The organism is Providencia sp. PROV182 (genome assembly GCF_028480325.1).
GTDB lineage: Bacteria > Pseudomonadota > Gammaproteobacteria > Enterobacterales > Enterobacteriaceae > Providencia > Providencia hangzhouensis.
Map to the genome: position 1 here is coordinate 1 of NZ_JAMPOL010000003.1, position 57,671 is coordinate 57,671.

51 protein-coding genes (1 of these 51 running past the window's edge) are annotated in these 57,671 nt (G+C 38.8%); 15 read left to right on the forward strand and 36 right to left on the reverse strand.

Annotated elements, in window-relative coordinates; all coding sequences use genetic code 11:
* The 4 genes from rsxC to PR834_RS01970 all read right to left on the reverse strand — a co-directional run.
* Nucleotides 1–1,697, reverse strand: a 1,697-nt coding sequence (gene rsxC, locus PR834_RS01955) for an electron transport complex subunit RsxC (RefSeq protein ID WP_272525432.1), incomplete at its 3' end; no start/stop codon positions are given.
* The gene (gene rsxB / locus PR834_RS01960) at nt 1,690–2,304 is read right to left on the reverse strand and encodes an electron transport complex subunit RsxB (RefSeq protein ID WP_136135101.1); all 615 of its coding nucleotides are present in this window, start codon (nt 2,302–2,304) and stop codon (nt 1,690–1,692) included. The genes rsxC and rsxB, both read right to left, overlap by 8 nt.
* Nucleotides 2,304–2,885, reverse strand: coding sequence for an electron transport complex subunit RsxA (gene rsxA / locus PR834_RS01965; RefSeq protein ID WP_004254254.1), 582 nt, complete (start codon nt 2,883–2,885; stop codon nt 2,304–2,306). The genes rsxB and rsxA overlap by 1 nt, the downstream gene beginning before the upstream one ends.
* An 84-nt stretch (nt 2,886–2,969) precedes the next feature.
* Nucleotides 2,970–3,410, reverse strand: a complete 441-nt coding sequence (locus PR834_RS01970) for a DUF2569 domain-containing protein (protein WP_094960548.1) — start codon at nt 3,408–3,410, stop codon at nt 2,970–2,972.
* Nucleotides 3,411–3,538: 128 nt separating this feature from the next.
* Here PR834_RS01970 and PR834_RS01975 point away from each other — a divergent pair, with 128 nt between their 5' ends.
* The gene (locus PR834_RS01975) at nt 3,539–4,582 is read left to right on the forward strand and encodes an oxidoreductase (RefSeq protein WP_196724927.1); all 1,044 of its coding nucleotides are present in this window, start codon (nt 3,539–3,541) and stop codon (nt 4,580–4,582) included.
* Between the two features lie 60 nt (nt 4,583–4,642).
* Entirely contained in the window at nt 4,643–5,620 is a 978-nt protein-coding gene (locus tag PR834_RS01980) for a bile acid:sodium symporter family protein (protein WP_112307120.1), read from the forward strand.
* Nucleotides 5,621–5,875: 255 nt separating this feature from the next.
* On the opposite strand, the gene add is transcribed toward PR834_RS01980, so the two are convergent.
* The 3 genes from add to manA all read right to left on the reverse strand — a co-directional run bounded on the left by add (nt 5,876) and on the right by manA (nt 10,018).
* On the reverse strand, nt 5,876–6,877 hold the full coding sequence (gene add / locus PR834_RS01985; protein WP_004254279.1) for an adenosine deaminase: 1,002 nt from the start codon (nt 6,875–6,877) through the stop codon (nt 5,876–5,878).
* A 212-nt stretch (nt 6,878–7,089) separates the two neighbouring features.
* Nucleotides 7,090–8,736: a YdgA family protein gene (locus PR834_RS01990; RefSeq protein WP_226617032.1), complete on the reverse strand. Its 1,647-nt coding sequence runs from the start codon at nt 8,734–8,736 to the stop codon at nt 7,090–7,092.
* A 106-nt stretch (nt 8,737–8,842) separates the two neighbouring features.
* Nucleotides 8,843–10,018, reverse strand: coding sequence for a mannose-6-phosphate isomerase (gene manA / locus PR834_RS01995; protein ID WP_036957724.1), 1,176 nt, complete (start codon nt 10,016–10,018; stop codon nt 8,843–8,845).
* 179 nt (nt 10,019–10,197) lie between these two features.
* Here manA and fumC point away from each other — a divergent pair, with 179 nt between their 5' ends.
* The gene (gene fumC / locus PR834_RS02000; RefSeq protein ID WP_036957725.1) at nt 10,198–11,595 is read left to right on the forward strand and encodes a class II fumarate hydratase; all 1,398 of its coding nucleotides are present in this window, start codon (nt 10,198–10,200) and stop codon (nt 11,593–11,595) included.
* A gap of 59 nt (nt 11,596–11,654) precedes the next feature.
* On the opposite strand, the gene tus is transcribed toward fumC, so the two are convergent.
* The 3 genes from tus to PR834_RS02015 form a co-directional block, all read right to left on the reverse strand.
* Nucleotides 11,655–12,569: a DNA replication terminus site-binding protein gene (gene tus, locus PR834_RS02005; RefSeq protein WP_144140058.1), complete on the reverse strand. Its 915-nt coding sequence runs from the start codon at nt 12,567–12,569 to the stop codon at nt 11,655–11,657.
* 141 nt (nt 12,570–12,710) lie between these two features.
* Nucleotides 12,711–13,289, reverse strand: a complete 579-nt coding sequence (locus PR834_RS02010) for a lytic polysaccharide monooxygenase (protein WP_231135975.1) — start codon at nt 13,287–13,289, stop codon at nt 12,711–12,713.
* Nucleotides 13,290–13,373: 84 nt separating this feature from the next.
* Nucleotides 13,374–14,645: an MFS transporter gene (locus tag PR834_RS02015; RefSeq protein WP_004254299.1), complete on the reverse strand. Its 1,272-nt coding sequence runs from the start codon at nt 14,643–14,645 to the stop codon at nt 13,374–13,376.
* Between the two features lie 125 nt (nt 14,646–14,770).
* Between PR834_RS02015 and PR834_RS02020 the strand changes: the two genes are divergently transcribed.
* The 3 genes from PR834_RS02020 (at nt 14,771) to bioD (ending at nt 17,802) form a co-directional block, all read left to right on the forward strand.
* Nucleotides 14,771–15,682: a LysR family transcriptional regulator gene (locus tag PR834_RS02020; protein WP_036957727.1), complete on the forward strand. Its 912-nt coding sequence runs from the start codon at nt 14,771–14,773 to the stop codon at nt 15,680–15,682.
* Nucleotides 15,683–15,773: 91 nt separating this feature from the next.
* On the forward strand, nt 15,774–16,985 hold the full coding sequence (locus PR834_RS02025) for an ROK family protein (protein ID WP_094960553.1): 1,212 nt from the start codon (nt 15,774–15,776) through the stop codon (nt 16,983–16,985).
* A gap of 142 nt (nt 16,986–17,127) precedes the next feature.
* The gene (gene bioD, locus PR834_RS02030) at nt 17,128–17,802 is read left to right on the forward strand and encodes a dethiobiotin synthase (RefSeq protein ID WP_004254308.1); all 675 of its coding nucleotides are present in this window, start codon (nt 17,128–17,130) and stop codon (nt 17,800–17,802) included.
* Between the two features lie 72 nt (nt 17,803–17,874).
* Here bioD and PR834_RS02035 read toward each other — a convergent pair whose 3' ends face one another.
* From PR834_RS02035 to PR834_RS02050, 4 genes are all read right to left on the reverse strand, one after another.
* Nucleotides 17,875–18,108, reverse strand: a complete 234-nt coding sequence (locus PR834_RS02035) for a DUF1161 domain-containing protein (protein WP_036957728.1) — start codon at nt 18,106–18,108, stop codon at nt 17,875–17,877.
* Between the two features lie 45 nt (nt 18,109–18,153).
* On the reverse strand, nt 18,154–18,525 hold the full coding sequence (locus PR834_RS02040; RefSeq protein ID WP_036957730.1) for a DUF1283 family protein: 372 nt from the start codon (nt 18,523–18,525) through the stop codon (nt 18,154–18,156).
* Between the two features lie 82 nt (nt 18,526–18,607).
* Nucleotides 18,608–19,357 carry a bifunctional NADP-dependent 3-hydroxy acid dehydrogenase/3-hydroxypropionate dehydrogenase YdfG gene (ydfG, locus tag PR834_RS02045; protein WP_140172176.1) on the reverse strand — a complete coding sequence of 250 codons (750 nt, stop codon included), beginning with the start codon at nt 19,355–19,357 and terminating at the stop codon, nt 18,608–18,610.
* A gap of 76 nt (nt 19,358–19,433) precedes the next feature.
* Nucleotides 19,434–21,056, reverse strand: a complete 1,623-nt coding sequence (locus PR834_RS02050; RefSeq protein WP_168697680.1) for a DUF4139 domain-containing protein — start codon at nt 21,054–21,056, stop codon at nt 19,434–19,436.
* A gap of 292 nt (nt 21,057–21,348) precedes the next feature.
* Here PR834_RS02050 and PR834_RS02055 point away from each other — a divergent pair, with 292 nt between their 5' ends.
* Entirely contained in the window at nt 21,349–22,266 is a 918-nt protein-coding gene (locus tag PR834_RS02055) for a hypothetical protein (RefSeq protein WP_164561005.1), read from the forward strand.
* A 205-nt stretch (nt 22,267–22,471) separates the two neighbouring features.
* Here PR834_RS02055 and PR834_RS02060 read toward each other — a convergent pair whose 3' ends face one another.
* The 4 genes from PR834_RS02060 to PR834_RS02075 form a co-directional block, all read right to left on the reverse strand.
* Nucleotides 22,472–22,630 carry a hypothetical protein gene (locus PR834_RS02060; protein WP_272536350.1) on the reverse strand — a complete coding sequence of 53 codons (159 nt, stop codon included), beginning with the start codon at nt 22,628–22,630 and terminating at the stop codon, nt 22,472–22,474.
* 882 nt (nt 22,631–23,512) lie between these two features.
* On the reverse strand, nt 23,513–23,842 hold the full coding sequence (locus PR834_RS02065) for a cupin domain-containing protein (protein ID WP_272536351.1): 330 nt from the start codon (nt 23,840–23,842) through the stop codon (nt 23,513–23,515).
* Nucleotides 23,843–23,886: 44 nt separating this feature from the next.
* Complete coding sequence (locus PR834_RS02070; RefSeq protein ID WP_198633371.1) at nt 23,887–25,185, reverse strand: MFS transporter; 1,299 nt, start codon at nt 25,183–25,185, stop codon at nt 23,887–23,889.
* Between the two features lie 63 nt (nt 25,186–25,248).
* On the reverse strand, nt 25,249–26,412 hold the full coding sequence (locus PR834_RS02075) for a mandelate racemase/muconate lactonizing enzyme family protein (protein ID WP_262960713.1): 1,164 nt from the start codon (nt 26,410–26,412) through the stop codon (nt 25,249–25,251).
* 247 nt (nt 26,413–26,659) lie between these two features.
* Here PR834_RS02075 and PR834_RS02080 point away from each other — a divergent pair, with 247 nt between their 5' ends.
* Nucleotides 26,660–27,388 carry a GntR family transcriptional regulator gene (locus PR834_RS02080; RefSeq protein ID WP_164561009.1) on the forward strand — a complete coding sequence of 243 codons (729 nt, stop codon included), beginning with the start codon at nt 26,660–26,662 and terminating at the stop codon, nt 27,386–27,388.
* Between the two features lie 30 nt (nt 27,389–27,418).
* Here PR834_RS02080 and PR834_RS02085 read toward each other — a convergent pair whose 3' ends face one another.
* Both PR834_RS02085 and PR834_RS02090 read right to left on the reverse strand, forming a co-directional pair.
* Nucleotides 27,419–27,952: a beta/gamma crystallin-related protein gene (locus tag PR834_RS02085; RefSeq protein ID WP_094960555.1), complete on the reverse strand. Its 534-nt coding sequence runs from the start codon at nt 27,950–27,952 to the stop codon at nt 27,419–27,421.
* Nucleotides 27,953–28,034: 82 nt separating this feature from the next.
* The gene (locus PR834_RS02090; protein WP_094960556.1) at nt 28,035–28,298 is read right to left on the reverse strand and encodes a DUF3811 domain-containing protein; all 264 of its coding nucleotides are present in this window, start codon (nt 28,296–28,298) and stop codon (nt 28,035–28,037) included.
* A gap of 156 nt (nt 28,299–28,454) precedes the next feature.
* Here PR834_RS02090 and mnmH point away from each other — a divergent pair, with 156 nt between their 5' ends.
* Nucleotides 28,455–29,546: a tRNA 2-selenouridine(34) synthase MnmH gene (gene mnmH / locus PR834_RS02095; protein WP_144140053.1), complete on the forward strand. Its 1,092-nt coding sequence runs from the start codon at nt 28,455–28,457 to the stop codon at nt 29,544–29,546.
* A gap of 85 nt (nt 29,547–29,631) precedes the next feature.
* Here mnmH and PR834_RS02100 read toward each other — a convergent pair whose 3' ends face one another.
* The 4 genes from PR834_RS02100 to PR834_RS02115 all read right to left on the reverse strand — a co-directional run bounded on the left by PR834_RS02100 (nt 29,632) and on the right by PR834_RS02115 (nt 32,707).
* Nucleotides 29,632–30,285, reverse strand: coding sequence for a LysE family transporter (locus PR834_RS02100; RefSeq protein WP_094960558.1), 654 nt, complete (start codon nt 30,283–30,285; stop codon nt 29,632–29,634).
* Nucleotides 30,286–30,390: 105 nt separating this feature from the next.
* Complete coding sequence (locus PR834_RS02105) at nt 30,391–30,855, reverse strand: YaiI/YqxD family protein (RefSeq protein ID WP_004254330.1); 465 nt, start codon at nt 30,853–30,855, stop codon at nt 30,391–30,393.
* Between the two features lie 78 nt (nt 30,856–30,933).
* Nucleotides 30,934–31,425 (reverse strand): GNAT family N-acetyltransferase, encoded by a 492-nt coding sequence (locus PR834_RS02110; RefSeq protein WP_110591730.1) that lies wholly within the window; start codon nt 31,423–31,425, stop codon nt 30,934–30,936.
* 64 nt (nt 31,426–31,489) lie between these two features.
* Entirely contained in the window at nt 31,490–32,707 is a 1,218-nt protein-coding gene (locus tag PR834_RS02115; protein WP_262960712.1) for an MFS transporter, read from the reverse strand.
* 111 nt (nt 32,708–32,818) lie between these two features.
* Between PR834_RS02115 and PR834_RS02120 the strand changes: the two genes are divergently transcribed.
* Entirely contained in the window at nt 32,819–33,406 is a 588-nt protein-coding gene (locus tag PR834_RS02120; RefSeq protein ID WP_196724921.1) for a TetR/AcrR family transcriptional regulator, read from the forward strand.
* Here PR834_RS02120 and PR834_RS02125 read toward each other — a convergent pair.
* From PR834_RS02125 to PR834_RS02140, 4 genes are all read right to left on the reverse strand, one after another.
* Entirely contained in the window at nt 33,403–34,158 is a 756-nt protein-coding gene (locus PR834_RS02125; RefSeq protein WP_272536352.1) for a DUF4184 family protein, read from the reverse strand. The genes PR834_RS02120 and PR834_RS02125 overlap by 4 nt on opposite strands.
* A gap of 102 nt (nt 34,159–34,260) precedes the next feature.
* Nucleotides 34,261–35,286, reverse strand: coding sequence for a threonine aldolase family protein (locus PR834_RS02130; protein ID WP_262960710.1), 1,026 nt, complete (start codon nt 35,284–35,286; stop codon nt 34,261–34,263).
* A 194-nt stretch (nt 35,287–35,480) separates the two neighbouring features.
* On the reverse strand, nt 35,481–36,116 hold the full coding sequence (gene alkB, locus PR834_RS02135) for a DNA oxidative demethylase AlkB (protein ID WP_080544462.1): 636 nt from the start codon (nt 36,114–36,116) through the stop codon (nt 35,481–35,483).
* A gap of 106 nt (nt 36,117–36,222) precedes the next feature.
* Entirely contained in the window at nt 36,223–37,095 is an 873-nt protein-coding gene (locus PR834_RS02140; RefSeq protein ID WP_272536353.1) for an EamA family transporter, read from the reverse strand.
* Nucleotides 37,096–37,179: 84 nt separating this feature from the next.
* Here PR834_RS02140 and PR834_RS02145 point away from each other — a divergent pair, with 84 nt between their 5' ends.
* Complete coding sequence (locus PR834_RS02145) at nt 37,180–37,674, forward strand: MarR family winged helix-turn-helix transcriptional regulator (RefSeq protein ID WP_004254353.1); 495 nt, start codon at nt 37,180–37,182, stop codon at nt 37,672–37,674.
* A 47-nt stretch (nt 37,675–37,721) separates the two neighbouring features.
* On the opposite strand, the gene PR834_RS02150 is transcribed toward PR834_RS02145, so the two are convergent.
* From PR834_RS02150 to PR834_RS02170, 5 genes are all read right to left on the reverse strand, one after another.
* Entirely contained in the window at nt 37,722–39,764 is a 2,043-nt protein-coding gene (locus tag PR834_RS02150) for an SWIM zinc finger family protein (RefSeq protein ID WP_262960708.1), read from the reverse strand.
* On the reverse strand, nt 39,761–40,915 hold the full coding sequence (locus PR834_RS02155) for a VWA domain-containing protein (RefSeq protein ID WP_262960707.1): 1,155 nt from the start codon (nt 40,913–40,915) through the stop codon (nt 39,761–39,763). The genes PR834_RS02150 and PR834_RS02155 overlap by 4 nt, the downstream gene beginning before the upstream one ends.
* On the reverse strand, nt 40,915–43,461 hold the full coding sequence (locus PR834_RS02160; protein ID WP_262960706.1) for a DUF5682 family protein: 2,547 nt from the start codon (nt 43,459–43,461) through the stop codon (nt 40,915–40,917). The genes PR834_RS02155 and PR834_RS02160 overlap by 1 nt, the downstream gene beginning before the upstream one ends.
* Before the next feature lie 105 nt (nt 43,462–43,566).
* Nucleotides 43,567–44,676 carry an ATP-binding protein gene (locus PR834_RS02165; protein WP_112307106.1) on the reverse strand — a complete coding sequence of 370 codons (1,110 nt, stop codon included), beginning with the start codon at nt 44,674–44,676 and terminating at the stop codon, nt 43,567–43,569.
* Nucleotides 44,677–44,700: 24 nt separating this feature from the next.
* Complete coding sequence (locus PR834_RS02170) at nt 44,701–48,435, reverse strand: DUF4132 domain-containing protein (protein WP_272536354.1); 3,735 nt, start codon at nt 48,433–48,435, stop codon at nt 44,701–44,703.
* A 361-nt stretch (nt 48,436–48,796) separates the two neighbouring features.
* On the opposite strand from PR834_RS02170, the gene PR834_RS02175 reads away from it, so the two are divergent.
* The 3 genes from PR834_RS02175 (at nt 48,797) to PR834_RS02185 (ending at nt 50,926) form a co-directional block, all read left to right on the forward strand.
* Entirely contained in the window at nt 48,797–49,186 is a 390-nt protein-coding gene (locus PR834_RS02175) for a RidA family protein (RefSeq protein WP_047757265.1), read from the forward strand.
* A 26-nt stretch (nt 49,187–49,212) separates the two neighbouring features.
* On the forward strand, nt 49,213–50,178 hold the full coding sequence (locus tag PR834_RS02180; protein ID WP_112307104.1) for a threo-3-hydroxy-L-aspartate ammonia-lyase: 966 nt from the start codon (nt 49,213–49,215) through the stop codon (nt 50,176–50,178).
* 118 nt (nt 50,179–50,296) lie between these two features.
* On the forward strand, nt 50,297–50,926 hold the full coding sequence (locus PR834_RS02185; protein WP_181487878.1) for a helix-turn-helix transcriptional regulator: 630 nt from the start codon (nt 50,297–50,299) through the stop codon (nt 50,924–50,926).
* On the opposite strand, the gene PR834_RS02190 is transcribed toward PR834_RS02185, so the two are convergent.
* On the reverse strand, nt 50,923–51,459 hold the full coding sequence (locus PR834_RS02190) for a metallophosphoesterase (protein ID WP_112307102.1): 537 nt from the start codon (nt 51,457–51,459) through the stop codon (nt 50,923–50,925). The two genes, PR834_RS02185 and PR834_RS02190, sit on opposite strands and share 4 nt — an antisense overlap.
* 242 nt (nt 51,460–51,701) lie before the next feature.
* On the opposite strand from PR834_RS02190, the gene PR834_RS02195 reads away from it, so the two are divergent.
* Nucleotides 51,702–52,583 (forward strand): alpha/beta fold hydrolase, encoded by an 882-nt coding sequence (locus PR834_RS02195; protein WP_112307101.1) that lies wholly within the window; start codon nt 51,702–51,704, stop codon nt 52,581–52,583.
* Between the two features lie 40 nt (nt 52,584–52,623).
* Here the strand turns inward: PR834_RS02195 and PR834_RS02200 are convergent, their stop codons facing one another.
* Together PR834_RS02200 and PR834_RS02205 are read right to left on the reverse strand one after the other, a co-directional pair.
* Nucleotides 52,624–53,508: a DUF362 domain-containing protein gene (locus PR834_RS02200; protein ID WP_140172155.1), complete on the reverse strand. Its 885-nt coding sequence runs from the start codon at nt 53,506–53,508 to the stop codon at nt 52,624–52,626.
* Between the two features lie 191 nt (nt 53,509–53,699).
* Nucleotides 53,700–57,671 carry the 3' portion of a C80 family cysteine peptidase gene (locus PR834_RS02205; protein ID WP_272536355.1) on the reverse strand. Its footprint extends 3,348 nt past the window's final position, so only the last 3,972 of its 7,320 coding nucleotides appear in the window; its start codon lies off the right edge, out of view; its stop codon occupies nt 53,700–53,702.

Sequence of the window (57,671 nt, forward strand, 5' to 3'; positions counted from 1 at the left end):
GCCACAGCGGTTTTGCGAGGATCATCCGTGGCCTCTATATCAGTAGGTTCTACTGGTGTATTGGCCAGTTTTTCCGCCTGTTTAGCACGTGCTCGTGCTTTACGGGCTTCGCGAGCAGCAATCACAGCACTATTGTCTGGTAATTCACCGGAAACAATCTTAATTGGTTCGGTTGTCGCACTTTGTTTGGCTTTAACCCGGGCTAAAGCTGCATTAACGGCATCTTTATCAGCGCTATCTACCTGTACAGCAGCTTTTTTATGACGTTCTTCCCTCGCTTGCTTATCACGTTCCATACGCAACTGTTTTGCTTCAAAACGCAATTTTGCTTCAGCAGCACGGCGCTCTTCTTGAGCTATTTCACGAATTTCTGCTTTTTCTTGACGATAATATTGCACTAGCGGAATATTACTTGGGCACACATAAGCACATGCACCACACTCTATGCAGTCAAATAAATTATGTTTTTGCGCTTTTTCGTGTTCATCTCCTTTACTGAACCAGTAAAGTTGCTGAGGAAGTAACCCGGCTGGGCAGGCATCGACACACAACCCACAACGAATACACGCTTCTTCTAGTGCTTTAGGTCCCATTTCTTCCATTGTGGGAACCAGTAAACAGTTGCAAATCTTAACCACAGGAACATTTAAGTCGGGTAGGGTAAAGCCCATTAAAGGCCCCCCCATAATCACCATTTGTTCTGGTCCAGGGTTAAAACCTGATTGCTGTAATAGATGTTTAACGGGGGTGCCTAAACGCGCCCAAAAATTACCCGGTTTACTGATGGCTTCACCAGTAACGGTTACCACACGCTCAATCAATGGCTGACCATCGATAACCGCACGCTTAATGGCGACGACAGTACCCACGTTTTGCATTAACACACCAATTTGTGACGAACGCGCACCGGATGGCACTTCTTTTCCCGTCAAAATTTTAGTCAGCTGTTTGGCACCACCTGATGGGTATTTTGTTGGTATAACTCGGATGAATATTTGTTTGTCTTGCGAGGTGACAGCATCTTTTAGAGCTTGGATAGCCTCGGGTTTATTGTCTTCAATACCAATTAATACTTGGTCTGGGGTTAATAAATGCTGTAAAACACGACAGCCTTCAATAACTTCCTGTGCATGTTCTTGCATTAACCTATCATCAGCTGTGATATAAGGCTCACATTCAGCTGCATTAATGATTAATGTTTTAATCGCATCTTGACCACCGGCCAATTTTGATGCGGTTGGGAAACCTGCACCACCGAGGCCGGCTATCCCAGCTTGTTCAATTTTTTGCAGTAATTCAGCACGGGTTAGTTGAATGTAATTAGGCTCTGGGGACAAAGTACACCATGTATCATGGCCATCGGCTGCAATACGCACACACAATTCTTTTAAGCCTGAAGGGTGTGCCGTTACCATAGGTTCAATTGCAGTGATCACTCCTGAAGTTGATGCATGAACAGGTACAGTACGCCCAAGCCCTTTAGTCAATGGCTGGCCTTTTAATACTGAGTCACCAACCTGAACAATTAGCTCTCCCTCAGGGCCCAAATGTTGTTGTAATGGGATAATCAGCTCATTGGGCACTGATGCAATACGCATCGGTGTTTGGCTAGATTGTAGCTTCATTTCAGGCGGATGGATCCCACCTTTAAAATCCCAAATATTATCTTTTTTCAACCAATTAAAGAGCTTAAGCATGAGTTTCACCTCTTGCTTTAGTGACAAGCTGTTCATGGGGTTCAACACTAATATTTTTTACTGGGATAGTGTTTAAATCCCATTTCCAATTGGCTGTAGTCGTTTTCACAGGAACAAGTTCAATACAATCTGTAGGACAAGGGGCGACGCATAAGTCGCAGCCTGTGCACAAGTCTTCAATCACAGTATGCATGGCGCGGGTTGCACCAACAATGGCATCAACAGGGCAAGCTTGAATGCATTTAGTACAACCAATGCAGTTTTCTTCGTCGATAATAGCCACTTTACGAACGGGGTTTTGCGCGGCTTCATCGCCATCAATCGGCTGAGGGTCGACATTAAGCAACTCAGCGATTTTTAGCATGACTTGCTCGCCACCAGGGGCGCATTTGTTGATCATTTCCCCATTATTTGCAACCGCTTCGGCGTAAGGGCGGCAGCCAGGATAACTGCATTGACCGCACTGGCTTTGAGGCAATATTGCTTCAACTTGTTCGACAATAGGGTCTGCTTCAACTTTAAAGCGTAATGAGGCGTAACCTAACATCAGCCCAAATATCAGGCCAAAAACGGCTAATATACCGATAGCAATCCATACAGACATCATTAGAATTTCACCAAACCACTAAAGCCCATAAACGCGAGAGACATTAAGCCAGCTGTAATTAACCCAATTGATGATCCTTTAAATGGAGCAGGAACATTGGCAACAGCTAAACGTTCGCGAATAGCGGCAAATAAAACCATTACTAATGAGAAACCCACAGCAGCGCCAAAACCGTACACGGCAGACTGCATAAAAGTATGAGACATATTAATATTTAATAAGGCAACACCAAGAACCGCACAGTTGGTGGTAATTAAAGGCAGAAAAATACCGAGTAAACGGTAAAGCGTTGGGCTCGTTTTCCTGACCACCATTTCAGTAAACTGTACAACAACAGCAATCGCTAAAATAAAGCTTAGCGTCCGCAGATAGACAAGATCGAGAGGAATAAGGACAAGTGTGTCAATCAACCAAGAACTGATTGACGCTAATGTCATAACAAACGTCGTTGCTAAGCCCATTCCAATGGCCGGTTCGAGTTTTTTTGAGACGCCCATAAAAGGGCATAAGCCAAGGAATTTAACGAGAACGAAGTTGTTAACCAGCACTGTTCCAACAAAGAGTAATAAATAATCAGTCATGCTATTGCCTGAAATGAAAAAAGAACAAAAACTGGCCGAAGCCAGTTAAACTATCATTATGATATCAAGCAATTTATGTGATGCTTATCGATCTTGTGTGAAAGTCATTTTCACACGTTGAGAGCGTTTTAGATAAGGGACAAAGAAACCCGCGCCAATTAAAGGCCATGCTAAGACCTGCAAAGCGGTTTCATCGTCAATAGGTGAAAATGCGAAGGTTTTTATACCTAATAATAACAAAATGAGTAGCCAAATAATAAAACGGCGGGGGAAATGCTTTGAGCGGGAAAACATCAGTTGCAGTACATGAATACTGAAAATAGTCATCCCAACAGCGATGGCAAATGACAGATACCAAGCGGCAGGAATAAAACTTGTCCAATGATCAACAGTCGTGACAATCTCATAAAATTTAATGCAATACATAACAGTCATACTGCAAACAGCTAAAAAGGTTAATAACAAATAGATCGCTGGAACTAATAGCCAGCCAGTGATGCGGTTAGCGTCATAAACTGAAGTCATAATTAATCAAACCCATTTTGGCAAATTCGCTGGACAATCTACAATCCTATCATAGATTTATTTGCCATTTCATTCCTTCTGATGGTACTTTTTATCTCTACCTGAGTTTATCGTTGTATGAGGTCTAAATGTCTAAACCAATTAAAGTCGCGATCATCGGATATGGCTATGCCAGTAAAACATTTCATGCTCCCTTCCTTGGTATTTTAGAAGGGTATGATTTAACAACGATTTCTAGCAGTGACCCGAGTAAGGTTAAGGCAGATTGGCCAAATATTCATGTTGCCGCCTCTCCGGAAGCTGTTTTTGCTGATAAAGATATCGAACTAGTCGTTATTCCTACGCCTAATGATACTCACTTTCCTCTTGCTCAAGCGGCATTAGCAGCAGGGAAGCACGTCGTTGTCGATAAACCATTTACATTAGATGTCTCACAAGCAGAACAATTAAAACAACAAGCGGAGCAAGCAGGAAAATTATTGTCGGTTTATCATAACCGCCGATGGGATTCAGGTTTTTTAACAGTTAAAAAAATATTAGAAGAAGGTAAGCTAGGCGATATTAAATATTATGAATCACATTTTGATCGTTATCGTCCGCTAGTTAGGCAACGTTGGCGTGAAGCTGATATTCCTGGAGCAGGTATTTGGTACGACTTAGGGCCGCACTTGTTGGATCAAGTCCTGCAGTATTTTGGTAGGCCTTTAGGGATCAGCGTTGATCTTGCTATGATCCGCCCTAATGCACAGGCAGTGGATTACTTTCATGCCGTTTTGCAATATGCAGATAAGAAGGTTGTATTACATGCAACAACATTAGCTGCTGCACCAACACCGATATATGTTATTCATGGAATGAATGGTAGTTATGTTAAATATGGTTTAGATCCCCAAGAAGACTGTTTAAAAGCTGGCCAACGACCAGAAGGGGCTGATTGGGGAGTTGATACCAATATGGGGAGCGTGACGTTGTCACAAGGTGATGAGCTTATAACACAATCGTGGCCAAACCAACGCGGTAATTATGGTGGTTATTATCAAGGGATATATGATGCGATTCGCCATGGTAAACCAAACCCTGTCACACCGAGTGAAGCAATAGATATTATGAAGCTTATTGAAGCAGGTATACGTTCGGCAAAAGAAAAACGCACAATCGAAGCAATATTTTAACGTCATTAACGCACACTATAAGGCCAGTTAACATAACTGGCTTTTATTATGGATAATCGAATGAATTTGCTAGCTAAACTGAGAATCGACCCATTTTTACTTATCATGATTGGCGTTGTCATTCTAGCCAGCCTTTTTCCTTGTGAAGGCGATATAAAAACGGGGTTTCAATATTTAACTACTGCTGCAATTGCATTATTGTTCTTTATGCATGGGGCTAAGTTATCTCGTGAATCAATAATGGCAGGGATAGGGCATTGGCGTCTCCACCTCTTGGTTTTTGCGAGTACATTTATTGTATTTCCTATCGTAGGCTTAGGGCTTGCGGTGATTGTACCTAAATGGATGTCACCTACCGTATATATGGGCTTTTTATATCTGTGTGCTTTACCTGCGACCGTACAGTCAGCAATTGCTTTCACTTCGGTGGCCGGGGGAAATATTGCCGCGGCTATTTGTAGTGCATCAGCGTCAAGCATTCTTGGGGTTTTTCTTTCACCAATCTTAGTTGGTTTATTGATGGATGCTGATGGCAGCCAAGCCATGGATACGCTCAATGCAATAGGGTCTATTTTAATGCAATTGATGCTGCCATTTGTTGTGGGGCATTTGTCTCGACCATTGATTGCCAATTGGATAAACCGGAATAGAAAATTAGTTAATATGACTGACCGGTCTTCAATATTATTGGTTGTTTATGTGGCATTTAGTGAAGCGGTTGTCGAGGGGATTTGGCAGAAAATAGACGCATTATCACTCTTTATGATTGTGGTTGTCACTTGCGTTATTTTATTTATTATCATTGTATTCAATACATTGGCTGCACGGTTGCTAGGTTTTAGCAAAGAAGATGAGATTACTATCGTGTTTTGTGGCTCGAAAAAGAGCCTAGCTAACGGAGTCCCAATGGCGAACGTCTTGTTTCCTGCTGCGACAGTAGGGGTCATCTTATTGCCACTGATGATTTTCCATCAAATACAACTTATGGTCAGTGCTGTACTTGCACAGCGTTATGCTAAACGATTATCGACCAAATAAGCACAAATATTGAGGGGATTAGTAACAACCCCTCATGTTTTTTGCTGTTTATTTATAAGGGTACTTATTTAGTTACAACATACAATAGGGCTTTATAATTGATACATTAACAACAGTGTTTATACGTTAAGTATAAAAAAGCTAACTAGAGGGGGAAGTGATTGGTTAATGATGACGGTCTATTGGTGTGTAAAGAGATGTGAAATGTTTGAGAGAGTTATCAGGGTTATAATAAATACCCTGATAACATTTAAATTAACGGGTAGCGGCTTTATGTAAGAGCGCTTTTTTCTCACTTTCAGATAAAAATGCCATACTTAGGCCATTACGTTGCGCTTGTTCTATTTCTGCTGAAGTTAAACCTGCTTGCGGGGCTGCAACTTCATACTCATAGCGTAACTCAATACCTTGAACTGCTGGGTCATCTGTATTAATTGAAGCCAATACACCTTGTTGCAAAAAGGTTTTTAATGGGTGTTGAGCAAGGGATGGCACAGTGCTTGTTTGAATATTTGATGTTAAACAGCTTTCCATACCAATTTGATGTTTTACTAAATATTCAATTAAAGCAGGGTCTTCTATTGCCTTTACACCATGGCCAATTCGTTGTGCACCTAATACATTGATAGCATGCCAAATACTGTTCGCTCCAGCCGCTTCACCTGCATGAACAGTGATATTTAACCCTGTATCTCTAGCTTTGATAAAGTGTGACTCAAATAACTCTCCAGGGAAACCTAGTTCATCTCCAGCTAAATCTAAAGCACATAAGTGATGACGATGAGCTAATAGTCCTTGTAATTCAGTTGTACAGGCTTGTTGGCCAAAAGTACGGCTCAAAATTCCAATTAAATTAATTTTAATGTCGAATTGTTGGCATCCAGCACGCACGCCATCAATAATAGCTTCAACGACACCTTCTACAGGTAGCTGGTGTTTCATGGCCATATAGTATGGAGAGAAGCGTAGCTCTGCGTAATCGATACCAGCATTAAAAGCATCTTCGACATTTTCAAATGCCACACGGCGGCATGCTTCTAAATCTGCTAAAACAGCGACTCCCCAATCGAGTTTTGCTAAGAAACCGACTAAATCAGCTTCTTGTCCTATAATTTGGACGTGAGGGCGCAAAGCTTCAAGTTCTGTCGCTGGTAATTGAATGTGATGCTGTTCTGCTAAGGAAAGAATCGTTTCTGGGCGGATATTGCCATCAAGGTGGCGGTGTAAATCGGTTAAAGGTAAATGTGTTTTAATCACGGAATGATCCTTTATCTATTTTCTATCCTCATTTTGGCTTTTATTTTTCCAAATGCAATTCCAAATCACGAAAAATGTGAAACGTGATCAATAATTACATTTTAATTGTGATATATATCACACTTGAGTGGGGTGTCAAATAAAAAAGCCAGCTATATGGGTTCACTTCATATTAACTGGCTTTTGTGACTAAATTGTATCGATTAGATTAATTAGTTAGCTGGCGCTGCATCTTGTGGTGCTAATTCAGGCTCAACTTCCATTTCTGGTGCTGGTTCTGCATCTGGAGCAGGTACAGCTTCATATTCTAATGCATCTTCTGGGTTAGACATCACTTTCATCTTAGTGAGGAACTCAGCTAAGGTATATTTGTCATTATTGAATGTCAGGTCATTACCTGCAAATTTGATAGTCATAGTTAAATCATTTTCGCTATCAATCATCCAAGGTGATTTTTTCTGTTTAGCTTTTTCAGCACGTTCTTCATCTGTCATAAACATTTCTTCAAATGGAGAAGAGAACATATCTGAAGTCAGCATTTGCTGAACACCTTCAAATTCAGAAGTAACCATACCTTTCATTTCTTTCTTAGTTTCAGCATTAACTGGAACACCTTGATCTAAAATCATTGCTTGAGTCATTGATTCGATCATCATTGGCTTGTTCAGTTTTAAATTGAAATCAAAAGAAGTAATGAGTTGCTTGATAGCTTCATCAACTTTGTTAGACATTGCTAACGCAGTAATTTCATCTTGGTTCCATTTATTAAATGTGATGTTTAGGTCAACTGAACTTTGGCCAGCTTCATTTTTCCAGTAGAAGGGGCTAACAGTGAATACAGGCTTGCTTTTCATTAGCTCTGGCAATGTTGTAGACATCATTTCCATCGCTAAACGCTCTGTTGCTTCAGTTGGGTCACCATTAGCTAAGCCTTGAGCTAATGCTTCATTATATTGTTCAACGAATTTACCTAATGCTTTAGCATCTAATTTTTCAATAGCAACAGTCAGTTCGCCAGAACCTAAGTTTTGCTCTAACGCCTTTAAGTCAGAGATGCTATAAGAAATATTCCCTTTCACATCTTCGCCAGTAATAGAGGTGTCGCTTGAAATTTTGAAATCTTTAAAAGAAAATTTAGTTTCAGGAATGTTGAAATCTGTATCAGCAATAACAAATGACTGGGTTCCAGTGTAGAAGCCATATTGTGATTTTGTTACATTAGAGACTAATTTTAAGCCTTTTAATGTCATAGATTCAGAGTTATCTTTTTTACCAATAACTAAATTATCAGTGACTAAAGTTGCATCAACGGCAGCAAGATCAGAAGTTGTTGATACATCAAACTTAGAACCACTGAAAGATAATGAAACGTCATCTTTCTTATACTCGACAGGGATCAGCTCTAAATTGGTATCAATACTTTTGCTATAGCCAATGACAGCAGAACCATGAATAAATGGTTTACCTTGAGTCGCTTCGAATAATTCTTTTGTCGTCGCGTTGTTAGCTAATTCAATTTGCGTCGCTGCTAATTTTGGTAATAAATTAAACTTAGCGACTTGTGATAATGGGAATGGACCGTGGTCAATATTCGTTTTGAATACAATTGAGTCTTCTGGTGATACTGAATCCGCAGAGGTGATTACGATATCTGCTTTAGATGAAAAAACACCTTTTTCATAATTTTCTACTTTAAAATTCAAACCTGACTCAGGCACATTTACAGCAAAAAAATCGTTGGTTTTGAGAATTACTCTATCAAGTTCATCTTTTACTTTAGAACCTGTATACCATGAAGCTCCAGTCCACACTGCCCCCAGAGCAACAATAACACCAACCGCGACTAATGACTTTTTCATTATAAACATCCATCCTTTCAGCACGTTATTGCCGTACTTATAAATTTATAAAAGTTTTATATAATCGTCTTCATACAATGAAGACGGTTAAATACAGAATATGACACTATTTGTTAAATACCCGGGCTAGTTTGCCACTGCCATTAATGGTTATGCTTTTCTCATAAGCAGGCAAGAAAACAGATTCACCTGAATTAATGCATATTTCATCATTACTTGAATGTAAAACTAACTGGCCTTCAATACAGAACAAAATTGAGGCACTATTGTTAGATAGCGCAACTTCCGAGTGGGTTATAGAATATATATTAAATGCAAAATCTTCTACTGGAATATTATATTTCCAGATATTTCCAGATTTTTCGGGAATACTTAATAAATCCTTTGCAAACGTAGGCTTAAAGTCAATGTTAGCAATCAGCTCTGGGATATCTATGTGCTTATTTGTTAACCCAGCACGCAGTACATTATCTGAGTTTGCCATCACCTCTAACCCAACACCTTCTAGATATGCATGTGGCGTTCTGGCATATAAAAACATCGCTTCACCAGGTTCTAATTCAACGATGTTAAGAAGAAGAGGGGTAAATAGCCCATTATCTTCAGGATATAGGCTAACCATTTGCTTTATTGAGTTCCATGGCTCGCCTTGTCGGCTGTTTAAAGCGGCTTTCAATACGCCAAGTGCTAAATCTTTTTGTTCACCTGTTAAATTAAGAATTTGTGCAAATAAACGAGATAACTTTTCTTTTGTTGGGTCTTGAACAAATAATTGGATATCAGGATGTGCAGCTGAAACAAAATCCAGTAATTGCGCGATTTCATTCAGTGGGCGAAACGCGTTCATTGCCTTAAAAGGTGTTAACGCAAAGATTAATTCAGGCTTATGGTTGTCATCTTTATAATTGCGTATTGGGGAATCTAGTGGGATGCCAGCCGAATTTTCTTTAGCAAAACCAACTTCAGCATAAGTTTTGTTTGGATGTACTTGAACAGACAACGGTTGAGCAGCACATAACACTTTAAATAAATAAGGTAAACGATGATAAGTTTGTGCGACATGCTGACCTAAGTAGGCTTCAGGATCACTTTCAATTAAGGCGTTAAGTGGAATACTTTGATTTTTTTCCGCATCGAGAACTTCGGAGCTTGCTTTTGGATGAGCACCCATCCAAAGTTCAGCCATAGGTAAGCTATCAGGGTTTGAAATCCCATATAACTTAGTCAGGGCCGTTTTACTGCCCCAGTCATAGTTTTGGACTTTGTTTATCATTTTAAGCATAGCAAAATTCTCTTTTTCATAAAAATCAACTGATTTCCTTTTCACTACAATACAATAAGCTCGACCAAGTCTCATAAATGAAATTCAATTTGTGGCATTATACTGCTCGGTTATTTGCTTACCTGCAAGCAGATGATTCTAAAATCAATTATTCTGTGTATGTACCTAAGGAGATAGTAATGGCAGCCACTCGCATTGAAAAAGACTCAATGGGACCAATTGAAGTACCTGCTGACCAATTGTGGGGCGCGCAAACGCAGCGTTCTTTAGAACATTTCCGTATATCTGTAGAAAAAATGCCTGTTGCGTTAATTCACGCACTCGCTATCACTAAAAAAGCCGCTGCTAGTGTTAATATGGATCTTGGATTATTAGCTAAAGAGCGCGGCGATGCAATCATTGCTGCTGCTGACGAAGTTTTAGCTGGTAAACATCCAACGGAATTTCCTCTAGCTATTTGGCAAACCGGTTCTGGTACGCAAAGTAACATGAACATGAACGAGGTTTTAGCTAACCGTGGTAGCGAAATTCTCGGTGGTCAACGTGGTAATGATCGTCTTATTCACCCTAATGATGATGTGAATAAAAGTCAAAGTTCAAATGATGTTTTCCCAACGGCAATGCACGTTGCTGCGGTCGTCGCAATCCGCGAACATCTTCTCCCTGAACTGAAAATTTTGCATCAAACATTAGATGCAAAAGCGAAAGAATTTAAAGATATTGTAAAAATCGGTCGTACTCACTTGCAAGATGCAACCCCGTTGACGCTAGGCCAAGAAATTTCAGGTTGGGCTGCAATGTTAGCGCATAATGAAAAACACATTGAAAATTCTGTTCCTCATGTGTGTGAATTAGCGCTAGGTGGTACAGCAGTAGGGACTGGTTTAAATACGCATCCTGAATATGCGGTACGTGTTGCGAAAAAAATCGCAGAATTAACTGGCCAACCATTTGTTACGGCACCTAATAAATTTGAAGCATTAGCAACTTGCGATAGCCTTGTACATGCACATGGTGCTTTAAAGGGCTTAGCTGCCTCTTTAATGAAAATTGCCAATGATGTTAGGTGGTTAGCATCTGGTCCTCGCTGCGGTATTGGTGAAATATCTATCCCAGAAAATGAGCCTGGCAGTTCAATCATGCCAGGTAAAGTAAATCCTACACAGTGTGAAGCACTGACTATGTTATGTGCACAAGTTATGGGGAATGATGTTGCTGTTAACATTGGTGGGGCATCCGGTAATTTTGAGCTGAATGTATTCCGCCCAATGCTAATTGATAATTTCTTACAGTCTGTTCGCTTATTAGCTGATGGTATGCGTAGCTTTAATGAGCATTGTGCGATTGGAATTGAACCAAATCGTGAGCGTATTGAAAAATTACTTCATGAATCGCTAATGTTAGTGACAGCTTTAAATACTCACATTGGGTACGATAAAGCCGCAGAAATTGCTAAAAAAGCGCATAAAGAAGGACTGACGCTGAAAGAATCCGCATTGAAATTAAACTATTTAACAGAAGAACAGTTCAATGATTGGGTTCGTCCAGAAGATATGGTTGGCAGCATGAAATCTTAAGCTAGCTTATTAAACTGGCTTTATATAACACCCATACTGTTTGACAGATGGGTGTTTTTTTAGCGTTCTATATACAAATTTAAACGTGGTATTAATAGTTCAACTGCTTTTGCTCTGGGCCGATTACGGATTGCAATGTTATTGGCATGGTAATCGGGAAGTTCACCGACTTTAATTTCTGCCACCGTTTTTTCAAGCGCAAAAACAAATAAAGGCGTTGCACAAGCAAACTGGGTTTGTTTCTGTTGTTCTTTATCCCACACACGAGCGATTGGCTGAACTTTGACTGGCCGTTGAGTTTTTAAAACCGCATTGTAAGGTAGGGCGTCAATTAAGCGAATTTCATTTTCCAATTGTAAGCGCCAGTGCTCTTTTGGTAAATGAAGAGGGCAGCGGCCACTTTCTAAGCTTGCTTGTAAGCGGTCTCGCATTGCTTCTTTTGTGACTTTATTGATAACTTTTTTATTCGCCCAGCCAAAATTAATCGTATCGACATCAATCAATGAAGAGAGGGTTCGGTAGGTATTCAATGTTAGTAGGCCATGTAAACTATCACGAATAAATTCGAATCGATGAGGTTCGTCAACTTGTGTGACAATGGCTTTTATATGCATTTTTAACTCATTGATCTTTAAAATTAATGAATTAAAGTTACGATAAGTTTGCAAATTAGTTTGTACACATATAACCCCCGGTAAACGGATAGCGGCTTTGTTGCTGACCTCGTCTGGTTTGTTTTGTAAAAACAATAAATTAACTAACTTTACTGTTTCACGTATCGCATCATGACCAACTAATGTTTGTACTGAGATTTGTTCTATCTCATTATTCTCTTCACCTTTAATTACTGAAGGTAACTGGAAGACATGAGCTGTAAATGGAACTTGTTTTGATTGTTCCAATAACAACAGGCTAAATTGGTTTATTTGTGATTCCAATTCATTGAACGTATTAATTAAATCTTGTTTTTTCATAGTTTAGTTACAACATTCAAATGGGTGATAAACAATAAATAACATAAACTCTCGTGTTTATCTATAAGAAAATCAGAGTCAAAAAGGGCAAGTGAGGCATTTTAACACTTGCCCCTTTCTTATATAAGCTTTCCTTTGACGTTAATTTATTTCTGTATCAATAACTTGATAAAACGCATTTTGCGTATCATCTATCGTCCAAATGGCTAAAATGACATGGTAACCTTTTTGATTTTTTGGCAATACACACTTGTGCTCAACAGTCTCTTCTGGAAACTCTACGCGTTCAAATTTACAAAATGGCGTTAGTGTAAATTGATTACGAGATAGCAAGGCGTTTGGCTGCCAGTCTGGCTGAGTTATGAAATATTCCCATTTTGTCGTTTTATGTTTTGCTGTGATGCGCCATTTAAACCTAACATAAGGTGAATTTAAGATAACCCGTTGCCATCGATTCGCAGTTTGTATGTCTAAGGGAGAAAAAGCAGCAATACCGGCGCTAGCAATTTTTCCATCAACTGGGCCATATTGAGGAAAACCTTTTTGGCCTTCAATAGATTGCGGTTCATATTGCACCGCTCCGCAGTGGGTATTTACCCCTTGCTTGCAGTAATATGAACGACTTTCAGGGGATTCGACATAGCCATGGGACCAAACAAAAGAACTACAGCATAGGAGTAATGGGGCAATTAAAAATGGTTTTATAGAGAATGGTTTCATTGGGTTTCCTCGTAATTAATAGACTTTTTTATCATCTACTAATCACGAGAAGGTATGGTAGTTTAACCTTTATTAGTTCCTAATCTACTGGTTATAACAAATTGATTTCAAACGGTAAGCAATGACTATGCCAATAAATAATATTCCAGCAATAAATAGCGCAACGCCATTCCAGCCAAAGTGTTGCCAAAATAAGCCACCAACCGTACCTGCAATACTTGACCCAGCGTAATAACTAAATAAATACAGAGAAGACGCTTGTCCACGTGCTCGTTTAGCTCTGCGTCCCACCCAGCTACTCGCTACAGAGTGCGCTGCAAAAAAGCCCGTTGTTAGTATTGTCATTCCTAGCAGCACTAACCAAACATTTGAATATAGTGTGATTAAAATACCAACTAACATCATAGTAATAGACGCTATGAGCACTCGTCCAAGTCCATACTTGTGAATTAAACTTCCCGTTTTAGTCGCACTGTAAGTCCCTGTTAAATAAATAACGGATAACAAGCCAACAGTAGACTGAGAAAAAGAGTAAGGCGCTTCAAGTAAACGATATCCAATGTAGTTGTACATTGTGACAAAACCACCCATCAAAACAAAGCCTTCAATAAATAGAAAAGGTAAGCCTTTGTCTCTAAAGTGTAGATGCAAATTAACCCATAGATTCTTAGGTTTTAAAGAACTCGCACGAAAATGCTGAGAAGGGGGCAATAAGCGCCAAAAACCAATAGCCGCGATCAAAGCTAACGAACCTAAAATCACAACGGCAACACGCCATGAATAAAAATCAGCAATCACTCCCGTCACCAAACGGCCGCTCATTCCACCCAATGAATTACCACTAATATATAACCCCATGGATAACGCAACATAACTTGGATGGATCTCTTCACTCAAATAAGTCATAGCGACAGCAGCAACGCCACTTAACGATAAACCAACTAATGCCCTCGCAATTAAGATCCCTTGCCAACTCTGCATGACTGAACTGAGCAGAGTAAATAGTGCAGCACAAGCCAATGCAATAACCATCACATTTTTGCGACCTATTGCATCTGAAATTGGCCCGGTAATCAGTAAACCTAATGCCATCAAGCCAGTACTCAGTGATAATGATAAGCTTGCAGTTGCAGGGGAAATATTAAAATCCTCTGACAGCATAGGTAATATTGGCTGAACAAAATATAGCAAAGCGAATGTGGCAAAGCCCACCGTAAAAAAAGATAAGGTTACACGTAAATACAGCGCATCATCTCTTTGTATATAATGTTTTTTGGGTGTGGTATTTCCCTGCAAGGGTGTTCTTATTCCTTCATTAGGCCGCTCAGATGTGAGGCTATTTTGTGAGTGTTCCATGTTTATTCCTTGTCATACCAACACGTTTGATTTCGATCAAAGAATAGAAACTTTCTAGTTTTTTGTCTAATATATTAATTATTAATAATAATACTTTAAACATATTAATGGGTATTAACCAAAAGATGAGTATAGAACTTAGACATCTTCGATACTTTATTGCTGTCGCTGAAGAGCTTCATTTTGGCAAGGCAGCTGAACGTCTGCATATTTCACAGCCCCCTTTAAGCCAGCAAATACAAATGCTTGAAGAGAAAGTTAATGCAAAATTGTTAGAAAGGAATAATCGAAACGTTGCGTTAACGCCTGCGGGGGCAATGTTCTTAAAAGAGGCATATCAAATTTTAGCTCAAGTCGATGCGGCTGCGACAAAAGCAGCTCGCATGGAAAAAGGCGAACTTGGGGAGTTATCTATTGGATTTACGTCAACTACGCCATTTATGCACAAAGTTACCATGAGTTTACGGCAGTATCGGGAAGCTTACCCTGAAGTTTCTATTCATATGCATCAGATGAATACCAAACAACAGATAGCGCCATTAATTACGGGGCGAATTGATATTGGCATTATGAGAAATACAGTGTTACCAGAACAATTGGATTACCAACTATTATTTAAAGAACCATTTATGGTTGCCGTCTATGAAGGCCATCCATTATTAGAATTTATTGATGTTGGTGTTGATATTCAACAACTTGCTGATTATCCATTCATTTTCTTTGAACGTGATGTTGGTACCGCACTATATGATGAAATAAATCAATTGTTAACATCTGCGGGAGTGGTACCCACCATTTCTCAAGAAGCGGGGGAAGCCATGACCATTTTAGGATTAGTTTCCGCGGGAATGGGAATTTCTGTGATTACAGAATCATTCACACGAATGAAAATTGATGGTGTAAAATACTTAAAACTCACTAATATTAATGCTTCATCTGAAGTTTGGTTAGTCTACAATACTCGTAGAACGTTACCTGCCGTAGCCAAAAAATTAACAAATCTTTTGATGGCCAACATTGTTGGCAACCAAGAGTGAGCTAGTTCACATTTTCAATGTAAACGAAATCATTCATACACAGATTAAGGCATAATAACTCATTGCTTTATAAAGGAATTGAATTATTACCATGGTGAATCAAACTGGTCACATTGACCAAATCAAACAGTTAAATACGGGTATTGTATATCGTATCATTGATCAACATGGTCCAATTTCGCGTATTGCCTTGTCAAAACAGGCTCAGCTTGCGCCTGCCAGTATCACTAAAATTACACGTGAACTTATGGATGCTCACTTAATCAAAGAGTTAGAGTTTCCAGTGCTTGGTTTACGTGGGCGTCCAGCTGTAGGGCTGGTAATTGAAAGTGAAGGGTGGCAATTTCTAGCGATCCGTATTGAAGGCCAGAAACTGATTATTTCCTTGAAAGAAATTAACGCAGTTACCTTGGCTCAAACAGAATATCCATTCACACCGTTAGGCAATAGTGAATTCATGGATTCGCTTACTGAATTAATCAGTCAATTTTTTGCTAGCCATCAAAAAATATTAGAAAGAGTCACTGCAATTAGCATTCTTATTGATGGTATATTAGATCCTCATACAGGTGTTATTTATCAGCATCCATCTTTTAAAATCCACCAACTGGCCATAGCGGAATCTCTTACCAAGCAAACCGGTTTACCAGTTTATTTACACCCTCCTGTGGATGCTTTAGCGTTAATGGATCATTTCTCTCATCAAGAGAAAAGAAAAGAAAAAAATATTATTTACTTACAGCTACAAGATGTTGTTAATGTCATGGTGCTAAGCCATGGAACAACATTAGATACAAATACCCATCGGCCTATTTTGTTCGGCCATACCCAATGTGAACCTTGTAACCATAACTTTTGCTATTGTGGTAGCGATGGTTGCTTGGAAACCCAAACTTCTATTCCTGCAATATTACACCTAGCTGAAAGTTTGCTAATAAACTACCCTGATTCGCATTTACATCAGAAAAATATCTCAATTGATAACATTTGCTCTGGAGCAATATCAAACGATAGCCTTTGTGTTTATCTTATTAATCAGGTTGCTCAACGGTTGGCAAAACCATTAGGATTGATGGTGAATTTATTGGGGAGCGAGCTAATTTTGGTAAACTCCCCATTGAATCAAGATTCTGAGTTATTTTTAGAATGTTTACATAATCATATAAACAAACATACGATCCCTCTATATTCATCTAATTTAGTAATAGAAAAATCCATATTTACCGTTAAGGATAGTGAAACGTCATTAATACAGAGAGCGTTATATGATGGTTCTCTACTACTACAACTATTACAAGGCTAAAACAATTCGATAATATTTATACTATCGTACACAAAATTGAGCTAACGCAAACTTCTCACTTACCCATTCCAATAAACTGAATCCATATCATTTTTGCAGCTTATTGCTGTATAAGTCTGTCACTTCAGGATAGAAAAAGACCATGATCAATCTATTTGTTACCGGGACAGATACAGATGTCGGGAAGACAGTATCGACGCTTGCCATCCTGCAAGCACTAAATAGCCAAGGAATTAAAGCCGTGGGCTATAAACCTATTGCGGATCAATGCATTGATACCCCTGAAGGAATCAGAAATAAAGATGCATTGCTAATCCACAGTGTTTCTCAAGACCTTGTTTCCTATGATGAAGTTAATCCTGTGCGTATCACAGATAATTACAGTCATGAAAATAGCATTGATTTTAATAAAATAAAGCATGGGTTAGACCATTTACATCATCAATGCGATATGGTTGTTATCGAAGGTAATGGGGGATGGCGCTATCTACTTGATGATAATACTTTTTATGCGGACTGGTTAAAAGATCAGCCGGTCGGTGTTATCTTAGTCGTCGGTATTCAACATGGCTGTGTTAATCATGCATTATTAACCGCTGATGCAATTCGAGCCGATGGGTTACCATTAATAGGTTGGATGGCAAACCGCATCAACCCAGGGTTGGCACACTACGCCCAAATAATTGACCGGTTGCAACATCATATTAAGGCTCCATTAATTGGAGAAATTCCATATTTATTGCGCCCTGAAGAAAAAGAGTTAGGGCATTACCTCAATACAGATAAACTGCAAGAACTTATCGCTATTCCTAACTAATTACTTAATAAGCAATAAAAGAAAAAGGGCGCCATCATCAAATAGCGCCCTTGATTCTATCTAAATTGTAACCTAGTGACGAGTATAAATGATTTTATAAGAATCATTTTGGCAGTGCCCGACAACTTGGCCTTTAGACGAGTCAACTTCATCATTAGGCACTGCAACCAAACTAAAGTTATCAGCAGGAACGCCATTATTGATAATCTTTTGTTTAATTTCCTCAATCACACTTTCACATGAAGCTTGGGCAAAAACTGGCACTAGCACCAGTGCAAATAAGGGTAACAACAATTTCTTTTTCATCTTCTCTCCTTGATCAACAGCTCCATAAGACAACCTATTATAAGGTTATGGATTATTAATTGGACGGCCATTACTTACATCAAGGCAACGTTTAGTGCTCGGTTCCCAGTAAGCATTTAGATTGAGGCTTTTTTCGCATTTATCTTTTGCATCAAAAGCCTGATCTACTTTATCAAACTCTTTTTCGGTACGAGTATTAACCTTTTTGCGCAACATACGGGTATCATCCCATTGTTCCTTTTCTTGACGCGCTTGCTCTTTATTAAGAGAGTCATCGCCTTTGCCCACAGAAACGCAAGTACTGCCTGCAGTGCATGATGTCGTGGATTGTGCCGCAGAAGACGATGTAGCCCAAAGTAAAGGGAGACATAAACAAATCGCAGTTAAGCCAGTTTTCAACATTTTGTGTGAACTCATGTAAATTCCTTACTAAACAGGACAGATAACCTGAGTATAGCTAAAAAAGTGTCAGTGCGTCTGTATAGAATAGTACTAAAAATTAAATCTGTTTATGTACTGTTAAACCTGCAAAAGTTTGGCAAACAGGCATCAATTCTAATGTATTTACATTCATATGTGCAGGTAATGTGGCAACCCAGTATACCGTTTCCGCGATATCTTCAGGGGTTAGAGCGTCAGCGCCTTGATAAGTACTAGCCGCTTTATCATCATCTCCTTTAAAGCGAATATTTGAAAATTCTGTTCCACCGACTAGGCCTGGTTCAATATCAGTCACTCGGATTTTTTTCCCCTGTAAATCAGCACGTAAACCAAGTGAAAACTGTTTAACAAAGGCTTTGGTTGCACCGTAAACATTGCCACCTTTGTAAGGCCAGCTCGCCGCCGTAGAGCCAATATTAATAATATGGCCATGATTTTCGGCTACCATGTTTTGCAGCACTTCATAAGTCATATTCACTAAACCTTTAGTATTTGTATTAATCATAACGTCCCAATCATCAGGATTGGCGTCAAATGCAGGTTCTAAACCTAATGCTAAACCTGCATTATTTACTAAAACATCGATTTTTTTGAGATGTGCAGGTAAATTTGCAATCGAATCATGGATTGCTTTTCTATCTTGGATATCTAAAGTTAACGGATAAAATTTATCACCTAACTCTTTATGGAGGGCTTCTAAACGTTCTGTTCTACGTCCTGTACCAATAACAGTGTAATTATGTTTGATAAATCGACGGGCAATTGATTCACCAAAACCAGAAGAAGCACCTGTTACTAAAATAATCATTGAAAACCTCATAGTTGTTATTGTCGTGTTAGCGTGATTTCATTTTAACGCTATCTATTGGGAACCACAAAAATTGTTACAACCCCAATATTTGTTTGTCTTTTGGGTAGCTCAATGTATAACTGAATGAGATTTGCTTTTCTTCATTAGGTTCTAAGGTGATATCCCATGTTATTTCACCGGTGCTTTTGTTGGTGACCGCATTTTTATCCTCTATTGCAGACACTTTTATATCGCTATCCTCACTCACTGGAATTTGGTCATAAACTGTTACTTCAACGGGTTTCGTATGCATATTCTTTACTTTAACCAAGTAACTTTCTGTTTGTTGGATTGTTGACCCCATAAAACTCGGTTTTTTCTTTATTTTTTCATTTGGTTCACGGGAAACCTGAATATTCTTATCGACCCCAAAAGGTACTACCAATGAGTCAACCAATTGATTAGCATTGACCATGAAATTGCCTATATAAGTATTTCCATAATATATATTAGCATTACCATTCAATAGGTTAAGTGATTGCCAATCTTCAATATTCGCTTGTAAGAACACTTCTTCAGTTAATTTTGGCGTGGCGGTATATTTATATTTAACATCAATATGTTGTTGTTTGATGGTGAGCGAATTCGGCTTGATCGTACTTTTTAGCGAGTAAGGCAGGGCGATTTGGTAATTTAAATTGATACCGTTATTAGACGTTGTAACAAAGTCTGCTATTCCTGAATTGATTGTCTTCTTTTTCTCACTAACATGACTTTCTTCATACATTGCTACTGGAGCTGCTGGCATTCTCATTCGAGCCTGACTCGCTATTTGAGCATTATTATCATAAACGGACAAACGCCAAGGTTGTAAGACAGAAGGCATGATATTTTTAGAGGGGTTAATCGTTGAAAGTGTTAAGTTAATTTTATCCCAATCAATGCCTGTATTTTGCACTATATCCGCTTTGTACGTTAAAACAATAGGGGATTGCGAATTTAAGCTACGGAGATCATAACTCGGAGACCAAGCAGCATCAGGTGTTAAATAAGAAACTTGCAACTCTGTGGTAACTGGCTTTTTCGCATCGATAGATAAGACAATTTGGCTTTGTTCGCCAATTGAAGAGGGCATATTTTCATCAATTTTTGCCTGCAATAACGCGGCTTTTTCTTGCAGTTCAACTAATTCCAACTGGTGTTCTTGTTGATCTTGTAAAATATTAGACATCTGCTGACGCATAAAATTTAATTTTTGGGCGGATTCTTCTAGTGTTTGCTCTGTATTTTCCCCAAAAAAGCGGTGATCTTTCAATAAGCTTAATTGTTCTTCACCTACTTTAATTGCAATATTCAATGTTTCTATTTGCTGACTTAATAGTTTTTTCTGTTCCAAAAGTTCAACAATAGCAATTGGATAATTAGCTTCAGTTGCTATTTTTTGAAGATTAACGGAGCGAATAACCACATCATCATGTTTAAGATTAATCGATAATGTACGCGGGTCAATATTATTCGCAATATTAGTGAGAACAACGGAACTCTCACCCTTATTAAGTGACAGTGTCACGGTGTTATCTAATTCGGCGCCACGTAAGAATACAGTTGCGTGGTTAAGTTCAACAGGTTGATTTAATAAGGTTTCTGCAAAAATATAATGAGAATTAAATAATGTAGCAACCAGCAGGCTACTTGCTAATCGAGCAGGTATCTTCATAGTTGAGCTCCAAGAACCAATTATTGGTATAAAATTGAAAATTGAGTTAAGTGGCATGGTATTGCATTTTAATATTTGTTGATAACAGATAAAGCTTAAAGTCGCTTTAAAAAATAGTCCCGTATATCCATTGGCTACTGCAGTTGATGACATTAGGGAATTTAGCCAGAAAACGGTGTCCGTTCATTACGTCAGCGGGGGCGGATATCGTTAAAAGGGTTTTGATTGCATATAACCTAAGTGAAATTTATAATGCATTAACAACTAAAAAATAAATCAAAAGGAAACAAAAATGGCAATGGAAGATTTTGATGAAGGATGGATATATCGCTCTAAAAATACTGAACAATGGATGCAGCTTACTGATGATGCGGCAGAATTAGGAGCAAGTGTTGTAAATGATATATATCAAGGTGTAAGTAGAGCATCGTTGAGAGAGTTCTCTATGAATCCATCTAAATTAAATCCCTTTCATTCTCGTTATTTTGAACATAATTTAATTCCGTTAAGAACAGCCCTAAGGCAGACAATGAATGAAGAAGAATTACAAATACTAATAATTTTATATCGAATTGTAACTTCACCATTTAAATATTATGATGTAATATCCGATTTAGTATCAACTATTTTTAATTCAATTATTGATATTTCATCCAATGAGAAATTAGAAGTCATATTAAAAGTTTTGGTAGATAATGGGCTAATTGAAGATAAAACCATATCACAGGAAATAAAGAATTATTTTAGAAGCAAGTTGTATTCAACTTTGTCAGGATTTATAAATAATGCAACAAATTTCAGCCCTTACTTTAATTATAAAAGTCCACAGAATATTTTAGAAAGATTTTCAGCAAAAATGCTAGTTAAAGATATATTGGTATATACACTATCTAATCTTATTGCAATTATTATTCTAAATAACTTATCTAAAGCGGCAGTCATTAGAGGTTCCTTAGGTACTCCTATTTTAGTTCTATCTGGGTATGGAATTGTTGAAAAAATGTCCGCTTCATCCAGAAGGCTGTATAGAAATCATCCGGTTGTTTTTAATAAGTTAAAAGAAAAAAACATTAATATGTTATATTATTTTGCTGAACCATTCTTTGAAAAGATATTAAATTTAATTTCTTCAGGGGATAACAAGCTGGTTTTAGATAATTTATACTTGGCTTTTAATGAGTTAATTAATAATGCTAGAACAGGTAAATAACATGCGTGATTTTCTTAGTGGTATTTTAGATTTGATTTTTTTAGAGTTATTTATTTGGGTAAACTTGTTTTTTTCAGCTACCATATCTGTATCGATCTATTTTTTCCTAAAAGATCTAGGGATTGAAAGTGAGGGGGGTACTTTAATTATTTTTCTGATTTTATTTATCGGGATGTTCATTCTGAAAAATATCATTTATAATAAGCTAAAATAAAGAAAAAGCTAATTTAAATAATAGGTTTTTATCTTTCAAAATTTCATGATGATAAAAACCTTTATTCCCTATAGAATCCTCAGTTCCACAGCCTCTTGAAATTAAACCTTGTCGTTCACCAGTTAGCTTTAAATAAATTATATTAGACATTTATTTCAATAACCTATGTTGTTTTATGTAGACAGAATAGTAGCATATTGGTTAATCTTAAATCAAATTTCTCAACTTTTATGTCGATAGATATGTGAGGCGACACGCCGATTTTTCAAAGGAAATTAAATACCAATTCGCCGATACAATGGGGGGACATATTAAGTGCCACGAAACCGCGCTTGCGCCACTGGTTGACAGGGTTTTAATTGTTCGATCTAATAGCAATTTAATAGTTTAATGGTCGAAGACGAAAGAATCTTTCAGCGATAATTTATAGGGAATGAATTAGGTGAAAACTGTTTGGATTAGTGAAAAATCATTTTTGGCAATGGCTAAGTTCATGAACGACTATAACGAAGCTAAAAAGAACCAACACGGAATTAACCAGCCAAAACGCTGTATTTCTTCGTTTCACACTTATGTCAAGGCTAAGTTAAAATGTCCGCCTTTCAGCAAAGTTGAAATATCCTTTTTCTTTCCCCACGTCGAAAAAAGAAAGGTTAACCCCATAGATAAATATAGTGCAGACATTTAGATTGAGCCAGGATTAGACATTAGCATTGAGCCTCTACAACTTAGGTTCGCATAATGCATATTATGTTAAATAGAATATAGTGACTCAATAATGCCATAACATGGCTTACTCCAAGTACACATCTTCATCCCTATCGGTCCGATAGCCTATTTTAAAAATTGAATAACTTAATCTTCACAAATGTATCCTTGGCATCTAAAACCTTTCCATCTTTACTTACTAGTAATATCAATCCAATTTCTGAATGCGTCTCCTTATCTACTAATATGGAACGTGGCTTATTAGACTCAAAAATAGATAAAAGCGGCTAACAAAATTGTTGCCGCTTGGTCATATAAAAATCTTTAATTCTCTATAAGAAAGTCTTTTCTCATCGGGACAAATATATCTAATATTTCCCCGCTCTCTAAACATTCACATTGGTGTTTTTCATTAGATGGAATATAAATAACATCACCACTATTAACTCTATTTTCTATTAAACCAACACGATAATTAAATGAGCCGGATATGATATAACTCATCTGTTCGTGTGGATGTTCGTGAAGTTCACCAATTGTTCCTATAGTTAATGACACCTTTGCTATCGTCATGTTTTCACTGCCAAAAAATACCTTCCGTAATGTTCCAGGCGAAGTATTCTTGGCATTTATAGTCTTATCGAAAATAAACATTATTTAAAATCCAATATTTTTGTTCTGCGGTTATTTATTTTATATTAACGCACTTGTTCTTCATTGTTTTCGATGGGTACAATTGGCTTAATATCTCTTAACATAATTAAATAAACCAATGCCCCAATAGCACAAGCAATTCCCGAAACAATTAAAGCCCATATAAATGATCCCGTTGCTGCAATAATATACCCTGTTACTATTGGGCCTAATATTCCACCGCAGTTAGATACAGCACTTTGCATGCCACCTAATACTGAAGTCATATTGCGTGGGGCGACATCTCCCGGTAAAGACCAAATAGCAGATGCGGCAAATGCAAGAGCTGCGTAAGATAAACATAATAATGTCATCATTAACGTCACTGATTCAACTAAGCCTGAAAATGCAATACTCGTAGCAATTAACATTCCTCCTACAATCGGGATTTTGCGAGCGAGGCTGACATTATTATATTTGATAAACAAATAGTCAGTAACCCAACCGCCCAACCACTGCCCAGCAATACCACATAGTGGGGGGAGCATTGCTGCAAACCCCATTTCTTCAAGGCTCATCCCCCGCTCCATCATTAAATAAGCAGGAAACCAAGTAATAAAGAAATAAATAGCATAATCCAACATGAAAAAACCAATACACATTGCTTGAACATTACGATAGCGAATTAATTGGTACCATTTCATTGGTTGGATATTATCGATGCCTTCTTTTTTAACTTGCCCTTCTCGAATATAAGCAAGTTCTTCGGCACTAATTTTAGGATGTTGTTCAGGATCGTGATAAACCTTAAGCCAAGCAAATACCCAAATAACGCCTAGGGCTCCACAAATAATAAATGCCGCTTCCCAGCCCCATTTAGCAATAATCCACACCACTAATGGCATTGCAAAAGCAGTACCAAATTTTGAGCCACTATCAAATAATGCAGTGATCCTACCGCGTTCCCTATCCGGGAACCATTTTGCTGCAATACCACTATTACACGGATAGGCTCCAGCCTCTCCCATTCCCATTAAAATACGCGTTGAAATAAAGCTTAACGGGGTTTTAGCTAATGCTGTTGCTGCGGTAGCTAGCGACCACCATAATACAGACCCTGCCAATGTTCTCCTTTGTCCATATTTGTCTGCAATAAAGCCAGCAGGAATTTGGCAAAGAGCATAACTAAGAAAAAAGGCAGACATAATCCACCCCATCATCTCTGGGGATATTTGTAACTCTGCTGAGATCGTTGGTGCTGCTGCTGACATCACCGTTCTATCTAGATAATTAATAACAATTGCGAGTGTCATTAAAATTGCTATCGAAAATCTGACTTTTGTACCTTTATTTTTATATTTCATAGTAACCAGACCTTTATATAAATGGATGCCAGAAAGAGGCTTCTTTCTGGCTAATAACTTTAGTTACTTAAATAAACGTTCAGGATTTATCGTGAATTTAGCGAGCTTCTCGATATCCAACTCAATACCCAGACCTGGTGTATTTGGTATTGTAAGGTAACCTTGTTCGTCAACCTTGAAAGGCGTTTTAACGATGCCATCAATATATTGGCTACCACCAATAAATTCGACATAATCCACTTGTGGGAAAGCGGCTGCCATTTGTAAGTCAGCAGCAAGCCCCATTGCCGTATTCCAGCCATGGCCGACATATTTCACGCCAAACTCATCCGCTAGCCATGCGATTCGGCGTTGCTCAGAAATTCCACCGACTTTAGTCACATCCGGCTGAACAATATCAAACGCTCCTTGCGATAACCATGGCAAGAAAGCTTGACGGCGAGTTAACACTTCACCTCCTGAAATGGCTACAGGGCTCTCTTTACGCAGCACTTTGAAGTCTTCAATATCATCAGGTCGTAAAGCTTCTTCAAACCAACCTACCTGATATTCAGCTAACATGTGTGAGGTTTGGATTGCCCATTTTAAGCCATTCGGCCAATATGCATCGCTCGCTCCTGCATCAACAAATAGTTGGGAATCTTGCCCTGCTGCATCCCTTGCAGCTTCAACAATTGCGCGGTCTAATTGTTGGTCATTACAGCGGCCAAAAGGTCCCCAACCAATTTTGAATGCTTTAAATCCTAATGACTTATATTCTAGGATCACCTTGTGCATAACATCTGGCTTTTCCATCAGCAACGAACAATAAGGTTGAACTTTTGACCGGTAGTTCCCTCCTAATAGAGTGCTTACTGGTAGCCCTGTTGCTTTACCTAGAATATCCCACAGTGCAATGTCGATCCCACTAATTGTGTGTGTTAGTGTACCTCCACGTCCCATCCAAAAAGTATTTTGTCTTAACTTTTCAGATACTCGCTCCGGCTGCAATGCACTTTCACCAAGACACAAAGACGCTAATACTGGGATAGCAGCTTCAACCAAACGACCATCAGTAAATACACTGCCATAGCCTGTAATACCCGCATCAGTATGAACTGCAATGATGGCATGAATAGGATCTTCTGGCTTTATTTCATTTGACCAGCCCCCCTTAGGGCTTTCTCCAAATAGTGGAACGGCAACAATCTCAGTAATTTTTATCTCTTCCAATCGTTTATCCATCATTTTTTCCTTCACTCTTTCTTTCAATAACAGCTTATTAATTGGGTGCATTAAACTAGACTGTAAGATTGTATACAATATTCAATTGCTTTAATTGTGATCTAAATCGAGTTTGTTCGATATAGCTTCTGACTGCCATTCTTATGTTTTTGTGGTCTATGATTTGATGATGTGGTAGTTTTATTAGAGCAAATTTTGAATAACTAAAATCATTACTACTTGATTAATAAAAATTTTATAGGCATTCACGATGACTGATAGTAAAAAAAATCTTTTTTTAGATAAAACGGCAAAAGACGATTACTGGCAGCCTATTAAAGCAAGAACACTGACTGACGATGTAGTTGACAGGTTGGTTGAAGCTGCCACTCGTGGTTATATTTTGCCCGGTGATCGTATTGTTGAAAAAGAAATAGCTGAAAAAATGAACGTAAGCCGCGTTCCAGTTAGAGAAGCTCTCCGCGTTCTCGAAAGTCAAGGTATTGTTATCAACGAGCCTTTTAAAGGCATTCGCATGGCACCCGTTTCTGAAGCACGTCTTGATGAGCTTATAGAGGTAAGAGTTCTATTAGAGTTACATGCCGTCAGGCGATTTATTTCTCAGGAAAAACATTTAGATACGCAATGTATTACTGAATTAACAGAATGCATTAATCAAATGACCAAAGCGGCAACACTCGAAGATAGCTATCTTTTTTCTTTAAGCGATGTCCATTTTCATCGTACATTATGTGAACTAAGCGGTAATAAGACATTAACGTCTTTATGGGAAAATGTGGCAAAACAACTCACTATTATTATTGGAATATCAACATTCACTAAGCCAATGGAAGAAATTATCCAAGAACACCATGTGCTATTAGACAAAATTCGTACGGGTGATTTACCTCTATTAGAGAAAGAAATTAAAGAACATATCCGTAATCAGAATAAAAAAGTTAATTTCAATCTAGCCGTCAATAAAAAAAGAGAACAATAGAGCCACCAGCAATAACAGTCGACGACTTTTTTAAGGTCGTTTCATAATTTTGATTGAGCGAGTTTTTTGGCTATATCCTAGCGTATTGTGCGAACCGCCCATCTCTGTATGGTATTTGCCAGTATAATTATCGCCTTCGTAAAAACGGACAATCCAGCCGTCAGGGATAGTATAAGAGGCTATTTTATCTGAGAAATGGTGACGGGAAAGATACGGAATATCGTCAAATACTTCAATATAATCGCCCTTTTGCCACGATTTAGCGTAAACAATTAGGCTTTCTTCAATATATTGATCACCAAACGATAATTTACTGGTGCTGCATTTCGCATCTTGAGCTTTACAGAAAATACTGCCTTGCCCTTGCCCTAATTCACAGCGTCGAGAGGTTTTGTGTCGCGCTGTTTGCTCAGACATTGCAGCTTCTGCATAGAAGTTAGAAAAAGGAGATAAAGCGCAAACATGTACAACAACAGAATCATTACGGGATGGTTTCCCATGATAATTAGATTTTGCGACAGTAAAACTACTGAATAACAATAATAATAACGCAATCTTTTTCATTTTTGAGGTCTTTTAATGATTTGAATAACGTAAAATTACAATTACTTAATGCAAATCACTAGCGGAACACTCTGATTAAAAATTAGCGATACCCTCTTTTATGATTTTGAGAAGACCAACTGTAACTTGTATCGCTGGGAACTAACTTATCTTTTTTCTTTTCTGCCCGTAATTTTTTCGCTTGTTTTTCGACTTCTTGAGATATTTCGGTAATGATTTGTTTTCTTACTTTGCTCTGCTCGGAATTTGTTAATTCACGGCCAAGTTTTTTCCTTTCTTGAGCAAGCCTTGTACGCACTTGGATTTTTTGAGTTTCGGTCATTTCTTGAATCGTTAACATCTTCATTGTATTACCCCTTACTCATATTAAAATACCTAACAACAATATATCATTATTAGGCAATAAAACACTAACCATTGTTTTAAGCCTAACATTAATGCCAAGCAATAGGATTAAGAGTATAGTAATCTCATTGCAACTTTAAAGAATCTCGCTGTTATTATGGAATTAACCTCGTCTTCGCAAAATATTCGCCAAATCTTAACTACTGACACACCACTCATCGATGTCAGAGCTCCTATCGAATTTCAACAAGGGTCGATGCCTAATGCGATTAACCTTCCGTTGATGAATGATGATGAACGTGCTGCCGTTGGTACATGCTATAAACAACAAGGTTCTACTAAAGCCGTTGAGTTAGGCCACCAACTTGTCAGTGGTGATATTAAAATTGCGCGGATCACAGCGTGGAAAGAAGCCTGCCAACAAAATACCCATGGTTATATTTGCTGTGCGCGTGGTGGAATGCGCTCCCATATCGTGCAATCGTGGCTAAAAGAGGTGGGAATTGAATACCCTCTTATTAACGGTGGTTATAAAGCATTGCGACAAACTGCAATTGATGCCGTCAATGAGCTGGTTCAGCGGCCTATCGTTTTAGTGGGCGGCTGTACCGGTAATGGTAAAACCACTTTAGTCCATCAACTCGCGAACGGAATTGATTTAGAAGGTCTCGCACATCACCGAGGTTCTTCTTTTGGCCGTACATTACAACAACAACACTCCCAAGCCACGTTTGAAAATTACTTAGCGGTCGCTTTATTGAAGAAAGCCCAATACTGTCAACATTGGGTACTGGAAGATGAGGGACGTGCCATTGGTGCAAATAGCCTACCTCTTGAACTACGCACACAAATGGAAAAAGCGCCAATCGCTATTATTGAAGACCCCTTTGAGCTACGTCTTGAGCGTTTAAAATATGAATATTTTGATCGTATGACGCAAGATTTTTTAGCAACTTTTGGTTTTGAGCGAGGCTGGCAGGAATATAGTGACTATCTGCACCATGGCCTATTAGCCATTCGCAAACGTTTAGGCTCACAGCGGACAATCGAATTAACCCATTTACTTGATCTTGCTTTAGCAGACCAAAAAACAACCGGTGATACCCAAACACATTTTTCGTGGTTAATTCCATTGTTGAATGAATACTATGACCCAATGTATTGCTATCAATTAAGTAAAAAGCAGCATCGCATCATTTTCCGTGGTAATTATAAAGAAGTTGAACATTGGCTAACTGATCAACAATGATGCATTTTCTTTCACCACAAATAGCCTCATCGTATGGAGTCTGAGGCTATTTTATATCGTAATGGCTTGAACATGATCATAAAACCTAGAATGGTGATTTTTTTACTACCAGCTCGCTAACCCCTTGGTAAATCAACCTTGTAGCCAATCCTCCAAGAATTAGCCCGACGCCTTTGCCGACAACTTTATGAACGCGTGAATAAGTTCTACGCACAGAGGTTAAAGAGAATGTTTGGCATAAAATTATCCGCCAAATTAGTGATGCAACAACAATTCCCATCCAAATAACTAACTTAGTCCATAATGGTGTTGATGGGGAAATAGTCGTTGAAAAAATACTCATAAAAAATAAAACGGTTTGTGGGTTTGATAAATCAGAAATCAAACCCCGCCTAAAGTAGACACCTGATGGAAAACTTTCCATGGTATTTTCGGTGGACAGATTGAGTTGTGTTTTGTTATTGAAAACACTCACTGCGTAATAAAGTAAATATAAACCACCCAGAATCTTAATGAGTGAGAATAATGAGCCGAATTCCGCCATTAATGTGACCAAACCAAATAAACCGAGACCTGAATAAATGGCATTGCCTAATACCACGCCATAGCCACAGGTTAACCCCGCTTTTTTACCTGAGCTTAATGTGGTTTGCACCACAATAAACAAATTTGCCCCAGGATTAAAAAAGGTCAGTATAAATAAGAATAGCGTGATGATAATGCTGTGTAATGGATCCATTATTTTTCTTCAAAAATTTAAGGTTAACCATTATAGTCACGGCATAGAGAGTAATTCTGTTTTACTATGCACATTTTCTGAGCTTAAATCAGAAAATGTGCTGGCTTATGATGACGCTAATGATTTTTTACGTTGCAACAACCATTTATCTAATTCATTAGCAAATTGCTGCCTGTCTTTCTGGTTTAAACTTGCAGGCCCCCCAGTTTGGATGCCACTGGCTCTCATGGTATCCATAAAATCACGAATATTAAGGCGCTCACGAATGGTAGCTTCGCTATAGCGTTCTCCTCGAGGGTTTAATGCATTCGCGCCCTTTTCTATAACCTCTGCGGCCAATGGGATATCTGCGGTGATCACTAAATCATCTTTTTGGGCTCGCAACACAATTTCATTGTCAGCTACATCAAACCCTGCAGGTACCTGTAAGGTTTTTAAAAAAGGTGACGGAGGTACCGTTAAACGCTGGTTTGCAACAAATGTTATTTGCACTTTTTCTCTATCTGCTGCACGGTATAAAACCTCTTTAATTACTTTTGGACATGCATCCGCATCTACCCAAATTATCATTATGATTTCCCGAATAGTGATTATATATAATGAGATATGATACCAGACAACAAAATCACAGGCTTAAGAAAATACATTTTACAATTTCATCACCATTTCATGCCACGTCATTCCACCATGATCGGATTCTGACGGTTTAACATATTGGTAGCCAAAGTGCTTATACAGGTCAATATGGCGTTCTTTGCACATAAGATGAATTGTTTCTTTATTCTTCTCCTTCATGGAATTAATAAATGTTTTCATCAGTAAGGACGAATAACCTTTACCTTGATATTTGGGATGCACGACCACTGACATAATAACGACATTCGGTGCTTTTGGGTCATGTCCAATGAGTTCTTTAAATTCCTCATCAGACATTACAACCTCCCATGCACAACCCGCATTAATAAAACCAACCACTTCTCCAGCTAATTCCATACATAAAAAACCGTCTGGATATTGTTGGATACGCGTGGCTATTTTTTCTCTTGTTGCCGCTTCATCCCCTTCATAGGATTCGACTTCAATCGCATAACAGGAGTCAACATCACCGAGTGTGGCCGCTCGAAATACTGGAGAGTGCATTAGGTTACCTCATTAAATAATTTTTTATGATTTTATCACTACATGGTTTATTTTTTCGTTGTTTTTAATGGCCATTTTCGCATTCAACTGCTACTTTTTGTTGGGTTTTATCGCGTAAGTAACTCAACCATGTTGAAATTAAAACTAAAACACCGCCAGAGATAGCAACGGCGTAACCTGCGTAAGGGCCGTAGGTATCCACCATTTTACCCGTTAACATTGCACCAATTGCAACACCGATATTTAACCCAGCAAGTAACCAGGTCATTCCTTCTGTTAATTTATTTTGCGGAACAATTTTCTCAACTAATGTCATTGCAATGATCATCGTCGGTGCAAAGAACAACCCTGAAATAAACACCACCACAGATAAAGAATAAACCCCTACGACCCACCACATTGGTACAATAGAAAGAAACGTCATTAAGCCGCTGAGGAAGAGTAAGCGTGGCAAAGGTGTGTTAAAGGTTAACCCTCCAAATACGATCCCCATTGCACATGAACCGACTGCATAGGCCGATAACACTAAACTGGCCATCGCCGGTTGCTGTTGTAATTGAGCCAAAGTGACACTCAAGATATCCACACTGCCAACAATCACACCTAAAGCAACCATCAACACAATCAATAACTGCAATCCAACCATTGAAATAATTGATTTATTCGGCATTACAAGATGATCAGATACAACTACTTTAGGTTCAGTGCTGCGTTGTGAAATAAACAATGCCATCCCCACAGCGAGTAGAATCGCTGCAACCAGTAAACCCGCTTGAGGAAATAAAGCAACACTGATCCCGACAGATAACGGTGGGCCAACAATAAAAGTGGCATCATCAAATACGGTTTCTAATGAATACGCCGTTTGTAATACGGGCTGATCTTTATACTGTGCTGTCCACCTTGCCCTTACCATGGCAGACATACTTGGCATTGCTCCCGTTAACAGTGCCCCGATAAATAAGCCGATATCGGGTAGTGATAACCACGTAGTGATGATGATAATAAAAACACCGAGTACACTGACAGCAGTTACCACCGGCAAGACGCGAAATTGACCAAATTTATCCACTAAGCGGGAGACTTGCGGAGATAGCAACGCATAAGTTAATACAAAGGTGGCAGAAACAAGCCCTGCCAAGGTATAGCTCCCTTTCAATTGTGCTAACAGGGTAATGATCCCGATCCCCATCATTGGTAACGCTAAACGTGCCAATAACCCTGCTATCACAAAGTGCTGGTTTTCTTTTGCCTGAAATAACTGCTGATAGCGACCTATCATATGAACTCCAAAATGAAATTTAATTATACATACGATGCGTATGTATAATTATGATATAATCATACACATTGAATGTAAATAATTATACGCCATGTATGTAAGAGGTTTTTAATGGCAAGAAGAACACAAGCGCAAATGGCGGAAACACGTGCAAATTTGCTAACTACAGCACGAGAGCACTTTAGCCGACTTGGCTATGCAGAAACTTCAATGGATGAAATTGCAGCAAGCGTTAATCTCACACGCGGTGCCCTTTACCACCACTTTGGCGACAAACAAGGCTTATTTACTGCCGTTGTTGAGCAAATCGACTCACAAATGAACGCACGGTTACAAGGAATTACTCGCCATACTGAAGACTTATGGAACAGTTTCTGTCAACGCTGTCATGCTTACTTAGAAATGGCATTAGAGCCCGAATACCAACAAATTATTTTGCGTGACGCGAAAGCTGTATTAGGCGATTTTTTAGCTAAATCAAACTTACAGTGTACCGAACAGATTGAACGCTTACTTTATGATCTTGCCAAAAAAGGCATTATTAAAGATATTGATACCCATGCATTGGCTTTTTTAATTAATGGCGGTCTCGCAGAAGCAGCATATTGGATTTCACAAGGTGATAGTCAACAGCGATTAAAGAAAAGTATCGCTGCCATCGATATTATGCTATCAGGGTTATTATTCACAAAAGGCTAACCTTGCGTGGCCTTTCGCTGGCGCTGATATTTTATCAGTGCAAACAATATACTTGCTGTAAAAAAAACAGGAACTAGCAGTGTTAGCTCTAAATATACAAAGCGATTGAAACTAAGCACATCCCCTTTCATGGCTAATTTATAGGCAAATGGTAAGGAAATACATCCTGAAACAATGGCAATCTTGAGTAATGCCATTAACTTTTTCGCATACTCTTGCTGCTGAATTGCAGATTGCCGACGGTAGTACTGCGTGTATTTTATCAACAAGTACAACGCTCCCAATAAAGAGCCAAGGTGTTGCAGTAATTTATAAATAGCAATTTCTTGGCTATCCGTCATGTTAAATACGACAAGCTGCAAAAATTCAGCGTGTCGAACAAAAGCCCCTGACTGATGAGTAAAAGCATCCCAGATAATATGGCTTGCAGCACCGATATAAAAGGAAAGCACGACAATACAGAATTGTCGAAATGAGCCTACACTCCTGTTTTCTATGGGAAATGGCACTGCATAGTGGAGAAAAAAAACACTTTTTTGTACAAAAATAGTGATGAGTAAACACAATGGTAAGCCAGTATATAACCAGCCTATCAAGTCATGAGCCGTAGTGGCTGCCGAGTACCACATCATTGAATAAAATAGATCTGGGCTTAGGCTACCTAAAATTAAGGCAGGTAAGCTTAAAAAATGCCCAAATCGACTTTGTTTTATCGGAAAAACGACTGCAGGATGGGAAAAAGTCCAAGGCATGGTAAATTGCTCATTAACGTCATCAATAAGCCACTATCATGATAAATAAAACCCAATAAATATAGGCGAAATATCGGAAATATTTACTGGGATGATAATTACCTAAAGTAAAGCTTGGAGAGTCTGCTTTAATTTGTCTACATCTTGCTGAGTTGTTGACCACGAGGTACAAAAACGAATACACGTGGTTTCCGGTGTCGGCTTACAAATTAAGCTTAACTGATAGTGTGTTAATAATTTATTCGCCAGTGCATTTGGGAAAATAACGAAAACTTGGTTTGACTCTACGGGCGCAAGAAATTGGAATCCCTTTTCAGCAAAAAATGAAGCGAGTTGTGATGCCATCTCATTAAGATGACTTCCCAATTTAAAATACAAATCATCATTAAACAGTGGTTCGAACTGGGCGGCGAGCAGCCAACCTTTTGCTTGTAGCCCACCTTTTTGCTTAATACTAAAACGGAAATCTGATTGCAATGCAGGGTTTACAAGCACCAAAATCTCCCCAGTTAATGCACCTATTTTCGTTCCACCGATGTAAAAAATATCGGTCAACTTCGCGACATCTTCAATGGTTAAATCACTATATTTCGACATTAAACCAGAAGACAAGCGAGCACCATCCATAAATAACAGTAAGTTATGAGCGTCACAAACCTCGCGTAGCGCAACTAACTCTTGTTTACGGTAAACAGTGCCAATTTCGGTTGAATTACTGATATAAACAAGCTTAGGCTGGACAGTATGTTCATCATTATGTTCAGACAGCACCTTGATGATATGCTCTGGTGCGAGTTTGCCTGATGGTGAATCAACAGTAATAACTTTATGTCCTGTCGCTTCAATTGCCCCCGTTTCATGAACGGCGATATGCCCACTATCCACGGTGATAACCGCTTGGTGAGGTCGTAAAACATGGGAAATCGTTGTCAGATTAGTAATTGTACCGCCATTAAAGAAATGAATATCAGCACTAGGTTGGCTAATTCTTAATCTAATTTGAGCCGCGACCCTGCTACAAACCTCATCAGTGCCATAACCTTTGAAACGTTTTCCTGATAAATCATTTAAAATCTGCATAACTGCAGGGTGAGCTATTTCATTATAATCATTTAAAAAGCTATACATTCACTTACCTACCAATACCTAGTTATATTAATTTATAACCACCATTTATAGGTGTATCTAATTTATTATTCAATGATATTTTTTCTATATAAATACTAAATTTAACGATTAGTATTATTTAATCTACTGAGATGAAATATTAAGTCATTCATGGTCTATTTAATTGATAAATTGGAATATTGTAAAAGGCGAATTTAAGGTTGAGAACGCCTAAACGTCAAGTTATAGCGGTAAGGCCCTAACAACGGGTGTACACCTGATTTAATACGACGTACTCCATGATAATTTAACCGTGACCGACCGCCCCATACCAAGACATCCCCATGTTCTAAATAAACAGCGATTTTAGGCGCATCTCGGGTTGCCCCACCAAAATCAAATATTGTGGGTAGCCCTAAAGAAAAAGAAACAATTGGATGAGTAAAATCGGCTTCGTCTTTGTCTTGGTGCAATGACATTGCAGCGCCAACTGCATACCGGTTAATTAAGCAAGCATCAGGGATAAAATGTTCGAAGCCAGCGGTACTCGCTGCTGAAGTTGCCAATTGAACAAACGAAATCGGCATAGGTTGCCACGGCTGATTCGTGACAGGGTCACGCTGACTATAACGATATCCCTTTTTATCTGTCACCCAACCCCAGTCGCCGCAGTTAGTCATTGCTGCCGACATTTGATAACCATTGGGTGTTGCCATATGCCTTAATGGATTAGCAGTAATAACGTTGCTTAATGACTGCAATAATGCATCACTTTGCCCCAGTAAAAAACCTTTGAGTAAAAAAGCCTCTGGTGCAATTTGTACGATATTATCTTCATCAGGAAATAACATATTAGTCACTAGTCACTTTTTTATAATCCAAGTGAAGACTCTAATGGATATTAACACAGGAAAAAAGGTTGCTTAGCACAACAAATAAGCAACCATCAAAATACCTTTAACGTTGATAAGCTAAAGTGACTTTTCTTGTTTCCGCTCGTTGGCTCGCCCACACACTGAGTAAAATGACAACCATACCAATAAATTGCAAGGTGCTAAGTTGTTGATTGAGATAAAACCACCCTAAAACCACCGCACTCACAGGGCTTAAGAAACTCAGTGACGCAACTGAACTTGGGCCTAATATTGCAAGCCCACGGAACCATAAAGCGTAAGTCAATGCTCCACCAATAAGCGTTAGATACCCCAACCCGATTAAATTTAATGAACTTAACGGTGGCAAAGCCGGCTCAAACACAATGGCAAATGGTAATAAAACTAAGCCTCCCGCAGTTAATTGCCATGAAGTAAAGGTTAAAGCGCTCACTGGTGGCTGCCAGCGGCGACTCAAAACCGTCCCTGCGGCCATTGAAAATGCGCCTGCTAACCCTGCAACAATGCCTAGAGGGTCTAAGGCGGCATTCGGTGTTAAAAGTAATATTGCTACCCCGAATACCCCCGCTATTGATGCGATAATGGATACCGCTGATAACCGATTATTTAACAACCAGTAGCTTAGAAATAGTACAATTAATGGCTGTACGGCGCCAACCGTTGCAGCTACACCACCAGGTAAGCGATACGCAGCAATAAACAGTAACCACCAAAATAAAGAAAAATTTAAAACACCTAATATCACCACACGTAACCACCAAATACCCTCGGGAAGTTTTCGCAGCACGAGTATCAATAGTAACCCTGCGGGTAAAGCGCGCAATACCGCCAATGTTAATGGTATCCCTGCGGGTAACATTTCTGTTGTCACTAAGTATGTGCTCCCCCATACAATCGGTGCCAATGCAGTCAATCCTAAAACTGTTATACGACCCATATTTCTACTCTCTTAATTTATCTTGACCTCAAGATATGTGTATTTTACCTTGACGTCAAGATAAATAACCGCCATTATTTACCTATGGATAGAATAGATAAAATCACTCAACAGTGGGAAAGAGAACGCCCTGACCTCGATATTAGCCCAATGGGATTAATTGGTCGGTTGGGTAATGTCGCGTACCACTTAACTCGGGAAATGGAAAAGGTCTTCGCTCAGTTTGGTCTTAACCGTTCAAGTTTTGATGTGCTTGCAACTTTGCGCCGTGCAGGAGCCCCCTATACGCTAAGCCCAGGGGAAATGCTCTCAACGTTGATGGTTACATCGGGGACAATGACTAACCGAATAGACCAATTAGAAAAAGCGGGGTTAGTCATCCGCCATACCAACCCGGATGATGGCCGCGGTTTTTTGGTTTCATTAACAACTGAAGGCTTAACGCTAATCAACCAACTTATTGAAGTACATACACAAAACCAAGCTCGCCTCGTTGCTAAATTGTCACCACAAGAGCAACAAGCATTGAATCAGTTATTGCGAACATTCTTAGCGTCATTTGAGCCTAATGAAAAATAACACGCTGTCTTGAGAATAATACGAGGGGGAAATATCTCCCCCTCGTATTATTCATTGAATTGAAAAGGCAATGGCATTTGTAACCTTTCAAAACGGTCACATAAATAAACTAACTGTAATAGTACTTGGGGTTGTAAGTCACTGGAGGTAATCAATGGCTTAAACTGATTAGCCAACCAAAGAGCCCCCAAATCCTCAAGCGTTCTAATGACATACGCGATTTCATTTTGTTGAGTTTGGGATAAACATTGCCTTCCTGTACACGCTTGCGTTTCTAGTACTGAAAGTATCGGCCGAACAAGCTGGCTAGCTAACGTTAATTCAGGCACAAAAGCTTGGCTTTTTTGCTGTTTTTTCGCCATATATTCGATAATTTTATTAAAAAAACCGGAACGTTGCTTCTTACGTGGTGTACTTTCAAAGTCTAAGTAGAACAACTCAATGCTGTGTTCTTTTTTTAACCATAGCGTTTTAGGTACCAACTGAATCGCCTCTTGCGAATGATTTACCTGCACCGTAACAGCACAAATTGGCCATTGCTGTTTTGTAATAAAACGCAATTCTTCAATTTTATGGTCATCACTCCCTTGCCAGTTTAACCGTAAAAATGCTCGGTTTTTTTGTGAGTCAGTCACCGCCCATAAGACACATTGTTCTGTTTCATCCCAATAGAGTGGCTCATAGTCATCAATATGCAATAAAACGGGGGAAAACCTGTTGTCTTGTGTGAGTGTTGGCAACTCATTCGCCGCTAACTGCCAATCGGTATAACCAAAATCAGCTTTAATGTTAAGGTAATCATTGGTTGTTATCCCATTTTCTTGACTGCTAACGGCATAGCTTTCGCCAGTGGCTGATAATTTACCTTCCTCTGATACCCGTGGTGAATGCAATTTAAAGGGAGTTTTCATCAAACTCTCGGCGGTATGTTTCCATAACGCCAATGTTTGCCAAACATTTTGTCGATTAAACGTTGGGTCAAGGTTATTACTACGACCTTGCGTGCATTGAATGATTTTTTTATTTTGTCGATCCCAAAAGCTCAATGTAGCACCAATCGCACCACTTTCGGTTTTCCACCAATTTGCATCGATAGGCAATAAATCAAATTCCATGGGGTGATTGCTATACTGCCGTCTTTGCAACCCTTTGAGCTCAATAAGCTGATGTTCATTTGCTACTGATAATTGATGCAAATAAGCTGATATTTCAGCTATCAACCGTAAAACTTGCCCTTCATCCATTGTAAAGTGCTTATCAGCTAACCGCCTGACTTGCTGGCTAAGGCGTCTCATATAATTGGCTAAGCGAGGCAACCCTTCCGCACGCGCTGACATATTCAGTAATTGCAACTGGCTAGCACTGCTTTGGCTAATATGCGATAGCCCTTGTCGTAACATATCCTGAATGAATTGTTCTATTGAACTCATCACCATTTTATCATCTTGGCTAAGCACCTGTTGATGAGTTTGACTTGCGGTTAGTTCCTCAGGCCAACGCCACTCTTGGCCATGCTGAAGCATTAATTTTGCAATAATAGCAAGATGAACCGCATTTTTTTGTTTTTCGGGTAGTGATGAAATCATGCCCTGCAAACCACTACCACGCATATAAATAATTGGCTCATCATATTCTGGTAGAATGATTTTTAACTGGTTCGATTGCGCTTCATAAACTAATTCTTTTTCTTGCCACTCCTGTATAAATCTAAACGCTAAACGCATATCAGGCTTAGAAGCTTGCTTGAATAGGCTTTCTGGTAACAATGCTAATAATTCGCTTAGCACCGTTTCACTGGCTATCGGCTCCGCTGAATCAATTTCTGTGGTTGCATTCGATTGTACCCACAAAACGGCCGCTAAAATGTGTTTACAGCACCCTGTTGCTGGGCAATCACAAGTGGCTTTTTGGATCCCTTGTGCATCTAAAGAAACACGTTGCCCATCACTCGTGAATGTTCCAGCGTCTAAGTCTGTTGGGTTAACTTTTTGGTTTTCAACGTCTTTACGTGCACGTCGAAGTAACCCCACATTCGCAAATACGGCTAATGCATCGTCGTCATACTGTAAGTAACTGTTTTGCCAGCTCATTGCATGACCTCTGCTAACCATTGTGCAAAATGTTCCGGTGTTAATGCCGCAACATGCATCCCTCTATCAGCAAGTTTTTGGGCAATGTCAGGATCATAAACGGGCAGTGCCTCATCATCCAACGCCGCTAGACCCAATAACTTCACTTGTTGGCTATGTAGGCGTTGTGTGCAGTTGAGTAAATGATTGAGGGCGCCCCCCTCTTCAAAATCACTGATTAAGCTAATCACGGTACGTTTTGGGTTGCGGATTAAACTTTCGCAATATTGCATAGCTTTAGCGATATCCGTTCCGCCCCCCAATTGCACAGTCATTAACACTTCAACAGGATCATGAGCAAGGTGGCTTAAATCAACCACTTGAGTATCAAAAATCACTAAAGATACACGTACTGTCGGTAATGCCGCTAATATACTCGCGCATACAGCCGCATACATAATAGAGCTCGCCATTGAGCCACTCTGGTCCACACACAGGATCACATCCCACGGTAAGTGTTGTTGTTGACGAGAATTAAAATGAGGCGTTTTTATCACTAACCGTTGATTTTGTTTATCATAATTCTTTAAGTTGGCAGCAATAGTTCCTCGCCAATCAAAATTACGGCTGTTTGGGGCCAGTGAGCGTCGAAAACGATTACGCCGCCCTGTTAATGCATGACGAAATTGGTTACGCATTTGACTCAAAATATCATCCACCACTTTGCGTATAATATTTTTGACAGCATCACGGGTTTCTTCGTTCATCTTCCCGCGTAGGCTTAACAACGCTTTTGCGAGAGATTTTGTTGGCTCCATGGCATTTAGCGCTTGTGGGTCCTTTAATAAGCTACTGATCTCATAACGTTCTAATGCTTGGGATTGCATTCGCTCAAAGGTACTATTGGGGAACAATTTACGCGCTTGGTTTAACCAATTAACCGCCGTTAATTGAGAAGCATCTAAGGAACCATGGCGCCCAGCTTCTTGCTTTAAACCTCGGCGTTGGTATTCCCGACGATATAAAAAGTCCAAAGAGCGTTCTATTTTTAACTCTTCAGCACTAAAGACGGCCTGACCAAGTGCATTATCGGCATATTGCCCAAGTATTAAACGCCAGCGCTTAGCCAATTTAAGCTGTTCAGGGGTTAATATGACATTTTTCTGACTCATTATTTGCCTTCCTGAGTGCTAATAAGCCAATTTTGCAACCCCAGTTCAAGCAGCTGGCCTTGTAACTGTTGTTCGAGTTGAATCACTTGCATCATTTGTTGTTCATTAAATTCTGTTTGGTGCAATGTGAGCTCTTTTGCCTCAATCGCTAAGTCTTGTGCCACATATTGTGCCATTTGTGCATTTTGTTTTGGTGTTAGCTGGCTAAACGCAAACCGTAAATCAGGTAAAACCTGAATAAAACGCCCTTCATCCCATTCACTAAGCAACTGATTTAACATATCAATGAGTAATGGTATACGTAAGATCAACTCAGGTGCAGTTCGCATCACACCAATAAAATAGCCAATTGCCATTTCGGGATCACTACCAGTGCTGAACGCGCGTTTAATTTCCTCTATCAAGATGGTTTCATCAATTTTCGCCCCAAGGTAACGCAAAGCATCCACTGCACCTTTTAAAAGAGGCGCATGGTTTAACTGCCCTTCACAGCGGTCTAATTCATGATAAAAATCGATGCTATAATCATGATTTTTATTAATTTCAGGCATAAAAGTGATTAATTCACGACAAGCAAGTAATGCTGAAAAATGGTGTTCCTGCTGCTGTTCATCCCCTTGTGTAATTTGTGCAAAACAATAAAACGCTTGTTGCAACAGGGCATCTAAACGTGATTCGATAGCAAAACCATCTTCAATATCAAAGAATTGGCGCCCTCGCCACAGATGAACAAGCTTATGACCACAAGCTATCAAGGATTCAAACTTTGCATCCTGTTGAATATAGCCATCCAACAAAGAAAACAATGCAGGCATCCGTTGATGCAGCCCAATTAATGCAGCCTGCATAAGTAATGCGACCGCACTTTGGCTTGAACGACTAACGCCTTGCTGTTCTAGGTTTCTTTCCATTTCAAACAAACGGTTTAGCGCGATAGTTTTTAATTGTGTTCCTTGTTCCGATAAGGCAATCAATTCCCCTTCAACATTGGGCGTCCACGCGTATTGCCACTCTTCAAACAATAAATCCATTTGGTTACCAGACAAAAAGTTTGGCCCAGACAGATGCTTCGCAAAATGGATATCAAGAAATGCTAATAAATGTAGGAATCGGCTACGCGCACGATGTTGTTGATTACGATAGACATCTAAGCGACTCACTTTACTTAAGGTGTCATCAAGCTTGAAACGAAAACTTTTTGCCATTTCATAAGTTTCAGTGACCAACGGAGGCGTTGCTGTCCCTTTGGGGATTTTCCCGAGTAAAAAGCCAGAGAAACAGGTTTTTATTTCCTGCCAAAGCTCAATTTGGCTTTCATCTAAGCTACCTTTGATAAAAACACTTTGTAACCCATCTAACAGATCATATCGCCCAGGTCCGGCATGCCCACGAAAGGCAGCAAGACGAATGCTTTGCTCTGCGGCCAGTTTAACCGATAAAAAACCAGGAGCAGCTTCAAATTGCTTTTCACGTAAAACATGCGCAACTTTAGAAAGATAGGCAACACCTAGACGATTTCGATAAGCTTGCGTAGGCTGGTTATCTCCCGCCATCTGCGCTTGGCGTTGTTGTAACAATGACAACCATGATTGTTGGTAAAATGCAGGGGACGGCATTCCTGATGCATAGCCATTTAATGCATCGAGTTTGTCATAGCTATAGCGAATGAACCAAGCCTTGTCTTGTTCACCCAGTTTTTGCTGTTGGATAAACGTTTTTTGTTGTGCCGCAGAAAGCTTAAATTGTTGTTTGTGAGCCACTTCCAACCCTTCAAGAAGAGCAAGGGTATGGAAGCCCCCCGTTACCACCACAATTTTAGCCTGTGGATGTTGGGCTTTAATGGTTTGGATATGTGCTTGCATATATTGCTCACGCTGTATAGAACCTTCTGACTCAAGGACTTGGGGTTCATAATCAAGTCGTGCCAATGCACACCATATAAAGCTGTCCATAGAAAATGCAGGCCAATCTGCCAGTTGTTCAATCGTTCTTAATTCAAAAATTTGTTCCCATAATTCATCATGGTCACGGCAACCACTTTTCTTCGCAAGCTGGCTAATAAATAAGCTATGTACTAAGTAACGCTCTTTCTGCAAACTTTGAGATTGCATATCATTAGCTTCGTCTTCATTAACTTGCGCTGTCCATGGTAAGTCAATAAAACGTAGCTGGGCTTGGTATTGCTGACCTATTTGTAAAGCCTGCCATTCAGGGGAATACTCACAGAATGGGAAATAGGCAGAGCGAGTGACAGCGTCACTTTTATCATCTGTCTGTGTCGGTTTTAATTCTGTTTGCGCCATAATGGCGACGGGTGGCTGGGTATCATGATGTAATAAGCTCGTCAGTAGTTCATTAAAACTATCAGGTCCCTCGATTAAAACATAGTCAGGTTTGATTTGTTCAATCAAAGACAGCGTGCTGTATGCACATGCGGGACTATGATGCCGAATAGGTGCAAAGTAGATACCGGCTGATTCAAGTTGTTGCCTGTCGTGTAATGCATTTTCAATGCGTTCTGGTAAAGATATAGATAGCAAGCTCACCGCTGATTTCCCTAAGGGTTATTCGCCTTGAATGGCCTTTGCTGATTTAATCATCGTGACAATAAGTGGGTAGAACCATAGCGGCTCTACCCTTGTTATGAAAACTTATTGCCAAAATGCCCTCGATGCATCAAAAAAAGCTTTCCAGTCTTGGCTATGTTTTGCCCTTTCTCTCGCGACATTATCAATGTAATAACGCATCCGTTTAATATCATCAGGGTTATCTTTTAAAACCACACCGATGAGCTGCCGTGCAACTGCTCCTGCATTGAGCGTACCATCGCCTAAGTAATGGGCTTCAAGAGCACATGCATAAGCAATATTAACGGCCTCGGCTGTCGACATAACCGCGTCTGGCGTTTTAATATTGCCTCCATCTTTAGTATTTCCTGAGCGCAATTCTTGAAATGTCGTAACCAACAGCTCGATCACGTTGCTTGGGATTGTCACTTGACCGTTCAGGTCAGCTAACTCTGTAGCTAATTGCTTATTAATCAGTTCAATTTCAAATGCAGGGTCTTGGATTGGCCGCACGGTTTCAAAATTAAATCGGCGTTTTAGTGCTGATGACATCTCATGAACACCGCGATCACGCAAGTTCGCTGTACCAATTAAATTAAAGCCTTGTTTCGCGCTGATCCGTGCATTGTCTTTCATTTCAGGGATCATCATTTGCTTTTCTGACATCAAGCTCACCAGCACATCTTGTATTTCAGGGGGGCAGCGTGTGATCTCTTCAAAACGCACAATTTTACCTTCTTGCATACCTTGGTATAACGGCGAACTAACCAGTGCTTTCTCCGTCGGGCCTTCCGCCAATAGCAATGCATAATTCCATGAGTACTTAATGTGATCTTCTGTTGTGCCTGCGGTTCCTTGAATGGTTAAACCTGAATCACCACTAATTGCAGCAGCTAATAATTCAGATAACATGGATTTTGCCGTCCCGGGTTCCCCTACTAGCATTAGTCCTTGCTTACCTAATAACGTCACAATTGCACGGTCAACCAAAGCATCATCACCGAAGAACTTTGCAGAAATATTGAGTGATTCATCACCTAAAATAAATTGCCTAACGGCACGAGGTGAACGCAGCCACCCTTGTGGTTTCGGGTTTTGTTTATCCGCTTCGGTTAAACGTGCCAATTCATCGGCAAAACGAATTTCTGCGCTTTCACGCAGAACATTCCCTTGTGTTGTTTTATTTTTAGTCATTCCAAAATCCTACGTTAAACCCGCTTACCAAGGTGTTTTCTTTTCCCACTCAGGGTCAAAACCTGCACACGCATCCGCAACTTTTAAATAATCCGCATAGCTTTCAGCTAATAAAATAGGCGGGATATCTTTTAACTCGATATAACTGCGGTTCCATGAGCTTTGTTGTGATTTTTCAAAGCTTAGTGAAAATAAGACGGCTGGGATATTTTCCTCTGGCACATAGCTACCACTAAACTCGATATAGACATAAAAACCTAAACTAGCGAAATGTTTTGCATAATGGGTAAAACTTCCACCATCTTCCGCTTGCCCACGTTGGTAACCCATTTTCGTCAAGACGCCACGCAAGGTATAGGTGTCGGTTAACCACCCTTTACGGTCTTCAATTTCAGTTAATTTCAGATCCAGATCAGGGACTTTATGTTCCATTTGTGAAAATAAAAATTTCACTTTGTAATCTTTAAAGTGCGTTATCCACGCTTTTCGCTCATCTTCACTGACCAATGCAGCATGGGCTAATTTGATATAAGAATCAGTGGATAACGTGATTTCATCGTCATCTAAATTTAATAAACTGCCATCGTCTGATGGACGAAATACATTTAGAATGTTGTTGTCTTTCGTTTCTATCCAAACTAATTTTTCGATAAGCCCACGCATCACTGGGTGTGCTTGAATATATTCCTGCCAGTCTGCCGTTGTCCAAAGGCGCTCTGCACACATCGCTTCGTACAAACGTGCAGTTTGTAGTTCAATCACTTGCTTGAGCTCTTTTTTACTCGCAGTAAATAGTTTTTTAGATTCTTTAGCTAATTCTTCATTGTCTGTTTTGCGTGCAGCAGGTAATGCTTTGATTTCTTTACCTTCAGGATTAAACAAAACGAGTTTTTGCTGTGCGTCCAGTTTCGCGGTAAACGTGCGGTCACCGTATTCAAGTGCCAAGATACCTGTTTCATCCATTCCGGCTGTCGGTATCGTTCTATCTGCGAGTTCATCTGCGCTCCAACCATTACGTTCAGCAATTTGAGCAACAAGCCCGCGTGCTTTTTCCTGAACTGACGCGGTACGATAACGACGAGAAAGAGACAATAATAGTTGGATAATCAGTGGGTCATTACTCGTTGCAACCGCATCAATCATGGCTTCAATTTGTGCACGGCGCTGGTAGTGATCACGCATATAGTTACGCAATGTGGTCACGGCAAGATGCCCTTCAATGCCACAGATCAGGGCTAACATTCCTTTATCACTAATAGCGGAACCTAAATAACGGCGCAGAACTTCATTTTTTATCTCATTAAATGTCTGTTCTAAAGTATAGTTTTCATACTGACTATAATATTCAGGCCAGCGTTTCACCCAATCTTGATAATTAGCTAAGCGTTTTGGCGCATCACGTTCTGCTTCCGCCATTGCCATTTCTAATGACGGCCCAGCAATATCTTGGCCGATAAAGCTATTTAAAATAAAACTGCCTAGTTTCTTTTGGCTCTCCACCGAAAGCAAACCAATATAACGTTGTAGCAGCCCATTCCCTGCTGGCATTTTTAATTTAACCGCTAGGATCACCCACCAGCGAATAATATCTGCTTCTACGGGTTTATTATTTTGCCAAGTTAATGCCGGCAAAGAATCTAGGTTAAACCATGCCATACTGGCAGGCGCTTTCGCTTTTAGCCCTTTTTGCGCTTCAGCTAATAACACTTTAGGTGCAAGGTAACCAGAAATATCTTCCCCAAATTGTTCCAAAGCGGTTAATAAGGCCGCCCGCACAACTTCCCGTTTTTCTTTCTTTAATAAGGCGTAGAGTGGTTTTAATGAATCTGGATTATTTAAGCGTGCCAGCCATTCAATGGCAGTGACACGAATTTCTTGTTTGCCTGATTCTAACCCTTCTGCTGCATTAAGATGAATATTCGGTAATGTCTCTAGTAGTTTCTGCGCACTCAGACGATGGGTTTTATTTTCCCCTAGGGCCAACTCCATAATACGTGGAATAAATCGCGCAGGAATGGTCGGCAACATTGCAAGCACATCAATTCCACTCGCCGCATCATATTCTTGGTAATAGCGCTGAGTTTCTTGTTGAGGGATTAAACCCAATGCTTCTGCAATAAAATCTGGATGTTGAATGAAAAACGGCCAAACTTGTGCTGGCTGGTTAAAAATGGCTAACCCATTGGCATATGAGCGTAAGCAAAGGTCTGCAATCAACCGTGTTGCGTTTTTAAAATGACATTGTGTTAACGTTTTTTCTAATTGGCGCAATTCTATTTGCCCAAGAATTCTTGGTGGAACTTCCCGAGTAAGATGATAATGGGATAAATGTTCTTCATTTGTTCGGTTATGGCTAATCAGACGTAATGCATGGAATAACGTAAACTCAGGCAAGTTAGTAATACGTTCTTTAAATTTCACCACGCTATATTCATGGTCAGTAATAATTTCTTTACCTGAATTCAGTTTATCAATCACTTTGCAACAAGCTTGCGCATTGAGTTTTTGGAATTCTTTGTAATGGCGTTGCGCCCAATTGTAGCTGTGCTTCTGTTTCTTATTTTCTTCAATTTCATTTTCTGCATTTTCTTTTGCTTTTTGCAGCATTTCATTGAAATTATTAACTAAAATTTCTTTTGCACTTTCAGGCAGTGGTGTATCTTCTAATTCAACGAGTTCAGGTAACTCAGTCTCTTCAACTTGGCTGGCAGTATCCATGACTGAGAATCTCGAAATCGCACTTTCAATACTTTTAAGTACCGTTTTATTGGTTTCAGTTGTTAGTGCAGCTTCTAATATCTCACGGTGTTCCCCTATACGGGCAAATAAATCCGCGGCTTGGGTACGCTGTTTTGGTGTTCCCTCTGTTAGAATTTTTGTTAAATGTTGTGTGACCGATTGCGCAGGTAAAATTGCCATTGTCGGTTCCGCAGCCGCACGTACTGTTTTTAAAGAACTAGTAGCAAAAGCAACTAATATATCTGCGAAAAGCGTATAAAGCTCAACATCTTTCTTCAAAGTGTTGATTAATTGAATTTGCCCAGCAGCGGATAAATGATTGGCTAATGTATGCTTAATAAATGCTTGCTCTGCGATTAAATACGCTTTGAAACCTGGAATGGAAAATAGCCGATTTAAGTTATCATAATGATAATCGGATAAATGATGACGGTCGAAAATAATATATAAAATAGTGTTAGCCGGTTTATCAGTTTCTTTTGCGATGATTTCCGTTAATAGGTCAAAATGCCAATGTTTTCGATGTTCTAACTTAGTATCTCGCGAATTATCATAGGTTTTTGCAAAAGCATCGCCCATTAAATAACTCATCCATGACGGTAATTCAGGTGTTAATACTTTGATATTGATATCTTGGCATGCCGCCGCTAACACTTTAGCAAAACGGGCTATCTGTGATGCAGTAATGCCATCACCCACTTTTGAATATAATTTATGCCTTGCGTTTGCCCCTTGGCGAATTAATTTATTATATTGGCTCGAGTTAAAGTTATTTCCCCCCCACCACCAATCTACGGTGCCAGGTTTATCGAGTAAAATAACCGCTTTTTCGTTATCTAATTGGCTTAGTTGAACCAATACTTCTGGCGATTTTCCATCTAGCACATACTCTAAAACAGTTTTAGGCAATGCTTCATCTAATACTGACAAAGGCAAAAGCGCTTCTTGTAAATATTGTTCTGCAACAGGTGATTCTTTTTTCCCAAAAATTGAAAGAAGATTAAATGTGAACTTCGCCATGTGATATCCCTAAAAGTATTTATATAACAACTTCTTATCATTTTAATGATATCGTCACAATTTGATTATTCTTAATCATTTTTAATTAAGATATATCGCTCAATCTGCCCTGCCAATTTAAATTCTGCCTATAGGAATATCCCAGTAGATTTACTCTTGATAATTAACTTTTGCCCAGTAAATAATTTAATTAACTGTCTTATATCTCTATTTTTCTTTTTATTATGTTGATGGCAATTTTGATAACAGTTTGTTGTTATTTACATCAAATTTATTTCGCGAAGAAAAGCGTTGACTAAACACATAATCTAATATTAGACTAAAAATCCAATCAAGGTATTTTATGCATAATGAGGTAAATATGAGTCAACGGATTGAGTGTGTGAATGCACCGACACTCATTGCCCCCAAAGGGCATTATTCACACTGTGTTACTGCCAATGGTTTGGTTTTTATCTCAGGACAATTACCCGTTGATAAGCTCGGCAATGCGGTGATTGACGTGTCATTCCAAGAGCAAGCCTTGCTTGTGCTTGATAATTTACAAGCATGTTTAGATGCCGTTAACTGTAGTAAAGCACAGTTGGTTCAAGTCCGAGTTTATATCGCAGATATGGAAAATTGGCCGTTATTTAACCAAGTTTATGCTAATTGGATAGGTGACCATCGCCCAGCCCGTGCTGTCGCAGGTGTTGCTGAACTGCATTTTGGTGCAGCCTTAGAAATTGAAGCCGTTGCAGTGTCTGCTTAATTAATTATTATTCATTGGGGTTATATATGTCAGAATTAATATTACCGACTTATCAAGATGTGGAAGCAGCTGCACGACGCATTGCGGGTTTTGCGCATAAAACCCCTGTTCTCACATCAACCACCGCAAATAAAGAATTTGGGGGTGAACTGTTTTTTAAATGCGAAAACTTCCAGCGTATGGGGGCTTTTAAATTTCGTGGAGCCTTTAATGCCTTGAGCTTGTTAAGTCCCGAGCAGAAAAAAGCAGGCGTTATTGCATTTTCTTCTGGTAACCATGCGCAAGGTATCGCTTTAGCCGCGCAACTTTTGCGCATTCCAGCCACCATTCTCATGCCCAACGATGCACCTGCGGTGAAAGTGGCTGCTACACAAGGTTACGGAGCCACCGTTATCCGCTTTGATCGTTATAAAGAAGATAGAGAAATACTTTGCCAGCAACTCGCAGCCCAACAGGGGTTAACCATTATTCCACCTTATGATCACCCTGATATCATCTCTGGCCAAGGCACAGCAGCCAAAGAACTGATTGAAGAAGTGGGTGAATTAGATGCCCTATTCGTTTGCTTAGGTGGAGGAGGTTTACTCTCAGGGTGTGCCATTGCAACCAGAGAATTATCGCCTAATTGCCAAATTTATGGGGTTGAACCTTTAGCGGGCAATGATGCACAACAATCATTTCGTCGAGGGGAAATTGTACATATAGACACGCCAAAAACTATCGCAGACGGTGCCCAAACCCAACATCTAGGTAACTACACCTTTGCAGTAATCAAAAATAAGGTTGATGATATTTTCACTGTAACCGATGAACAGCTAATTGACCGCATGAAATTTTATGCAGAGCGCATGAAAATTATCGTTGAGCCGACAGGTTGCTTGTCCTATGCTGCTGCCCTTGCCCACAAAGAACAGTTCCAAGGTAAGCGCGTGGGGATCATTGTCAGCGGTGGCAATGTTGATATTCAGCACTTTGCACAATTAGTTTCATAAGTAGCTAACTAGTTTTATAAAGAATTAGTTTCATAATGATCACCACCCTTCATCTATTAGCAATACGAAAAATAGGTTAAAATTAGGGATTAACGCTTGATAGATGAAGGGAAATTGCATGTCAGATCAAAAAAATAATTCATTACTGGCTCAAGTTGAAATTATTGCAAAAGGTCTTAGTGAAACATTCGCCCCTTTTTGTGAGGTTGTTGTACACGACCTTAAAAATCCAGAGCACTCAATCCTGTCGATTCATAATAACTTATCTGGTCGCCAAGTTGGTGAGCCGACTACCGAACTCGGCCATGCAAGAATTGAATCTGAAGATTTTCCGAACATCATAGCCAATTATACCAACCAATTTTCCGATGGGCGCCCAGTAAAAAGTACTTCGATTGGTATTAAAGATGAGTCAGGGAAATATATCGCAGCATTATGCTTAAATCTGGATATGACGTTATTTAGAAGTATGCAAAGTATGTTATCGCAATTTATTGACGTGGGAAATAGCCCAATAAAAGAGCATATTGAGCCTAATGGGACCGAAGCGATTCGCATACGTATTGACCAATATGCAGCAGCCTTAGCAGCAACCCCACGCACATTGAAAGCGGACGAAAGAAAAAACTTAATTGAAGTGCTACGCAATGAAGGCCTGTTAGATGTGAAAAAATCCATGGAAACGGTGGCACAGCACTTAGGAATATCAAGGGCTTCAGTTTATTTGTATGCCAAAAAAGAAAGTTAACTATTTGCCTTTCTTAATATCTGTTTAACACTGATAGGGAAAAAATCATTCACATCTACGCCGACATTAATGGCTCGGGGCCCTAATACCGCTAAACGCTTAAACTGCTCAGGGTCTTTACCTGAATTATGAACATGTCCATATAAATGAATCGCATCACGGAAGAAGCCTTGCCATTCTAATATTGGGTAATGGAATAACACTAATTTCTGTTTTTGATATTCCAACTCATAATAGCTTTTAACCCATTCAAACAACGATTGGTCGAATTCAGGGTCGTCTAAAAATTTATCATGATTGCCGCGGATCAAATATTTTTTCCCCGCTAAACGGCGTAATATTTTATTGGCATCCGCACCACTACCCTTGTATAAAAAATCACCTAGTATGTAAATCTCATCATGATCAGTAACATACGCATTCCAGTTATGAATTAATGTATCATTCATGTGACTGGTGCTTTTAAACGGGCGATCACATAGGTTAATAATGTTCGAATGGCAAAAATGGGTATCTGAAATAAAGTAAATCATATAAAACCTAAAAATATATTAATAATTATTCTACTCAAGCAAACGATTTGCTTGCTAGCTATCATATCTCAATGATTTTTAATTGCTTTACAGAATTGACTGAAAAACAGATTTATATTGCATTGCCATGGTATATTTCAATTATATCATAGGTAATCATTGCCATTTTTTATGGCTCGCAATTACAACGAAACTACGGCATATAAATAGTTCTATTTATTAATAACAATTCCGGAAGAAAAATGACCGAAACCAATTCAGTTCCACTTTTTTACGATTCATTTGGTACACCAGATAATCCCACCATTGTTCTGATCCCTGGCTTAGGTGGCCATAACATTAGTTGGACGTCAGACTTTTGTCAGGAGATTGCAGATGCCGGTTTTTATCTCTTACGTATAGATAACCGTGATGCGGGTTTATCTCATCATATCAATGAGTTCCCACCTATTGATTTAGGGGTATTGATTGAAAAAATGCAAAAAGGTGAACCTTTCGCGATCCCTTATACTTTATTCGATATGGCTGAGGATATTATCCACCTCTTGGATACATTATCTATTGATAAAGCCCACGTTATCGGCCGTTCCATGGGCGGAATGATAGCACAAATAGTGGCTGCAAAGTTTCCTGAGCGTACACTCTCTCTTTGCGCGATCATGTCATCAACAGGGAACCCAGCACTGCCACAAAGCGCTCCCGATGTTATGCAAATGCTGATGAGCCCAAGTGCTAACCCAAAAGAAGATTTAGAAGGGTATTTATCAGGACAGCTTGCGTTTTATCGCCGGATCAGCTCAACGTTTGGCCCATTTGATGAAAATTATTATCGTGAATATATACTGCAGTCACTCACACGCAATCATTCACCGGAAGGAACAAAACGCCAAATTGTTGCTGTTGCCGTCACCGGAGATCTGCGTCCTTATATTCAGCAAATCAACGTCCCTGCATTGGTTATTCACGGTTCAATTGATCCGCTCTTTCCTTTAGCTGCAGGAAAAGACATTGCTGACAATATTCCTAATGCAAAATTGGAGATTATTGACGGTATGGGCCATGAAACGCCACCAATGATTAATCCACTAATCGCTAAATTGATAATTAATCACTTAAATCAATAAATTAACATACTAAGGCTCTAAAAATGAGCCTTAGTCATCCTTATAACCAACCTTGTTTCTTATGCTGTGCACAAATTGGACAAATATGGGTATTTTCTTCCCAAGAAGAAAAAGGTAAATGGCAGGTATGACACTGCGCATCATAATAATGGAAGATTTTCGGCACGTTATTTTTAGCTGTATAGCTTTGTACATGAATAGATTTAGGAAAACAAACGACTTGGCAACTCATACAACCAGTACAACGTTTTTCATCTATCAAAAATTGGTTATTTTCAATTTCTATCGCATGCTCATCACACATCTTGGCACAAGCGCCACAAAGAATGCATTTTTCCGTGTCTAGTTCGACCTTAAACCAGCTATCTTCAGGGTAAAATTGTTTTCTTGCATTTAATCCTGTTTTCACCTGCCCCTTATCTAACGGCTTTGAATCCAATTTTTGACGAAATAGCATCATCCGACGACCGCTATCGACTTGTTCAGGCTGAACAATACGTAATTGCCAAATAGGTTCTTGTAATGTTTTGAGTTTTAAATTTAATGCCGCAATCGTTGGCAACCATTTATCAACCCAGGGTTCAGCGATTTGCATACCTCGAATGCCATATTGCCGGTGCCAAACAATCAGTTCGTCCGCATTAGCAATCGGCTCATCATGGTTTACTATCAAGAATTCCCCTTGATAACTACGTTCATGGGGTTTGATATTTTCGATGGCATCTACAGGGCAAGCAAATAAACAATTACCACATTGAAAACATAATTCATTATTAATTTCTGCATCCATATGGCTAAACGATACCGCCCCCACAGGACAACTGGTGGCACAATTATCACAGATGCTATTTTTCAGGCGTTTTCTTACGCACTGACCGTTAATTATGGGTTCAGGAGGCAGCTCTAAACTAATAAAACGTCTCATTGCTCTACACTCTCCCGTTACAACAAAAATAACTTATTTAAAAATTGTTATATTTAATAGTTAAATTCTAGCATTAATTTTTACACTATTTTAGTACAACACTCTGTAGATAAAGATGATTTGGGCTAAATAATTACTTAAAAACCACAAAACTCTCTGTATTTTGGAGCCTTGTGGTTTACGCATCCTTTCTAACTCGCTTTTTTCATATAATTATCAACAAGGTTGGTGGGCTCCCAATTCTTCTGTAAATATTCAATATCCTGAATACCAATACAGTTTTCTTCGTCTTGTAGGCGTAGTGTCGCTAACGTCTCCACTAAATGATTCAATTTTTGTTGGGTAGAATGCTCATTTTGCCCCTCTAAAGACTGCACATGAACTACAGTGGGAGCTATCGTATTCGGATACTGAAATATTTTCACACTACGTCCCTGATCTGAAGTATAAATATATCGAGTTGCATTACTTCGGTGGTCAGGTTCTTCTCGAATAACGTTCTTATTAAAATTAATGAGGTAAATCGTGTTTTCACCGCCAAGGCTATACAACGAATTCCAGCCTACAATTTCGCCATTGATAATAAAACTATTTTTTCCGCTAGCATCTGTTAACAACCCATTTGAACCATTAGAGATGAAGACATCATTCCCTTCACCACCATATAAATTGGTATCACTTGTTGATGCATAAAGAACATTATTTCCGTAAATACCATCTGGAATTGAAATGGCTCCAGTTACCGCTTGCGCTTTAAATACCCGCCCGACCCCACTTCTATCCCAAACTTTTTGTTCTGGTCCCCTTGTCCGAATAAACAAGCGCCTAAATGGTGTATTTTCACTAATATGTATATTTTTTGTCTTTGTATCAAGAATTGATGAAAAGCTTAACTCGTTAGAAAAATTTTTAAACTCATCCATAGGGTGCCAAATCTGTTCTGGCGCTAATTCTCTTTTATATTGGCACTGTTCAGCAAGGTAGCGAACTAAATGTGCCATACCATCATTATGAATATGGACTGGCATATGGGAGGGTAACCGCTGATGATGATAAACTTGATTATTGCTATTTTTATTATTTTGGGGCATTTTTACTTTGACTGTGCGCAAATTAGATTGCGATGTGTAAAAATGATAAGTCTCTCCCCGTTCGTCTATGACCTCATACTGTGCTTTAAAATTAAATAAATGAATGTTATTAAATCCAACTTGATCTAATATTTCTGTATTACCGCCCCCTTTACTTCCATCAATTAAATAGTGGTCATCCCCTCCTTGTCCATCAAGTTTGTCATTACCCAAGTCAGATAGAATTAAATCACTATTTTCACCACCATATACATAATCATCACCGTTACCTCCATACAAAACATTCACTCCTCCATTTGAAATAATAATATCATTACCTTCCCCTGAATTTATGATATTTCCTATCATGCTGTTGTCTTCAATTAGGTCATCACCATTGTTTGTATCTAGAATAGGATAACGAAAATTATATCCCTTAGGAATTTTTATGTAATCATCATTTACTGTTGGTAATTCCAAACACTCAATTGGTTCAATGTTATGAGAATCCTGCCCCATTTTTATCCTAAACAAATTTCCATGACCGTCTTTAATGTAAATTTCTTTACTTATTGGATATGATAAATTAATGAAGCTAATTTCAATTTTTTCATTACTGAATTTATCATATAAAAATATTGATGTTCCCAGTGCCTTGATATCAAATCCATTCTCATAAGGTAATAAAATGGTCATATCAAACTCATCTTCCATTTCTGGTTTAATATTTGAAAAATCAAAAATTATTTTACCTTGAAAAATCTGATCTGGGTTAACTTGATAAACATCTCTTCCTTTAGTAACCATGATATGACTGTTTCTACTGACCATTAAAAGGTGGTCATCATTACTCTCTCCTTTATATTCTAACTTACTCGCTAACCCATGAAATTTAAAATCTCCCCATAAAGGTTGATCATATATTTCATTATCAACTGAAATTGTTTTTTCACTCTCATCGATACTTATTGTAGAGCTAGCGCCTCCCTGATAAGTAATATTAAAAATATTTTCACTTATAATGTGTGAAGCACTTGAATCCAAATGGTTTAGCTTAGTATTTAATACAAATCCGTCCTTTGTATATAATTGATATCTATGAAATATTTCCCTACCATTATTATCTATTTTATACGTGTTTTTTAAAGTAACATTCAGTGTTAAAACTTTCGTTTCTGACTCTGCCGATTTTATTTCAATATTTAATATGAGATCATTACCAGAAATACTGGCATCCTTTATTTCGCTTAACATATACCCTAAATTTACTCGGCTTTGGCCTTGTGTATTTTCAATAATTACAGCTGATAATTCTAATAAATTATCATTTAATTCATCTTGATTATTGTGCCAATCAACACGACGTAGAAAATAACTATCATTACCTTCTCCACCATTGACTATCCCTGATTCAAATATTAATTGATCATCCCCCTCCATACCTTGAATAAATGCAGTCATTGCCCCTGCATCTAATGTGTTGGATTCTTTATTACCTAATAATTCTGCTGTCGTAGAGATATCTCCAATTAGCATCACATCATTAACATTGCGCAAATGAATCGTCTTAACTTTATGATTAATGAAGGCCACCTCTGACGTTCCCTTGTTCAAATCGATATCTATTTTACTGTTGGATGGAATGTCTTTAATGATTATACTATTATTCCCTCCATTACCATCAAAATAAATTTCGTTAATTTCTTCAATGTTATTATCAAATAATAATGATAAATTTGTAATATCATCTTTTTCGCCGCCTACGAGAAACTTACTCCCTGCATTGATGTTAAATAAATTTTTTGAATTTTTTTTCCCAACGATAATATCTATTCCATTCCCTGGGTTAAAACTAATATTTTTTTGCTTTGCTTCATTTTCATATCGGTAACCAATATTTTGCATGCCTTCATAAATAACCCTAGGCTTCTCACTTAATAATTCTCTTGCAATATCAATAGGCTGGTTTAAAAATTCATTCCCTAGTCTATTCACTCTGATATCATTATTTATATCAGGGTGAATCGTATTGGTATAATTATTTCTGGCCTGGAATAGCCGTAACTCTGATGCTGATAATGAACTTAGTTGTGTAGCAACCGACTGTTTTTTCTTTATGTTATAAAAAGTAGTTAGTTCGTTTTTATGTAAAAATTGTTTTAGTAATAAGCTATCATACTCAGGATTAAGTACAATAATGTCATTGGCAACCTCCTCGCCAATATTTTTATAAGCGATAGGAGCCGTTTTATTCACTAGTCTAAAACGATAATTAAAGTTCAGTTCATTGACCCTTTGTGTTTGAAAGCTTTTTACCCAACGATTATCTTGAGAGTCATAATGATAATTTTCCCGAATAAAATTAATTTGCTCGATGGTATAGTAAGGCCCTATTTCATCACTATCAATATGACTAAGAGGTCCACGGTTATCCACACCAGCAAACTCTGCACTACTAATTATTTTTGAGTTATTTCTATAATAAATATAATGTTTGATATGTTCAACAAGGATCGGTTTACCAACCAATTGTAAGTGTTCATCAAAACCTTGATATAAAAATGACGACTTGAACGTATCTAAGTCTTGTTGCCAATTTATATTTTTGAAGTGTGTTAAATGCTGTTTATAACTAAATCGATTTAATATGTTGTCTGATGGAGGGAAACCAAGTGCAGCACGAATACCTTCTCTGGCTTTTTCATCCCAGCATAGAGATTCACCGAGTTCCTCTTCAATTTTTTCTACTGCGCGAATACCTGTATATACCATCCCTCCAATTAATAAGGAACCTGCAACAATTAAACCAACGACAGGTATTACCGATGAGCCAATGATTATACCAATTATAGTTACACCACCCACAATAATGTTAGCAATTGACAAAGAACCATTCACAATTAAGTCTTGGCGCTCTTTATCATTTGTAACCCTGTCTAGTTGTTCAAATGCTTCACAAGCTTGATAAATATCTAATCCCATTCCAATTAAATTAAATATAATTGTAATACGAGCTGTAATTTTTGATGATACATTAAATGACCCGGCTTGTTTGTAAGCCAGCTTAAGTAAAATGGGCTGCAAGACCATGTC

Bases quoted from the DNA above. Each gene is read 5' to 3' on its own strand.
- PR834_RS02085 (WP_094960555.1), bottom strand. From the start codon at position 27,952: ATGAAAAAGATTGCGTTATTATTATTGTTATTCAGTAGTTTTACTGTC.
- PR834_RS02155 (WP_262960707.1), bottom strand. From the start codon at position 40,915: ATGAGTCAGAAAAATGTCATATTAACCCCTGAACAGCTTAAATTGGCT.
- PR834_RS02130 (WP_262960710.1), bottom strand. From the start codon at position 35,286: ATGTATAGCTTTTTAAATGATTATAATGAAATAGCTCACCCTGCAGTT.
- PR834_RS02150 (WP_262960708.1), bottom strand. From the start codon at position 39,764: ATGAGCTGGCAAAACAGTTACTTACAGTATGACGACGATGCATTAGCC.
- manA (WP_036957724.1), bottom strand. From the start codon at position 10,018: ATGCTTAAAATGATAAACAAAGTCCAAAACTATGACTGGGGCAGTAAA.
- PR834_RS02035 (WP_036957728.1), bottom strand. From the start codon at position 18,108: ATGAAAAAGAAATTGTTGTTACCCTTATTTGCACTGGTGCTAGTGCCA.
- PR834_RS02145 (WP_004254353.1), top strand. From the start codon at position 37,180: ATGGATAGAATAGATAAAATCACTCAACAGTGGGAAAGAGAACGCCCT.
- PR834_RS02105 (WP_004254330.1), bottom strand. From the start codon at position 30,855: ATGATAATTTGGGTAGATGCGGATGCATGTCCAAAAGTAATTAAAGAG.
- ydfG (WP_140172176.1), bottom strand. From the start codon at position 19,357: ATGATTATTTTAGTAACAGGTGCTTCTTCTGGTTTTGGTGAATCAATT.
- fumC (WP_036957725.1), top strand. From the start codon at position 10,198: ATGGCAGCCACTCGCATTGAAAAAGACTCAATGGGACCAATTGAAGTA.
- PR834_RS02055 (WP_164561005.1), top strand. From the start codon at position 21,349: ATGGCAATGGAAGATTTTGATGAAGGATGGATATATCGCTCTAAAAAT.
- PR834_RS01970 (WP_094960548.1), bottom strand. From the start codon at position 3,410: ATGACTTCAGTTTATGACGCTAACCGCATCACTGGCTGGCTATTAGTT.
- PR834_RS02115 (WP_262960712.1), bottom strand. From the start codon at position 32,707: ATGATAGGTCGCTATCAGCAGTTATTTCAGGCAAAAGAAAACCAGCAC.
- PR834_RS02040 (WP_036957730.1), bottom strand. From the start codon at position 18,525: ATGAGTTCACACAAAATGTTGAAAACTGGCTTAACTGCGATTTGTTTA.
- PR834_RS02025 (WP_094960553.1), top strand. From the start codon at position 15,774: ATGGTGAATCAAACTGGTCACATTGACCAAATCAAACAGTTAAATACG.
- PR834_RS02125 (WP_272536352.1), bottom strand. From the start codon at position 34,158: ATGCCTTGGACTTTTTCCCATCCTGCAGTCGTTTTTCCGATAAAACAA.
- PR834_RS02175 (WP_047757265.1), top strand. From the start codon at position 48,797: ATGAGTCAACGGATTGAGTGTGTGAATGCACCGACACTCATTGCCCCC.
- PR834_RS02180 (WP_112307104.1), top strand. From the start codon at position 49,213: ATGTCAGAATTAATATTACCGACTTATCAAGATGTGGAAGCAGCTGCA.
- PR834_RS02140 (WP_272536353.1), bottom strand. From the start codon at position 37,095: ATGGGTCGTATAACAGTTTTAGGATTGACTGCATTGGCACCGATTGTA.
- PR834_RS02060 (WP_272536350.1), bottom strand. From the start codon at position 22,630: ATGTCTAATATAATTTATTTAAAGCTAACTGGTGAACGACAAGGTTTA.
- tus (WP_144140058.1), bottom strand. From the start codon at position 12,569: ATGAAAAAACAAGATTTAATTAATACGTTCAATGAATTGGAATCACAA.
- PR834_RS02195 (WP_112307101.1), top strand. From the start codon at position 51,702: ATGACCGAAACCAATTCAGTTCCACTTTTTTACGATTCATTTGGTACA.
- PR834_RS02185 (WP_181487878.1), top strand. From the start codon at position 50,297: ATGTCAGATCAAAAAAATAATTCATTACTGGCTCAAGTTGAAATTATT.
- mnmH (WP_144140053.1), top strand. From the start codon at position 28,455: ATGGAATTAACCTCGTCTTCGCAAAATATTCGCCAAATCTTAACTACT.
- PR834_RS02090 (WP_094960556.1), bottom strand. From the start codon at position 28,298: ATGAAGATGTTAACGATTCAAGAAATGACCGAAACTCAAAAAATCCAA.
- PR834_RS02170 (WP_272536354.1), bottom strand. From the start codon at position 48,435: ATGGCGAAGTTCACATTTAATCTTCTTTCAATTTTTGGGAAAAAAGAA.
- rsxA (WP_004254254.1), bottom strand. From the start codon at position 2,885: ATGACTGATTATTTATTACTCTTTGTTGGAACAGTGCTGGTTAACAAC.
- PR834_RS02050 (WP_168697680.1), bottom strand. From the start codon at position 21,056: ATGAAGATACCTGCTCGATTAGCAAGTAGCCTGCTGGTTGCTACATTA.
- PR834_RS01990 (WP_226617032.1), bottom strand. From the start codon at position 8,736: ATGAAAAAGTCATTAGTCGCGGTTGGTGTTATTGTTGCTCTGGGGGCA.
- PR834_RS01975 (WP_196724927.1), top strand. From the start codon at position 3,539: ATGTCTAAACCAATTAAAGTCGCGATCATCGGATATGGCTATGCCAGT.
- PR834_RS02010 (WP_231135975.1), bottom strand. From the start codon at position 13,289: ATGAAACCATTCTCTATAAAACCATTTTTAATTGCCCCATTACTCCTA.
- PR834_RS01980 (WP_112307120.1), top strand. From the start codon at position 4,643: ATGAATTTGCTAGCTAAACTGAGAATCGACCCATTTTTACTTATCATG.
- PR834_RS02015 (WP_004254299.1), bottom strand. From the start codon at position 14,645: ATGGAACACTCACAAAATAGCCTCACATCTGAGCGGCCTAATGAAGGA.
- PR834_RS02080 (WP_164561009.1), top strand. From the start codon at position 26,660: ATGACTGATAGTAAAAAAAATCTTTTTTTAGATAAAACGGCAAAAGAC.
- PR834_RS02200 (WP_140172155.1), bottom strand. From the start codon at position 53,508: ATGAGACGTTTTATTAGTTTAGAGCTGCCTCCTGAACCCATAATTAAC.
- PR834_RS02190 (WP_112307102.1), bottom strand. From the start codon at position 51,459: ATGATTTACTTTATTTCAGATACCCATTTTTGCCATTCGAACATTATT.
- PR834_RS02070 (WP_198633371.1), bottom strand. From the start codon at position 25,185: ATGAAATATAAAAATAAAGGTACAAAAGTCAGATTTTCGATAGCAATT.
- PR834_RS02120 (WP_196724921.1), top strand. From the start codon at position 32,819: ATGGCAAGAAGAACACAAGCGCAAATGGCGGAAACACGTGCAAATTTG.
- bioD (WP_004254308.1), top strand. From the start codon at position 17,128: ATGATCAATCTATTTGTTACCGGGACAGATACAGATGTCGGGAAGACA.
- PR834_RS02110 (WP_110591730.1), bottom strand. From the start codon at position 31,425: ATGCACTCTCCAGTATTTCGAGCGGCCACACTCGGTGATGTTGACTCC.
- alkB (WP_080544462.1), bottom strand. From the start codon at position 36,116: ATGTTATTTCCTGATGAAGATAATATCGTACAAATTGCACCAGAGGCT.
- PR834_RS02020 (WP_036957727.1), top strand. From the start codon at position 14,771: ATGAGTATAGAACTTAGACATCTTCGATACTTTATTGCTGTCGCTGAA.
- PR834_RS02065 (WP_272536351.1), bottom strand. From the start codon at position 23,842: ATGTTTATTTTCGATAAGACTATAAATGCCAAGAATACTTCGCCTGGA.
- PR834_RS02100 (WP_094960558.1), bottom strand. From the start codon at position 30,285: ATGGATCCATTACACAGCATTATCATCACGCTATTCTTATTTATACTG.
- rsxB (WP_136135101.1), bottom strand. From the start codon at position 2,304: ATGATGTCTGTATGGATTGCTATCGGTATATTAGCCGTTTTTGGCCTG.
- PR834_RS02165 (WP_112307106.1), bottom strand. From the start codon at position 44,676: ATGACTAAAAATAAAACAACACAAGGGAATGTTCTGCGTGAAAGCGCA.
- PR834_RS02075 (WP_262960713.1), bottom strand. From the start codon at position 26,412: ATGATGGATAAACGATTGGAAGAGATAAAAATTACTGAGATTGTTGCC.